The sequence below is a fragment of the Enterococcus sp. ZQ21 genome (assembly GCF_030053755.1).
Lineage (GTDB): Bacteria > Bacillota > Bacilli > Lactobacillales > Enterococcaceae > Enterococcus_B > Enterococcus_B lactis.
In genome coordinates, this window is record NZ_CP125658.1 from 645,514 (window position 1) to 703,184 (window position 57,671).

Here is a 57,671-nt window from a genome sequence, read left to right on the forward strand (position 1 = left end):
CGATTCCACTATTTATGAGCAATACGAATATGACCTCTCCTCTGTTGAAAATAAATAAAAAACCTACATTTTGAAGAGATTATGTACCGAAACAAACAAGCACAATTCTTATGGCATCATGAGAGTTGTGTTTTCTTTTTGATCTTTCATTGGGCTTAAAAAAAGAGAACCAGCTGCTGATTCAGCTGATTCTCATCAGAGAGCCTTTTACTCTGCGCCAAGGATTCCTTCTTTTGCATGGACTAATTGGGTCAAAAAGGCACAATATGGTGTAGCAATATCATATTTTTGTCCTTTTCGCCAAACGGCACCATTGATGTAGTCGATTTCAGTCAAACGATGGTTTTTGATCAGGTCTTGGTACATAGATGGGTAATGCAACCCGATGTTGTCAGGATCATAAGTAGAAGCAATATGTTGGTACACTTCTTCTTGATCTAGTATGATTCCTTCTTTTGCTGCGATAGAAGCAAATTCAGATACGATTGTTCGAACCATGCTCTCTGTCGCTTTTTGCGCGCCTAGTTCAGCAATATTACAATCCAAAATCGTGCATAAACCATTCAATGTTCCATTTACACAAGCTTTTCGCCAAATGGAATAACGAACATTATGGCTATAGATCGGATTTAATTTTGCTTCTTGAAAGACTTCTACAACTTTTTTTGTAAATGCTTCGCCTTCTGGTTCCAAGTTCTCTAGTTCGATTTCTCCATCACCTAACAATGTGACTTTTCCGGGACCAGCTAGACCAGCTGTCCACATCGTGATCCCAAATATGATATTTTTCTTTGGCACATATTTTTCCAGTACATCTTCATGACCTAATCCATTTAGTAAACACAAAACATAAGTATTGTCAGTAATAATGGATTGGATCGAACGAAACATATCATCTAATTGATTCGCCTTTGTTAATGCTACGATCAAGTCCACGTGTTCGTTGCTTTCGATGATTTCTTCTGGTGAATAGATTGGCAGTTTTGCGACCACTTCTTTACCGTTAAAGTCAGCAATCAACCCATTTGTACGAATGGCTTCAATGTGAGCAGGCCAACGATCGATCAAGAGGACCTCATTTCCGCTTTGATGTAGCATCAATCCGATTCGGCTGCCCATTGCTCCGGCTCCAGCTATTGCGATTTTCATGTTTTTTCTCTCCTTTATCAATGAGTTCCCTTTTAGTATATAGAAAAATGGAAGAAAATAGCATTGTTTTGTTTGAAAAAAATGAAAAAAAGTGTCTTACTTAAGAAGAAAGTGAGGGATACAGATGGATATTTTGGCGGCAATTGATTCATTTAAAGGAAGTGCTTCTTCATTTGAACTAAATCAGGCAGTTCTAAATGGCTGGGAAGATCGTAAAGGAAGAAAAATCAATGTGCCGATTGCAGATGGCGGAGAAAATACTGCAGAAGCAATCTATTACGCGCTCGGGGGAACATGGCGTACCATTGATGGGATGGATCTCTTATTCCGTCAGCGAAAAATCAGCTATTTATTGACAACTTGGCAAGGAAAAAATACCGCAGTCATCGAATCTGCACAAGCATTGGGGTTAGATCTACTTGATAAACCAACGGATCAAACTATCCGACTTGCTTCCAGTTATGCCTTAGGAGAACTTATCAAAGATGCACTGCTTCAAGAAGTAGAACAAATTATTGTCACTTTAGGAGGAAGCGGGTGTAGCGATGGTGGTCTAGGATTACTCCAATCCTTGGGTGCTTCTTTAGAAGGGTACACAGAAGGAAATCCTTTATTATCTACTAAAAAACTTCATTTTGATCGAAGAAACGTTCTTGTTTCTAAAGTAAAATTGATTATCGCTGCAGATGTTACCAATCCATATACAGGTCAACAAGGAGCTGCTTGGCAATTTGGAAGACAAAAAGGAGGAATAGATACGACGCTAGCTTTCTTAGATAAACAAGCAGGAAAGATTGCTCAGCAAATAAAAGATTTCTGGGAGGTGGATTTAGATGATATTCCAGGAAGTGGAGCAGCAGGCGGTATTGGTGGAGCCCTTTTTTTGTTGGGAGCGAAGATGGTTTCTGGTTTCGATTTAGTCAGCCAAATCACTGGATTGGAAAAAAAGATCGAACAAGCAGATGTCATCATTACAGGAGAAGGGCGGATCGATCAGCAAACGATCCACGGAAAAGTTCCATACGGTGTAGCAGTGCTTGCAAAAAAATATCGAAAACCAATCATCGCTATTTGCGGAAGTAGAGACCAAGAGCTAGAAGGACTCTCTGATTTTCTCCCAATTGTCTTAAGTATTCATTTGGGTCCAATAGGTTTAGAAGAAGCAATGGAACACAGGCAAACATTGGAAAAAACAAAAATCTTAGGACAGACACTTAGCAGATTTTTCACCATCCTCCCGAAGTAGTTGACAAAATCATTTTCTTTATGCTATCGTAATTTCAAATATAGGACAAAGTGAGGGATCCGTGCATTGAAAAATTAAGTCGATTGATGAAAGCTGCATTCAGACTGTACCTTGTGGAGACAAGGGAGCAGTGTGCAGATTTTCGGGATTGGCTTGGTTTTTTCGATGTATGGGTCTTTTTGTGTGTACCCAACCCTTGCATCCTCTTTAGCCAGTTCTGAAAATAGGACTGGTCTTTTTTTACGAGGTGATGGAAAATGTCTAAAATCGAAATAAAAAATCTGACATTCGGCTACGACAGCCAAGGCACATTATTATTTGAACAAGCAAATCTAAATTTTGACACACAATGGAAACTAGGACTTATCGGACGAAACGGTCGAGGAAAGACAACTTTACTGAATATTCTACAAAACAAACTACCTTATCAAGGGCAAGTAATCCATCAGCAAGAATTTGTCTATTTCCCGCAACAGACAAAAGATAAAGAACGTTTAACCTATTACGTGTTAAATGATATTACGGATTTTGAGATATGGGAAATCGAAAGAGAGCTCCAATTGATGCAAACAGATCCTGAAATCTTATGGAGAGAATTCAGCACACTATCGGGGGGAGAGAAGACAAAAGTCCTACTGGCACTTTTATTTGTGGATGACACTCATTTCCCGTTAATCGATGAACCAACGAATCATTTGGATATCTCTGGTAGAAAACAAGTAGCGGCTTATTTGAAAAAGAAAAAACAAGGCTTCATCGTGGTCAGCCATGACCGGGGATTTATCGATGAAGTAGTGGACCATGTTTTAGCAATCGAAAAAAGTCAACTGGAACTTTATCAAGGGAATTTCTCTATCTATGAAGAACAGAAAAAACTTCGTGATGAATTTGAAATGGCTCAAAATGAAAAATTGAAAAAAGAAGTCAGTAGGCTAAAGAAAACAGCAGCTGAAAAAGCCGAATGGTCTCGTTCCCGAGAAGGAGATAAAACAAAGAAACAAGTCGGATTCATCGATACTGAATCTAGACGAGTGAATAAAGGAGCAGTGGGTGCTGATGCTGCACGGACGATGAAACGATCCAAAGCAATCGTGAATCGGATGGAGACCCAGATCAGCGAGAAAGAAAAACTATTAAAAGATATCGAATATATCGATTCTTTGACGATGAATAGCCAAGCGTCTCACCATAAGCGACTTTTAAGCGTAGAAGATCTTCAATTAGGGTATGAAAATCTGTTATTCGAGCCAATTCATTTTACAATCGAGCCTCATCAGCGGGTGGCGATTTCAGGTCCTAACGGTGCAGGAAAGTCATCCATTATCCATTATCTTCTGGGGGCATTCAACGGCAAGGTTATAGGAGAAAAATCCCAGCCAAAACATCTGAGCATTAGTTATGTACGCCAAAATTATGAAGACAATCGAGGAACGTTGGCGGAATTTGCAGAGAAAAACCAAGTAGACTACCAAGCATTTTTGAACAACCTCCGAAAGCTTGGGATGGAAAGAGATGTTTTTCATAACAAGATTGAGCAGATGAGTATGGGCCAACGGAAAAAAGTGGAATTGGCTAAATCTTTATCACAGCCAGCTGAACTATATATATGGGATGAACCATTGAATTATTTGGATGTCTTCAATCAAGAACAATTAGAACAACTGATCTTGAACGTGAAACCTGCCATGTTACTGGTGGAACATGATCAAACCTTCCTGGATAAAGTATCTACTGAGATTATTTCTCTTGAGAAAATCTAACCCTTGTAATCTCAAGAACAACAAGGTATGGTTAAGGGGAACTTTGCCAACGAAGGAGAGAATCACATGCTTTATGTAACGAGACACGGAGAAACAACTTGGAACGCACAAGGATTAGTTTGCGGACGGGCAGATGTGCCGCTGACTGAAAAAGGACAGATGCAGGCACAGAAACTAGCAGAAAAGGTAGTAGATTTGCCTGTTCCAATCACGAAAATCATCCATTCCCCTCTTCAACGAGCAAGAGATACAGCACAAGCAGTTGCTGATCGTCTCAGCTTGCCGCTGACCGTTGATGAACGATTGGTAGAAATGGATTTTGGGGATTATGATGGACTGCCAAGCAAAGATGAGAACTTTCAAAAAGCACGTTTAGCATTCGCTGTACGATTCCCAAATGGGGAGTCAGTCTTAGATGTGTATGCACGGATCGTTCCTTTATTGAAAGAATGCATTGAAGACGAAGAAAATGTCTATCTGTTAGTTTGCCATAATGCCTTGATAAGAGTGATCAATGCTTATTTTCATCCGATGCCTAATGAGGGGTTCTTTAGATTCATGGTAGATAATACAGAATTGGTTTCTTATGAGTAATTATGTGTTTGTGTTATTTAAATAAAATATTTCAAGGCACTGCTTTTGCTTAGCAGTGCCTTTTTTTAGGTTATGACAATTCTTTTGGTAATATAAACTCAACCTTTAGAAATGAAATTTAATTATTTTAATAAAAGTGTTGAAATTTTATTTCTTTAGATATATACTCTAGTCATAGAAATGAAGACGGATACAGAAAAAGAGGGATAATATGTTTGGCTTTTCAATATTTATGAACGATTCTTTGTCAGAAGAGAAGAAACAGTATATCCGCCAAATGGCATCCAATGGCTTTGTCGGTATTTTCACTTCCATGCATATACCAGAAGATGATGTTTCGGCATATCAAAAGCGATTGATCGAACTAGGAAGCGAAGCGAAAAAGAATAAACTAGAATTGATGGTCGATATTTCAGGAGAGGCATTGGAACGAGCTGGTTTTTCATTAGAAGATCTCACGCCTTTGAAAGCAATTGGTGTAACAGGTTTAAGAATGGATTATCATATTTCCAATCAGCAGATTGCCGACTGGTCACATCAATTGAAAATCAGTTTGAATGCTAGCACGATCACGCCTAAAGATATCGATGAATTGAAAGAAGCAGAAGCTGATTTCTCACAGATTGAAGCTTGGCATAATTATTATCCACGTCCCGAAACAGGGCTGGACAAAGAATGGTATCAGAAAAAAAATCAATGGCTCAAAATTCAAGGTCTCCTTGTCCAAGGTTTTGTACCAGGAGATACAGAGTTGAGAGGCCCACTATATCAAGGATTGCCGACTTTGGAAGAACATCGCGGGGTCCATCCTCTTGCAGGCGCTCTAGATCTATTAGCAAGTAACACGGATATTGTTTACATCGGAGATGCAGGTCTGTCAGAAAACGTTCAGGAGCAATTTGCTTCTTTCCAAAAAGAACAGACAGTCTTGCTCCATACGGAACCTGTAGATGAAGAATTTTACGAATATATATTAGGGAAGCATACGAATCGGCAAGACGATGCAAGAGATGTCATACGAAGCGCAGATGCACGTTTTCGAGAGATTCCGCCTATCCCAGCAAGAAATACAGCTACGCGTATGAAAGGGTCTATTACTTTAGATAACGAAAAGTATTTGCGCTATATGGGTGAGATCCAATTAACTAAATATGATTTGCCAGCGGATGAAAAAGTGAATGTAGTAGCCAAAGTTATCAAAGAAGAGCTACCATTGATCAACCAAATCAAAGCTGGTATGAACTATCAATTTATAAGAAAAGAAGGAAGATAAAAATGAGCAAAATCAATTTAGAGAACCTAACAACGGAACTCAGAAACCAAGAAACTTTTGGATTAGATGAGATGAGTATTTCTCAAGCCGTTCAACTAATGAACAAAGAAGATCAGAAAGTGGCCGCTGCGGTTGAAAAAGAACTGACAAGTATCGAACCAGTGATTGCTAACACGATTGAATCCTTTAAAAAAGGTGGACGTCTGATTTATATGGGAGCCGGAACAAGTGGAAGACTAGGTGTGTTAGATGCTGCTGAATGCGTACCGACATTCGGTGTAGAACCGGAAATGGTCATAGGTCTAATTGCTGGTGGAGAAGAAGCAATGACTGTAGCTGTCGAAGGGGCCGAGGATTCTTATGAGCTAGGGCAAGAAGATCTAATCAAGCTGAATTTGACAAAAAATGATATAGTTATTGGTATCGCAGCTAGCGGTCGTACACCATATGTGATCGGTGGATTAGATTACGCAAAATCGATCGGTGCTGTCACAGGAACGATTTCTTGCAATAAACAAGCCGAAATCAGTAAACACGCGGATTTCCCAATCGAAGTCGATGCAGGTCCAGAATTTTTGACAGGCTCTACTCGATTGAAGTCAGGAACAGCACAAAAACTGATCTTGAATATGATTTCTACTATCAGTATGATTGGTATAGGTAAAGTATTCAATAACTTGATGGTCGATGTCAAACCAACAAATGAAAAACTAATCGAACGCTCAAAACGAATCATCATGCAAGCGACAGAAGCTGATTACGAAACAGCTGAAAAGTACTTTGAAGAAGCAGATCAAAATGTTAAGCTGGCTATCGTCATGATTTTGACAAATAGTGATAAAGAGGAAGCTCAAGCAAAATTAGCTGAAGCAAACGGATTTGTAAAAGGGACCTTATGAGGGGGAAAAGACCATGGCAAAAAACGAACTGACTTTGGAAGAACTGGCAAAACAAATTTATAAAGGGGCAGGCGGCATGGGCAATGTAGAAAGCATTGTCCACTGCATGACTCGTGTGCGTATGAAGATCATCAATGATGATCTTGTAAATGTCTCTGAATTAAAAGCGATTCCAGGAGTGCTTGGTGTAGTAGAAGATGAACAGCTTCAAGTCATCATCGGACCTGGGAAAGTGAACAAAGTAGCACAGCAAATGGTTGATTTGGCAGGCGTGAAATTAGGAGAAAAACTTCCTTCTGTAAGTGCAGCTACAGCAAATTCATCAGCATCTGGAAAAGACCGTGTAAACGAACGGGCACAAGAAATGAAAGCGGCACAAAAATCGAAACAAAAACCATCTAAAATCAAATCGGTATTAAAAGACATTTCTAATATCTTTGTGCCAATGATTCCTGCATTTGTCGGTACTGGGATCGTGGCAGGGATTGCCGCAGTTTTAGCAAACTTAGTCACAGCCGGAACACTTGATGCAGCAACATGGCAACAATATATCGATGTGATGAACATCTTGAAAAACGGGATGTTTAGCTACCTAGTTATCTATACAGGTATCAATGCTGCACAAGTTTTTGGTGCAACACCAACTCTTGGTGGAGTTATCGGGGCCGTTGTGATGCTGACAGGGATGAATCCGGAAGCACCACTGAAAAACTTATTTACTGGTGAAGCTCTTGCAGCTGGACAAGGTGGGATCTTAGGTGTCATCTTCGCTGTTTGGCTATTGTCAATCGTTGAGAAAAAACTGCATAAAGTAGTACCTGATGCGGTAGATATCATCGTTACACCAACTCTTTCATTGATTGCCATCGGTCTGATTGAAATTTTCTTCATCATGCCTTTAGCAGGTTTCATTTCTGATGGCATGGTCGGTGGGATCAACTGGGTACTTGGCGTTGGTGGAGCATTTGCCGGCTTCGTTCTAGGCACATTATTCTTGCCGATGGTTATGTTCGGACTGCATCAAATTTTGACTCCAATCCATGTGCAAATGATTGATGAAACTGGTCGTACGCTATTGCTTCCAATTCTTGCGATGGCTGGTGCAGGACAAGTGGGTGCAGCATTGGCATTATGGATTCGCTGCAAAAAAGATAAAGAATTAACAGAAATGATCAAAGGAGCTTTACCAGTCGGGATCCTAGGAATCGGCGAACCATTGATTTACGGAGTAACATTACCTCTAGGACGCCCATTTATTACTGCTTGTATCGGTGGAGGTATCGGCGGGGCAGTGATCGGAATGATCGGAAATGTCGGGGCTATCGCTATTGGACCTTCAGGAGCCGCTTTGATCCCATTGATCTCTGACGGTAAATGGTTAGGCTACATCCTTGGATTATTGGCAGCTTATGCTGGTGGCTTCGTTGCTACATTCTTCTTCGGTATTCCTAAAGACCGTTTAGAAAAAGAAGAATTAGCGACTGAAACAGCCACAGTAAATGAAGTGCCTGAAAAAGCAGTACCTCAAACTTCAGCTGAAAGTGTGACTATCCTCTCATCAGTTGCTGACGGAACAGTTGTTTCTTTAGATAAAGCAAGTGATCCAGTTTTTGCACAAAAGATGATGGGTGAAGGCTACTTTGTAGAACCAGAAAACGGACATATTCATTCTCCAGTTACTGGGGTAGTCAGTTCTGTCTTCCCAACGAAACACGCTATTGGGATCACAACGCCAAATGGTTTAGAAATCTTGCTTCATATGGGAATCAACACAGTTGACTTAGGCGGTACGCCATTTGATGTGAAAGTAACAGAAGGGCAGCAAGTGACACCTGATACGCTTGTAGCAGAAGCTGACTTAGAAGCGATCAAAGCAGCAGGCAAAGAAACATCCATGATCGTCTTGGTAACCAATATGGATCGTGTAAAAAACTTTGTCTTGGAAAAAACAGGTAAAGCAAAAGCAAAAGCACCTGTGATGGATGTCAAAGCTTAATATGATAGAAACAATAGAAACGAAAGAAGAAGCTGAAATCTATTTTTCAGCTTCTTCTTTTTTATTATTTATTGTTTTCTGCTAAAATCTGATAAATTCGTGTCACATCAGATGGTGTTCCCCGTAATTCATAATCTGCCAAGAAAGGAAAGCCAAATGTTTGTGCATATTGTTTGGCTGTTAGACAATACTGATTATTGAAGTTTTTATTCCCGCTACCGACTACACCAAGACAAAGTTTATGATTGTCTTCATGTTCCAGATATTCACGCATCGTTTCGGTCAAGATTTCTGTATCACCGTTATCTAAACCATTTCCGCCGTCTAAATAAGTAGGAACGAAAGTAAAAAATGGTTCTGTTTCTTTCGTAAAATCACTATTTTCATGGATTTCTTTTAAAGTAACTTCAGGATTGACAGGATCTTCTGCATGCATTTTTTCAGCATATTCTGCTAGATGTTTGGCAAAGGCACGCGTATTTCCTGAAATCGATATATATAAAATGTTCATGGATCATCCCCCAATTCTTTCCTTTTAGTATAGCATCTTTTTTAAGTTTTTTGGTGGTGTAATTTGGAAAGGGACTAGGCGCTTTGCTTGTATAATGAGAAAAAAGCCGGTAGAATTATATTTCTATTAAAGTTTTTATTAATTAAGTAAAAATAAAAAAGGTTTGTTATACTTTTTGATAAAAGCGGTTTTATTTTGGAGGATGCTTACATGGATACAGAGCAACAGAAAAAAGGAATTGGTTTAATTCCACTTGCTGCCTTAGTAATTGGTTCAGCGATTGGAGGTGGCGTATTTGGTATTATGACGGACATCTCCGGATCGGCTGGCGGCCCAGCTATTTTCAGTTGGGTACTCGTAGGAACAGCAATGTTGATGCTCTCCTTGTCGATCAATAATATCAATAAAAAACGTCCAGATTTAAAAGGCGGGATCTTTAGTTACGCAGAAGAAGGTTTTGGCCGTTTCGCTGGTTTTATCAGCGGTTGGGGTTACTGGCTCACATGCTGGTTAGGCAACGTAGCTTTTGCAACATTGTTGATGAGCGCATTAGGATATTTCTTCCCAGTATTTGAAGGTGGGCAAAATCTGGCATCGATCGTGATGAGTACAGTCTTTTTATGGGGATATGCATGGCTAGTGAATCGGGGAGTCGAAAATGCTAGTTTCGTCAATGCTATCGTCACATTCTGTAAATTAGTGCCATTATTTTTATTTATTGTAGTAGCTATCAGCACGTTTTCGATCCAACAATTCATTGATAACTTTTCTAGCGACATTATATTGAATGCGAATGGACAGCCGATCCCGTTTTCCAGTCAAGTATTGAGTTGCATCATGGTGATGCTTTGGGTATTTGTTGGTATTGAAGGAGCCTCTGTCGTAGGTTCACGAGCAAAAAAACAATCAGATGTTGGGAAAGCAACGATTCTAGGGATATTCGGCTTGATTATTATTTACGTCTTGGTTTCCATGCTTCCATATGGGACAATGACGATGAATCAGCTGCAAACGATCAAGGCGCAGCCTGCTATGGGCTATGTGTTTGAAATGATGGTTGGTAAATGGGGAGCAGTCGTGATCAACGGCGGTTTGATCATTTCTTTAGTTGGTGTTTGGCTCTCATGGACGATCTTACCGATTGAAACAATGGGAAACATGGCTGAAGATGGACTTTTGCCTAAAGCATGGGGAAAACTCAACAAAAATGAGGCACCAACTTATGCTATCGTATTGACGACGTTATGTACGAATGTCTTTTTACTTTCATTATTATTCACTGACAGTGCTTATAACTTTGCTTACACACTTGGTACAGCAGCTATTTTCTTTACGTGGCTTTTCTTAGGATTGTACCAAATGAAACTTTCTTATCAGCGGAAAGAATGGGTCCAATTTTTAGTAGGGCTTTTAGCAAGTGCCTTTCAAGTATGGGCTATGCTAGTCGTAGCCTTTAATGAAGTAATGCTTGTTCTTGTTCTTTTCTTGCCAGGCATTTATTTTTATCTCAAAGCACGTAAGGAGCAAAACGAGCCTGTACAACATATCCACTTAGATAAGATTTTACTTATAGGTGTGACGATGGTCGGAGTGATTGCAATGGTTTTATTTGCCACTGGGATGCTTCACGTATAGAAGTATAAAAGAAGTATAAAGAGAGGTTGTGAGCCTGTCGTTTATTCAAAAACATACTAGGAAAGGAGCTGTGACACAAATGTTGTCACAGCTCCTTTTTCAGAATAAACGGTGTTTAAGAGACAGCCAATCGGCAATAAGGCTGAACGTCTCTTTCACAACCTCTTTTTTGATGAGTCATCATACATTTTTTCGCTTAAATACGAGATATCCTAATGCTAAGAACAAAACGATGTAAGCTAAATTACCGAACAGCATTTGATTAGTAGAAAGATGAGTCAATTGCTTCATGATCTCTTCGTTTCCAATTTGGTTTTGCAGATTCAACATACTGATCGGATTCCATTTGATCCACTCCCATTTTTGGATGAGTGCGATAAGGATACCAGATATGATTGACGAAGCAAAATAAAAGACGATTCCTGCTGAGATGGATGCACCGGAACTATTGATAAAGCAAGCAATCATCAACACTAAACTTAAAATCAGCCATAAACCGATATAACTACCCAAAGTATAAGTGAACAAGCTTTGGATCAGTGTTTGACCAGTAGAAACCTTCTCCGTGAAGGAAATCGAAGGGAAAAGAATCAGTTTCATCAACACAGTGACAATAATAGCTAAAAGGTATAAATAAACAGAATAAATAACTAATGTGATCCATTTGCTTACTAATATTTCTCCTCGAGAATACTTTCGATAAAGGAGATTTTTCAATGTACCATATTGTGCTTCCATCGAAATGATCGTGCTTGCAGCTGCAATCATGATAAAGACAATCCAAGATGTGGCACTAAAAAGCTGAGCAGTCATTTCAATTGGATCAATGATCGTCGTGTATTTTTTGGCTAGAAGTGCTGTTCCTATGAGCAAAACAACTAATAGAACAGATAAAACAGCAGTTGACTTTTTCTTGATCAATTTAAATAATTCTTGTTTTACAAGCAATGTCATTTTTCTTCTTCCCCCTTTACTGAATCCAGAATTTCCAATAGAGAAGATTCCAAATCATTCGTCAGATGCTGGACGTCTGTCACATGGATATTTTGTGCAGACAATAACTGGATCACGGTTCCTAATAATTCTTCGTTTTCTTTTAAAAGCTTGATTTTATCAGAATCTTCCAAAGTATATCCAGCTTCTGTCAAGATCGTTCGAGCAGCTAGATCATTCGTTGTAGAGATAATGATGAAATCTTGCGCTGCTTGGCTCAATTCAGCCATTGTACATTGCTTGATGATCTTTCCTTGATTGATCAGGATCAGCTCATCCACCATTTTTTCAAGCTCACTGAGTAAGTGACTGGAGATCAAGAAAGAGGTGCCTTGAGTAGCTAAGTCGGTAATGATTTTTCGCACATCTCTTGTTGCTTGTGGATCCAACCCGTTCATCGGTTCATCTAAAATAACGATAGAAGGATGGTTCAGTAAGGCAAGAGCAATCCCTAGCTTTTGTTTCATTCCCAACGAGTAAGATTTCGCTTTTTTGTGAATGTACTTTTCCATCTTGAGCTGATTCACGATAGTATCGATAGCAGATACATCGTTTGTTTCAGAGAATAACTTCAGATGATCATAGCCTGTTAAGAATGGGTAGATACCCGGATATTCGATCAATGCTCCTACTTGTTCCAACCCTTTATGACTAGAGGGAGAAATCTCATTTTCACCAATACGGATTGTTCCATCTGAGTAATGGATCAGTCCTAAAATAGCTTTCATGATCGTTGTTTTTCCAGCGCCATTAGGACCTACTAATCCAACGATTTTGCCAGGAGATAAGTTAAAACTGACATCGCTGAGGGCTTGTTTGTGACCAAAGTTCTTGGATAATTCTTGGACCGAAAGACTTTTCAAAAATATTCACTCCTTTTCTATAGATAGTACAAGCATACACCTGATGAGTGGAGAAGTCGCTAGGTCATTGGACTTATTTCTTATTTTTTCATAAAAAAATTGAATATTAAATAAAAAGGCTTATTTTTTCTGATCAGTACTTATTCCAAGTGTCTAGTGGCCGCTAGTAATCTTGATGCCAATGATACTGATGAGTAGCATCCCCACAAAGAACCAAGTGGAAAGATTCAGCTTATCATGAAACAAGACCACACCAATTATGACCGAACCAACTGCGCCAATCCCTGTCCGGATAGGATAAGAGAGACTCATCGGCAAACTTTTGATTGCCTTTGATAAAAAGTAAAAACTAGCAATCATTCCAATCACTGTGTAAAAAGAATAATTTATTTTAGAAAAACCATCACTCCATTTCATCATCGTTGACCAGAATACTTCCAAAATTCCTGCTATGATTAATTCCATCCATGCCATACATACGTTCCTCCTTCAATATAAAAAATACACAAAAAGAGGAGAATCATCCCTTCAAAGACCTAATGGAATGATCATCCTCTTTTTTACTACCCGGTGGCAGATCGTATATCTTTTTCTGTAGTATAGCACACCTATCCAGATATCGGCAATCTCATACTTTTTAGTAAAGTGTACCAAGCATTGACGGATATATCGTTAGCAGAAAAGAAGATGAATGCTTTGCAATTTCATAGAAAGGAGTTGTTATTTATTAATCATTTAAAAAAAACAGTAACTAGACCTTATTTCTATATATTAGCGGGCAATAAATTAAAAAAAGCTTTACCTTACAATAAGTAAGATAATTTTTGTGATAAAAAAATAACGAAAAATATTTAAAAATAGTGTCTATTTCGTGAGAAAACAACTATATTTTTTATGTGTTTTGCTTTATAATTAAAAAAATATTGTCATTTTATGGAGGAAAATATATGGAAAATTATCTTAGCCTTTTAGGCGTCTTGATTGTTATTCTCGGGTTTGCATTTAAATTAGACTCGATATTGATCGTAATGGTTGCTTTAGTTGTGACAGCTTTGACTGGCGGTCTTGGCATTCAAGGAATGTTAGAACTTTTAGGCACAAGTTTTGTGAACAATCGTGGGATGGCGATTTTCATCATCATTATGTTGGCGACAGGAACACTTGAAAGAAATGGTCTGAAAGAATCAGCGGCTTCCTTGATCAAGCGGTTCAAGAAAGTATCTGCTGGCATGATCGTAGATATTTATGGAATATTTCGAATGATCTTTGCAGCTTTTAACGTGAGTTTTGGTGGAGTTGCTGGATTTGTTCGTCCGATCATTCTACCTATGGCATTGGGAACCATCGAATCAAAAGGATTAAAAGTCCATCCTAAGCATGAAGAAGAACTAAAAGGTATGGCTTCGGCTATGGAAAATGTCTGCTGGTTCTTTGGCCAAGTACTATTCATCGGAGGCGCAGGGGCGTTGCTAGTCCAATCAACACTGAAAGATCTAGGATATGACGTAACATTGGGACAGCTTGCTTTAGTGGAAGTTCCAGTGGCTATCACGGCTTTAGTTGTGGCAAGTGTCTACTTCTATCTTAAAGAAAAGAAATTAGCGAAGAAATATTATCCAGGAAAGGGGCAATAAGATGGACTTTTTTACAAATCCTGATATTTTATTAGGCGATAAATTACTGGAGATTCTTTATATCGTGATGGGACTCGTATTGATTTACACTGGAGTAAGAAATTTAACAGATAAAACCAATCCTCATCGTTATGGGTCAGCCTTTTTCTGGACGGTCTTAGGGGTAGTTATTGCAGGAGGAAGATGGCTTCCGGCAATCGTGAACGGTGGCTTGATCTTTGCGATGACCATACCAGCAATTGCTAAGAAAGTCAGCAAAGGAGAAAGCCGGCTTCCATCAAAAGAATATATGGAAAAAATGTCAGACAAACTAGGAATGAAAATCTTTATTCCAGCTTTGAGTATCGGTGTCTTTGCGATCTTGTTTGCTCTATTTACCAATTTAGGTGCTTTAGTCGGCGTGGGCGTCGGTGTTTTTGCAGCCATGCTAATCTTGATGTTCTTTTCTCGAGATAATCGACCAAGTACATTTTTAGATGATGCAGCAGATATGCTGGGCACAGTAGGGCCGTTAAGCATGTTGCCAATGCTTTTAGCTTCTCTAGGTGCGGTATTTACAAGCGCTGGAGTTGGGACAGTGATTTCCAATGCAGTAGGTACGATCGTTCCAGAAGGAAATGTGAACATCGGCATCATCATTTACGCTCTTGGCATGGTGATATTTACGGTAATCATGGGGAATGCATTTGCGGCCATCACCGTGATGACGGTTGGGATCGGTGCACCATTCGTATTTAGTCATGGAGCGAATCCAGCGTTAATAGGAATGGTTGCATTGACTTGCGGTTTTTGTGGGACCCTGCTGACACCGATGGCTGCTAACTTCAATATCGTGCCTGTAGCGATGCTGGAGATGAAAGACAAATACGGAGTGATCAAAAACCAGTTGTTTATTGCGTTATTTATGCTAGTTTTCCAAATTGCTTATATGATTCTATTTAAATAATAGAAGAGAAGGGTTGTGACAGAATAATTGTCGCAACCTCTTCTAACATTGTAGTGGAACACTATTTTTTATAAGAATATATTAAGTTTGATCTGTTATGTTATTTAAACTATTGTTTCCTTTATTTACGCTGTTCAAGGAAAATGGTATGATAAAAGATAACCATATGTTAAATCAATCGGACGGAGGAACAACAGATGAAAGTACTAGTAACAGGTTTTGATCCATTTGGTGGGGACAAAGTGAATCCAGCCTATGAAGCAGTAAAAAAAATGCCAGATGAAATCAGCGGTGCTGAAATCATCAAAGTAGAAGTACCGACCGTATTCGAAAAAAGCAGTCAAGTAGTCAAAGAAGCCATCCAACAGCACCAACCAGATGTCGTGATCTGTGTCGGACAAGCAGGTGGGCGGTCAGCAGTCTCGTTCGAACGTGTCGCAATCAATCTAGCAGAAGCAAGAATCCCTGATAATGAAGGAAATCAGCCATTCGATACGGCTTTAGAAGAAAACGGTCCAGCCGCTTACTTTACCTCATTGCCAATCAAAGCAATGACAAAAAATGTACAAGATCATGGTCTACCAGCGTACATCTCTTATACAGCAGGAACATTTGTCTGCAATGATATCATGTATCGTTTGCTTCATTTGATCGAAACACAATTCCCGGCAATTCGAGGTGGGTTCATCCACGTGCCATTCTCACCCGATCAAGTGATCGATCGTCCAGTGGGTACGCCTTCTATGTCTTTAGAAGACATTGCTTCTTCTTTGACTTATGCAGTTGAAGCAGCAGTAGAAAATAAAGAAGATATTTCCGGAAATGCCGGAACAACTCACTAATTTAGCAAGAAACACTGGCTGGTTGCTAACGTTATGTTAGTAGCCAGCTTTTTGTAATTAGAAAGGAAAGAAACAGCCGTGGAAGAATGGCAATCCGTCTTTGAAGAATGGTTTCCAAAAGAAATCAGCAAAAGCTATCCCATCAAAATTTCTAAACAATACACAAGCAGTCAACGTTGGGAGATCTATGCAAAATTAACGAAAAAACAGCGGGAACTAGTCGATAAGCACCGCCGATATCTAATCAGCTCTCGTTTTATGGAAGAACATTATTTAGCTGCAACAGATTGGGTGTTTTCTGACTTCAAGATCAATCCGTTTTTTCGAACAAAACGAAGCCAGCAAAAATTGTATTGTGAGTGTGGTAGAGAATTAAAAGTGCAATACATCGTTAAATCGCCAAAAACCGGAAAGATCCTAAAACTAGGCATCAACCACTTTGCCGATCACCTGCATGTCTCTCCGACAGTGGCAGCTTCGATCCATCAGGGAATGACAAAAGTTGATCTGGCCTTAGACGAATTATTATGGCTTAAGCAGAAGAATATCGATTTTCCTGAAGGACTATGGCAAAAATACTGTTTTGTCTTGTACCAAAATCGTCGGATGAAACAGCCATATTTACCGGATATAAAATTAGCTCAGCGGCTCGCAGAATTTCGCCAAGTAGAAATGCCGATTTACATAGCGGATTATCAAGCATTGGAAAATGAAATCAAGAAAATAAGTGAACACATCAATGGGCAGCCAAAAAAGCGACAGATAAAAAAAGAACTATTTGACGACTTTGCAGAAGAATTAGTAAAGGATGTAGAAGAATTCTTGACCAACTATCGCGCATTTTTACGTAAAGATTGGCAATCCATCGTATATGAAGAAGTGCCAGTACATCCTAATGCTTATTTTGAAACATTTATTTCTGTGTTGAGAAAGACAAAACGTCAACGAACACCAGAAGTCACTGCTCAGATGGAATATTTTGCGAAAAACCAACGATTCATCCAACCAAAAATCTATCTATTTATTTGGAAGCAATATTGTCGCTATGGTTTTACAGAAGGGTTCTTCGACAGCATTCCTCGGATAGTCAGAAATGGTTTTTTAAAAGTATTGCGTAAAGAACGAGAAGCTATACAATCTGCTGATAAGAAAGACCGTACAGTCTCAAAAGAAAAATGGCAACTAGTAGTGAAAGATATCCAATCTGGAAATGTGCAAGAGACAATCGACAAATGGAAAGGAAAACATTATCGTTTTACTGAAGCTCAGAAACAAGCGTTGGAATATTATCAGAAGTTAGAAGAATCACTGCGTTTCAATGATGAGGCAAGAAAGTATCTAAAGGAATTACTATAAAAAATAGAGGCTGGGACAGAAGCGTTTAACTCCAAGAAATAAGAAGGAATTCACGAAAATTGCTTTTCGAATTTTTGTGAATTTCAGCTTATTTCCGAAGGAGTTGCTTCTGCTTCAGCCGTTTATACGTGTTTAGAGCGTGAGACAAAAGTGTTCTTTACTTTTGTCCCACGCTCAGTTTTTTTATGCGTGTTGTTGTGCGTTGTAGTATTCTTCTTCCATTTTTTGCATACGTTCACGTTCTTTTTGGTTATACCAAGGTGAAACGGTAAATGCAAGGACATCATTCAGCAAGTAAACAGAGCTGTTCACGAACATCGCCAAACTTGCAGATCCATGCGTAAATGAAATATACCAAAGGACCATTTGAGCAAGCCCTGAAGCTAACCACCAGTAATATTGGTTGTTGTAACGCAAGAAACTGATGATACCAGCAGTCAAGCTAATAGAAAAAGCAATGGCATCTACCCACGGCCGAGGATCATCTGTATAACGACCAATCAGGAATCCTGAAACAAGATAGACAAGGAAAGTACTGATGATTGCGATAAACCAGCTTTTTCCAGTGAATTTTCGGATTTTTGAAGCCATATTATGATTCCATTCTTTACTTAACAATACGGGGATATCCAATGTGATCATATAAGCAATCTGTTCACCGATACTTAAATAGTTCTTTGCTGAGAATCCAACGATAATAAAACAAATCGCAGACAAAATACCTAAAATACCGTTGACTGATTTTGCCGCATTGATGGATAAAATACACAATACACCAAGGGTGGTACCGATAAATGTAATAACGGACAGCCAAGTGATGGGACTATTGACAAGAGTCATGACCTGGCAGCCAAGACTGAAAAAGAAAAGATAATAATTTTGTTGCGGCCAGCCTTTTAGCTGATGAGCTAAAAACTGAAAATATGACTTCATGTATGAGGACTCCTTAAGACACTAAATGTAGTGTGTTCTGTATTTACTAACACAATCTATTGTATGCTTTTCTTGAAAAAAAACTAGTCTTTCAATTATAAATAATTTGTGTTATGATAATTTTCTGTTTGTTTTCTTGAAAATATAATTTCTTACTTTCATTTATTATATTGGGAACAGGAAGAGTGTCTTGGAGGACCTACTTTCTGTTTTTTTTTTTGCCTTTTTTCTTATAAAAAGGAAAAACAGCTATTTTTTTCAATCTGACACATTTACAATGGAACTGGAGATTAATATAGATCCGAGCTTAAACGAAGAATAGGAGTGCTCATATGAACCTTACAACGATCCATCATATAGCCATCATTGTTTCAGATTATCAGAAATCACGTGATTTTTATGTTAATAAATTAGGATTTGAAGTAATCAGAGAAAATTACCGCAAAGAACGAGATGACTATAAATTAGATCTGAAACTAGGAAGTGCTGAATTGGAGATTTTTGGAATTGCTAATGCGCCACAACGACCAAACTATCCAGAAGCTTGTGGCTTGCGTCATCTTGCTTTCAAAGTAGACGATATTGAAGAAACAATTGCAGAATTGCAGTCCTTAGGGATCGAATCAGAACCGATTAGAGAAGATACCTTTACAGGAAAAAAAATGACGTTTTTCTTTGATCCAGACGGATTGCCATTAGAACTGCACGAATAAAGATAACAAAATTGTCACTTTTTTTTCGTTTCATTCGATTTTTCATTCGTTCATTTCTTGATATTCTTTAAAAAAAAGAAACAGGAGAATGAAGAATGAAAAAAATGATGTTTGGTGTTGCTGCCCTCATCGTAATAGGGATTACCGGTATGACGGGACTGCTCAATGCCGCTTTTCACATGGATGATATTAGTGACCAGGAATATCGGATCTCATTGAAAAAAGCAGCAGCAATTGTAAAAAACGAAACAAAAGAACATAACATATCTGCTATTCATTTTGCAGTTGAAAAAGACTTGGATAATCCTACGAATGCAACATATGAATACCAGTTTTTTTGTGAAGGACAAGTCATAGCAGTCAATCCATCCACTGGGAAAACAACCGTACGAAATGACACGAAAAAGGCCGCAGAACATCTTTTTGATATAGAAAAAGCGGAAGAGTTCAAACAACCGCAAGCAGCGATGAAGGAAGCAGTCAGCTACTACGGGAAAAAAGCAAAAGTGAAAGAGTGGACACTTCTAGTCAAAGATGAACGTCCTTATTATAAAGTCCGATTAATAGATGGAGAACAGGACCGTCAGGTATGGATATCTGCATAGAAGAAGGATATTGCTTCTCTTTTTTACAATATAAGAGTAAGCTAAGAGAGTAAAGATGAAAGGAAGTTGAGATAACATGGAAAAAATGAAATGCCCTAATTGCGGAAAAAAATTTGCATACGAAGAAGTCAATAATGTAGTCGAACATAATGATAAAGAAATGCCAGTCGTCTGCCCTTATTGCCGAACTGAAGCGGCAAGAATCGTTACTCATGGTTATTTCATTACTGAAAAGATTGAAGATTTTTTAAAATAACGATTTTGCGATTTCTTTTTTTGCATGTTAGAATGGAGAAAAGGAGAGGAAACTATGATTCGTTTTGCGAGAAAAGAAGATGCTCCAGAAATCGCCCCATTGATCTTAGTGATTCTAAAAGACATGGAATTGCCATTTTTGAAGCAGACAGGGGAACAAAAGGCTTTAGAGATTTTAGAAGAAGCAATCACTGATCCAAATTATCGTTACAGTTATTCACGAGGTATCGTAGAAGAAATAGACGGTAAAGTTGCAGGAGTTGCTTACGGTTATACAGATGAAGAAGAATCAATCATCGATCAGCCACTGGTACCTATCTTAGAGAAATATCAGCTAGATGCGTCTACACGTTTGTTTATTGATAAAGAAACGTTTCCCGATGAATGGTATTTGGACTCTATCAGCGTATCAGAAGATTTTAGAGGACAAGGCATCGGTTCACGGTTATTAGAAGCATTACCTAAATTGGCGAAGAAAGCTAATCGCTCCGTCATCGGTCTAAGTGTGGATGAAAAAAATCCAAAGGCTAAAAAATTATACGAACGCCATGACTTCAAAGTTGTCGGTCAGCGGATGATCAGTGGTCATCTTTATGATCATATGCAAAAGAAATTAAATTGATTTAAATTGTCAAATAGTGAAAAATAATAATGGTGTAAAGAAGAATGAACGTTACTAAAAATTGAATAGGTTTTAATAAGGTTGTGACAGAAGTGGTCAGCTTCAAGAAATAAGAAGGAATTTACGAAAATTGCTTCTCAAATTTTTGTAAAATTTCGGCTTATTTTTCGAAGAAGCTACTTCTGGAACACCGTGTATCAGAGGTTGTGAAAAAGCTGCCCTGCATCAAGTAATAAGAACAGCCAAATAAAAATAGCTGCTCATATTTTTCGTTTGGTTGGGCTTATTACCGCAGATGCAAGCTTTTGAACACCGTTTATTCGAAATAAAGGACTGTGACACGATTTTTGTCACAGTCCTATTTGCTATCCGTTGTAAAACTGTATTCGACTCCGAATGAATCTTTCAATCTTGTTTGGTTATCAGCTACCCATGTAAATTCCTTTTTGTAATCTTTTCCGATTAGATAAGTTTTTTTATTATCAGAATCGATTTCCACTCTTCCATTTTTGACTTTCCTGTTGAAACTTTGCAGTAACTCTGGATTTTCAGTAGAAATAGTTTCGGAAGGAAAGTCTTCTTTAATCATTTCAGCCAGTAACAGTCGATCGGTTTCGCTTAACAATTTTGTTGGAGAGGTATTTAAATTTATATTTTGTTTAAATTCTTTACTGATTTCTAAATACCCATTATCTAAAATATAAGTTCCTCTAGTTTGTAAGGTTCCATTAGCTGTAATTTGTTCTATTGTGACGTGAGTTATTTTATTGTAATTCGAATTGCAACCGCTGATTATGAATAATAATAACAAATGCGATGTATAAATAGTTCTTTTTAATAACTTTTTTTTCATATGTCCCTCTCCTTTACCTTCTTTTTTCTGATATTTTACCATATTTGCGAAAAAATAGTAATATAATTAAAGTTTTGTTTGGTGTGCATAAAAATTCAATATATAATCAGGATATAAAAATATAAATGGAGGTTTTTTATGATTAAAAATGTTTTTTATCTAGCTGTTTTTTGCTGTCCGTTGCTGTTTTATTAAGTAATAACTGTGTCCATGCTGAAGCAAAAGATTTTAGCTATGGTGAGGATGCTCCTTCTCACATTGTAGAAACTACTATTTTTGATTTTGATCAAATGAAGTTTATCACTATTTCCCCACAAGCTATATTGACTCGTTATTGGACAAGCGGATGGACAACGACTGGAAATCCTGCCCCAGCTGTTGCATTCTTCCAATCTGGAGCCTATCGAGGTTGGCTTGGAAAATATAGGGAAATGCCCCTTTCAAATGGAACTCGAGGTTATTATGAGGGATATTTTTATCACCATTCCTTACCTTTACCGATTCCTTCAAAAATAAATATCAGGAAGGAGATAATATAAGTGAAAAAATTTAAGAACTTATTTATTTTAATAATGGCTATATGGGGATTAACCGCTTTTTCACAAAAAATCCATGCTGATACAAATGATTTAAGTGCTTAGCAAGTAATGAGTACTATCAATAGCAGAGGTAGTAAAGTTATCTACCACACAAGACGATCGGCTACTTTAAGCGGTCTAACAAATACAATTATATATAATGATGGTATTTATTGTGGGCAATTATATTTACAAACTTGGTCTTACGACAAAGATTTTACTACAGGAAGATTTTGGTATGTAGGGATATATAGAGGAACAGTCAGATCGAATGGAGGATGTCCTATCGGACGATTAAAGTCTTAATATGTGTTATGAGAATATAGAAGGATAAAACAGCACTTTTTTAGTTCATCATCAAGAGTGTTTGAATACCTCCGTCTCGAAGGGGATTTTGGTATTTCCTATTTTTGATAAGAAATATTGGGAGTCGTTACTCGATCAAGTAACGACTCCCAATATCGTAGATTCTTAATTTTGACTTAGAGTTTGAGATTGTTTATTGTTAGCTTGCTTTCATTTTTTCTAGTTCACATCAAATCGATAGGATAAAGGCTTTTCTTTGCTTTTGTCTTTACGGTAGAGCCAGTAATCTAAAACCGCAGCAATACAAATACAAACTGGAGCATCTTCATCATTTGAGACATCCAATACATAGTAATCTCCTGAAAAAAGTGTTGCTTTATCCATTTTCATGATTTGCTGATTGAAATGATGGATTTGATATTGATGATTATAGATATCACCTTGGACTGTCCAGTGAAGTCTACGAATATAATAAAAATCACCGGGCCAATTGAATATTTTCTGCATGGTTCCCACCTTTTCGAACTCTTTATACAGCTCAAAACGCGTACCGAATGTCAGGCTTATCTGCTTGATGTGAGCAACGAGATCGCCATTCATGGCATAAAGAGACAATGCATCGCCCTTTGTTCCCCAGCGACCAACCATCAAAAACAGGGAATGTCCTTTTTCGTTTTTGACAATTGTCCGAGTTGCACGTCCAAGCTGTTTTTCCTGAATGAAAAATTCTGACATCTATATCCCTCTTTTCTAGATAAAACTACAAGTCTTCTGCAATCGCGCGCAATATGGCTTTTCCTACGCCAGATTCAAGGTTTGTGTCCGTTGTATATTTGGCATAATCTTTTACTTCGATTTCTGCATTTCCCATTGAGAAACTGACTCCTGCTACTTGCAGCATGCTGACATCATTGAAGTTATCGCCAATCGTCATGACTTCTTCTAAAGAAATCCCACGCTCGTGAGCGACATGGGCAACAGCAATTCCTTTTTGAGCGTTTTTATGGTTCACTTCGATATTGTTTTGACCAGAGGAAGTAACGGCCAGATCGCCTAAAAGAGAAATCTGCTTTCCAACTGGACCTAATACAGCTGGCCCTTCTGTATGAAAACAAATAATTTTTAAAACTTCCAGATTCTTTTCTTCCAAGATAGCACGAATACTGTCCACGTATGTGATGTGCAATAATTCCAGCTTAGCTGAGGCCATGGCAATCGCCATTTTATACGTAAGGTGAGGTAAATGGGTAGCCACCATGGAAGCAAAACTTTCGATTCGTTTCGCTTGATTTTCAGAATAAAGACCATCGTTGGTTGCTACTTCATAGTAAATACCGTTAGCATCTAGAATATCTAAAACAGAGATTGCTTGATTATTTGGAATCGATACGGTAAACAGTGAATTTCCTTCTTTATCAAATACCTGTGCCCCGTTCAAAGTGATCATCGCACAATCGATTCCTACCTCATCTAAAGCTGCGCGAGCTTCTTGATAGTTTCGACCAGTAGCGACCATGAACTCAACACCGGCATCATTTGCAAAACGTATCGCCTCGGCATTTTCAGGAGAAACACTCATATGGGCATCTAATAATGTGCCGTCCATATCTGATGCAATTAATTTGATCATAATGATTATCGTTCCTTTCTGCTTCTTGTTCCTAGTTTACCATATTAATCAAGTGCTGAGGGTGAAGATTGTCCCTTGTGATTGAAGAAAATGTGAGTTATTCTTTTTATTAGGAGGTGGAGGTTTTGAAAGAAATCATTCATAACAGTTGGCAAGAAGTTTTGTCCCCAGAATTTTCAAAAGATTATTATCTGCATCTAAGAGAATTTTTAAAAAAAGAATATGCGTCCCAAAAGATCCATCCAGATATGTATCATATCTATGAAGCATTGGAATTGACTCCTTATGAAGAAGTTAAAGTGGTGATTTTAGGACAAGATCCTTATCATGGAGAAAATCAAGCTCATGGCTTATCTTTTTCTGTGCAACCCGGCGTAAAGATCCCGCCATCGTTAAGAAATATCTATAAAGAGCTTAATGATGATCTTGGAATCGCACCTGTTCAACATGGAAATCTAGTGTCATGGGCTAAACAGGGAGTCCTTTTACTCAACACCGTTCTTACCGTTCGGGAAGGGCAAGCGTATTCTCATCGCGGGAAAGGTTGGGAAAGATTAACAGACACGATCATTGAAAAATTAAATGAACGGGAAAAACCAATCGTGTTTATCTTGTGGGGAAAACCGGCACAAGAAAAAATCAAAATGATCGATAAGAGTCGCCATATCATCATAACATCTCCACATCCCAGTCCGTTATCTGCAAGTCGTGGCTTTTTTGGTTCCAAACCCTTCTCGAAAACGAATGATGCGCTCCTTGCGTTAGGAGAAGAACCGATTGATTGGCAACTGCCTGAAACAGTGTAATAAAACAGCGCTTTCCTGTTATAGCGCAGTTCGCTATGTATGTGAAAAACTTAATTTTTCCAGCATTTTTGACTGATACAGATAAAATAAACTGTTCTTTTTTTCTGGAATAGTGTATGATAATACATATAAAAACGTCTGGAGGTCATCTTGTGGAATTGTTTGATAGTTTAAGATTTAAGATTGTTCGCCGTGGGATCAAAATCGTTTTCCCGGAAGCTACTGATGCTCGTATTTTAGGCGCAGCTGCCCGGTTGAAAGCAGAAGAACTTGTGGAACCCATTTTAGTAGGGAACGAAGAAGAAATAAGAAATGCAGCGCATGCCAGAGGAATCAAAACATCTAGCTTTACGATCATCAGCCCTGATAATTACGATAAGTGGGATGAAATGGTGGATGCTTTTGTTGAGCGCAGAAATGGAAAGGCATCCAAAGAACAAGCAGAAAAGATTTTAAAAGATGTGAATTACTTTGGTACGATGCTTACGTATATGGGGATTGCAGACGGAATGGTCTCTGGAGCGATCCATTCGACTGGCGACACTGTTCGCCCAGCACTTCAGATCATCAAAACAAAGCCTGGCATCAGTCGGACAAGCGGAGCGATGATCATGGTACGTGGAAGAGATCAAGAAAAATATGTCTTTTCGGATTGTGCGATCAACGTGAATCCAACTGCGCAAGAATTGGCTGAAATCGCCGTAGATTCTGCAAAAACAGCAGAATTGTTCGATATCGAACCAAAAGTAGCAATGATGAGCTTCTCGACAAAAGGCTCAGCGAAATCGCCAGAAGTAGACAAAGTAGTTGAAGCAACTAAAATCGCTAAAAAACTAGCGCCACAATACATGATCGACGGCGAATTGCAATTTGATGCTTCTTATGTTCCTTCAGTTGCACAACTGAAAGCGCCAGATTCAGAAGTAGCTGGTCAAGCAACAGTCTTTGTATTTCCAGAATTGCAGTCAGGAAATATCGGCTATAAAATTGCTCAGCGTTTCGGTAACTTTGAAGCAATCGGACCAATTCTACAAGGCTTGAACAAACCGGTTTCTGATTTGTCTCGTGGAGCAAATGAAGAAGATGTATATAAATTATCGATTATCACAGCAGCACAAACATTGATTGATTAACAAATACACGCGAACTAGCCAAAAACAGCAGCTGCTGTTCTTGACTAGTTCATTTTTTCTTTAAAAAAACTTCATTACGCGATATACTGGCAAAAAGAAAGAAGAGCGGGAGAAGATGAAAAATGATCGAACTATCAGGATTAACAATGACAGAACAATTCGCAGAGGCAATTGGTCATTCCGCAATGCCAGGTGACAATCTGATATTGACTGGTGATCTAGGTGCGGGTAAAACAACGTTGACGAAAGGAATTGCCCAAGGATTAGGGATAACGCAAATGATCAAAAGTCCGACATACACGATTATTAGAGAATATAGTCAAGGTCGGATTCCGTTGTATCATATGGATATTTATCGGGTAGCAGCTAGCGGAGCAGATTTAGGGTTAGATGAATATTTTGAAGGTGATGGGCTTTCCGTTGTAGAATGGGGAAATCTATTAGAAGAAGCACTGCCGGAGGATTATTTGGAACTGATTTTAGAAAAAAGTGATACAGATTTAGAAAAGCGGTATGTGAAACTAATCTCATACGGGGAGCAAAGTGAAACCTTCAAACAGCGAATTCTAGAAAAATGGGCTGAAAATCATGAGTGAAGAAGTTGGGATCATCTTGCGGGAAGCAGTGCCAGGAGATGCAAAAGACATTCTTTTGATGATGGGACAAGTCAATAAGGAGACAGAATTTTTAGTTTTGGATGAAGCAGAACTCCTGTTACCACCAGAAACCTTAGAAGAAGAGTTGGATTATATATACGAAAGCAATAATAATTTATTGCTGCTTGCAATCTATGAAGGGACGATTATTGGAACAGCATCTGTCAAGGCAGACAGTCAATTTCGTTTGTCTCACGTGGGAGAAGTCGGTATCAGTATTCTGCAGGAATATTGGGGAATGGGACTAGGCACTCTTATGCTAGAAGAAATCATCAGTTGGGCGAAGGAAATGGGTGTACTTTTTCGATTGGAGCTTGACGTTCAAGTTCGTAATGAAAGAGCCGTACACCTTTACCGAAAAATGGGCTTCCAAATCGAAGCGGTCATGCCTAGAGGGGCAAGAACAGATCTAGGCGAATTTTTAGATGTATATAAAATGAGTTATTTGATTGAATAGAAGAAATAGGAAAAGAGTGAGAAACTGTCATCCTTTTGAGAAGGCAGAAAAACACACGAAGGGACTATGACAAAATACGTGTCACAGTCCCTTTTTCTGAATAAACGGTGTTCAATCAGCTAACCTTCGGTATTAGCTCAAAAAACAGCAAAATATGAGGAACTATTTTGCCGTTTGTTTCTCTAATACTCAGATCAAAACGCTGATTTCACAACCTCGTGGTAAACGGTGTTCAAAAGCTTGCATCTGCGGTAATAAGTCCAACCAAATGAAAAATATCAGAAGCTATTTTTGTTTGGCTGTTCTTATTACTTGATGCAGAACAGCTTTTTCACAACCTCTTCCTTATACGGTGTTCTCCTGCCAGCTCCTCGGTCACCAGTCACAATATTTAATAAACATGAGGAGCTATTTTTTGAAATTGCTCCTTGTGACTCGGAGTGAAACGGCAGGCTCACGACCTCTTTGTGTGTTTCATAAGTATTCTTTTACTTTATAGTCACAAGTTTTTTCAATGGATCTGTCCCGAATTTTTTTTCTTGATAAAGCAGGATTTCCGCACATGCACGACTATCTTCCAATGCATCATGGTGATGATCTAATTGGATGTTCAAATTTTCGCACACAGTGTTCAATCGATGATTTGGAAATTCAGGAAACAAGCGACGGCTACTTTTCACTGTACATAAAGAAAGATAATTAGGCTGTTCAAGATGATAATAATCTAAGCATCCCGCTAAGACCTTTGTATCAAAAGCAGCATTATGTGCAACGACTAAACGATTTTTTTGAAAATATGGTTGGATAGTTTGCCAGACTTCTGGGAATTTCGGCGCATTGCGTACGTCTTCTTGATGGATTCCGTGAATTTGGACATTTCGCCAGAAAAAAGGAGTCTCAGGCTGTATCAATGTATAGAATTCATCAACGATCTGGCTGTTTTTTACCATGACTAGCGCAAGAGAACAAGCACTATAAGGCTGATGATTGGCAGTTTCAAAATCCATGGCAACAAAATTCATTTCTGTAAAACCTCCTTGGGAAATTACTGTAACATACTTTTGAAAAAAGCAAATAAATTTAACAAAAAACATAGAATTTTTTATGTAATATTTGTTGAAAAAAGCTAGTTTTTGAACTTATTCCTTGTGATTTGGAGTTAGATAGGGATCATGACTTCTCGGTATTAAGTCAAATTTATGCAAAAATGTGGAAAGCCATTTTCACAAAGTTTTTTTAATACTCGAGACTAAACGACTTTTTCACAACCTCTCCACTAAACGGTGTTCAATCAGCTGACTCTCGGTATTAGCTCAAAAATGGCAAAATATGAGGAACTATTTTTCCATTTGTTTCTCTAATACTCAGGTCAGAACGCTGATTTTACAACCTCTTAATAAATGGTGTTCAAAAGCTTGCATCTGCGGTAATAAGCCTAACCAAACGAAAAATATGAAGAGCTATTTTTGTTTGGCTGTTCTTATTACTTGATGCAGGACAGCTTTTTCACAACCTCTCGATAAACGGTGTTCAAAAGCCAGTTTCTCGGTATTAAGCCAAATTTATGCAAAATGTGGAAAGCCATTTTCACAAAATTTTTCTTAATACTCGAAACTAAACGACTTTTTCACAACCTCTTTATTTCAAATCTAATTCTACTGGACAATGATCACTGCCCATAATGTCCGTATGGATCTTTGCATCAGCTAGTCTTGGCTCTAAATCTTTGCTCGTCAAAAAGTAATCGATCCGCCAACCAGCATTGTTTTTTCTTGAATTGAATCGGTAGTTCCACCAAGAGTAGACACCTTCCTGGGTTGGATAAAAATAACGGAATGTATCGATAAACCCGTTATCCAACAGTCGAGAAAGAGCCGCTCTTTCTTCTGGAGTAAATCCAGCATTTTTTTGATTCGTTTTCCAGTTTTTCAAATCGATCGTTTGGTGCGCGACATTTAGATCCCCACACACGATGACTGGTTTTTGTTTTTTTAGATTTTCCAAATAATTATAAAAGGCTTCTTCCCATTCTAATCGGTAATCTAAACGTTTTAATTCGCTTTGAGAATTTGGCGTGTAACAGGTTACAAGAAAGAAATCGGAATATTCCAAAGTAATCAGACGGCCTTCTGTATCATGGATATCGATACCCATTCCGTAAGTGGCATTCAATGCTGGTTTTTTAGCAAAAATCGCTGTGCCGGAATAGCCTTTTCGTTCTGCGTAATTCCAATATTGATAATAACCTGGAAGATCTAAATCAATTTGTCCTGCTTGGAGTTTTGTTTCCTGCAGACAGAAAAAATCGGCGTCTAACTCATGAAAAACTTCTAAAAAATTTTTATTTACGATGGCACGAAGCCCGTTTACGTTCCAAGAGATAAATTTCAATAAAAGCACACTCCTTCGAATTAATTTCCTTACCTTTGCGATACTATTGTACCTCATTTTAGTAAAAAATGGTGTAAGATGAAAGTAACTAAATGATCCAGGAGGAAAGTAGATGAAGATTGGTGTAATCGGTGTAGGGAATATCGCAGAAAAAGCATATTTACCAACTTATGCGAAAAAACAAGGAACACTTGATTTTTATTTTGCAACAAGAAATAAAGAAACAAAAGAAAGAATTCAAAAAGAGTACGGGTTCCAACATCTATATGAAACGATCGATGAGCTTTTAGAAGAAAAAATCGAAGCATGTATGATCCACGCAGCAACAAAAGTACATTATGAATTAGCCAAAAAATGTCTAGAAAATGGTATCCATGTTTATATTGACAAACCACTGAGTGTCCATCTAAATGAAGTTCGTGAATTGCAAGAATTAGCTGATAAGAACCAAATAATTTTGATGATCGGTTTCAACCGACGCTTTGCTCCTATGGTAGAAGAATTGAAATGTATCCCAGATAAGCGGTTGATCCACCTGCAAAAAAATCGAATAGCGGCAAAAGAAACGACAGAATTCGTCCTTTATGATTTGTTTTTACATCTTATTGATACAGCTGTGTATTTATTAGATGAACCCATTTTGAGAACAAAATACCAGATAAGAGAAACAAAGGAATTTTTGGAATATGCCATTTTACAATTAGAAACACAAAATCAAACGGCTATTTTAACGATGGATTTAGCAAGTGGCGCTAATATAGAAAAATATCAAGTAACAAGTAAAAATGGTACTTATGAAGTAAACGATCTGACCCAGCTTGTCATTCAAGATGCTGATGGAAAAAAAGTGAAAGAATTTGGCGACTGGACAAACACGCTAGTCAAACGCGGGTTTGAGCCAATGGTAGAGGCCTTCTTTTCTCAGATCCGTTTAGGTAAATCGGAAACAGAAATGCTTAAACAAAAAGAAGTTGTAAGAAGTCATGAATTATGTGAGAAAGTGCTTAAAGATCACTACCGTCATCAACTTTGAACAAGACTGGCAAGATTGTATTAAGCGTGATAGAATAATGAGGACGTTTGAGAAAAGAAAGGAAAATCCTCAGTGAATAAAGAAGAAATAGTTGAAAGCTTAGCCACGATTACTTTATTGTTTGATGAACCATTGATGAACTATACGTTTACGAAAACAGGCGGACCAGCTGATGTCCTTGCATTCCCGAAAAAGCAAGACGAAGTAAAGCAAATCATCGATTATTGCCGAATCCATGATATACCTTGGATGGTATTAGGAAATGCAAGCAATCTGATCGTTCAAGATGGCGGGATTCGCGGTGTAGTCATCATGCTGACTGAAATGAAACAGATTCATGTCAAAGGAACGATGGTCATTGCGGAAGCAGGTGCCTCACTGATTGATACGACTTATGCAGCTTTGGCAGAATCATTGACTGGATTTGAATTTGCTTGCGGCATCCCGGGAAGTGTCGGTGGAGCGGTTTATATGAATGCAGGTGCGTATGGCGGAGAGATCAAAGATGTTTTTGCTGAAGTGGATCTTTTGCTTGAAGATGGAACATTGAAAACTTTGACAAAAGACGAAATGGTATTTTCTTATCGTCACAGTAAAGTCCAAGAATTACGTGCTATCGTATTGGAAGCTCGATTCAGTTTGCAAACAGGGGATTATGAAGCAATCAAAGCAAGAATGGATGAGTTGACCGAATTGCGTCAATCAAAACAGCCATTAGAATACCCTTCATGCGGAAGTGTCTTTAAGCGCCCAGTAGGACACTATACAGGTCAGCTGATCCAACAAGCAGGATTGCAAGGCCTGAAATGGGGCGGTGCACAAGTCTCTGAAAAACATGCTGGATTCATCGTCAATATCGATCATGCGACAGCGACAGATTATATTGAATTGATTGCGCACATCCAAGAAGTAATCAAAGAAAAATTTGATGTGTCTTTAGAAACAGAAGTGCGGATCATTGGAGAAAAACAAGCAATATCAGAAACAAGCAGAAGTTTAGCCAATTAATAAGTAATGGAACTTAAAATAAGTAAAAGAGCAGGACGGTGGCCGTCCTGCTCTTTTTTGTGGTTGTTTACGCAAATGGCGCAAATCTTGTACAGTTTAACACAATAAAACAAAAAATATAGAATATTTCCTCATAAATTTTTCCATTTTTTGCAATATTCTCAAAAAAAAGATAAAAAATGAGAATAACTGATGAAAAAACAAGCGTAATCCATCATAAAATCAGTATAGGTGAAAAGATGAACTTTCATCTGCATATCAAGTGATTGGTATGAGGCATTTTTTGAGGTGTAGGATATGAAGTTGGATTACCTTATAGAAGAGGAAGATAGAGAAAAACTGCTGCTAGCTAGATATTTAGAATTTGAGAAAAAGAATTATGTAGTGCTGCCTAAGTTATATGAAACATTAGGTTTGTCTAAATTTAAAACAAGAAATTATATCATAGAATTAAATAAAGAATTTACTGAATTCAAAACAAAGCCAGAGATCCAAATTTCAGAAGAAGCAGAGATCCATGTCGAACGTCTGAATTTGACGGATATCAAAAATTTAAGAAGAATCTACTTTCAACGATCAAAAATTGCTCGACTGTTAACGGAGATCGTGGATTCAAAAGTAACGATCGAAAAATTTGCAGAGAATCATTTTTTAAGCATATCAAGAGCCTATGTAAAAAGAAGAGAATTAGTCTCTTTTCTTGAACAGCATCAAATAAAGTTAAAGAAAAACATATTAGTTGGGGAAGAAATAAACATACGGAACGTATTATTTGGGGTATATTTCGGGGTCTTTAATGGTTTTTCTATGCCATTTAGAGAAAGCGTCATGAATGAAGCAAAGAGTATCGTGCAATATTTTGAATATCTGTTCAATTTAAAACTGTCTGCAACAAAACGAATCAAATTCAATTTGCTAACCACTGTTAGTTTGTTGAGGGCCTATGGGAATCAACCAATCGGAAAACGTTTCTTTTCAGATGAATACTTTAAGAGCTCAGAAGGAATGAAGATCATCAAGGATTTATCACATATTTCTTTTCTTCATATCCCTAAAGAGCAGATCATTGATGAGATTTCTTATATCATGTTGTTTTTGATCACGGAAGAAGAATTTGAATTAGATGGCGCATTTGGACTTGCGGAAGCTCATTTTCATGATATCCACATGATTAGTCAAAAAATGTCAGTGGAATTGATTGATCAATTACCATTTTCGATTGAAATCTCTGAAGAAGAAAGACTATATATACGAAAAGAACTTCGTATGGGTATGATGCATGTCAATCGAAAAAATTGGATATTCGACTTTGAGATGACTAGCTTTACGTCTAACAAGCAGCTACAGTTTTTCTTCGAGACGTATCCAATATTCAGTACAGCAATCCAAAAGGTCATACAAGAGAATAAACGCTATTTCTTGGGAAAAGATGAACGTTTCATGATTCGCTTATTTTATGATTATCTCTTTTTATTGGTCGGTATTTGTCCGGTATCATATTTTGAAGCACCGATTCATGTCTGTATTGATTTTTCGCAAGGATCTGCTTATACCGATTACATTATTTCTCAAGTGAAAGGATTTAAAAATTACAATATTGTGATTGAGAGTCGAATCACTTCTCGTACGAATATTTATTTATCTGATTGTTTACTTGAAAAATTTAATAAAGAACAGATAATTTGGAAAAATCCACCGACTCCAGATGACTGGGAATATTTTGGAAATACCATCATCAGAGAAAAAAATAGACATTTAACTGAAAAAATCAGCTAGTATTTATGGATGGCAGCTTTGTCTCACATATTTATTAGCTGATTTATGTTTTTTTCAAAGAAAAGGTAACTAGATATAACTAGATATATTACTTAACAAAATTAAAAAGTACATAAGTTATTATTCCGATTTTCTTGAAACAATAAAAAATCAAAAAAAATACTCTCCTAATAGTCCATCTTCTTTTGATTTTATTTATATAATGAAATCATCTTATGAAAATTACTACTTCATGTTTAGACAAGAGTAGGGAGGACTAAGAATAAATGTGTTCAAAAAGACGTTCAAAACAACTAAATAAACACGCTTGTCGTTTAGATAAGGAACGGTCGTGTTCTGAAAAACACTACGTTAAGTTTATGATGCGCACGATGCTGATCAGTTTATCTGTAGGTGTCTATATGCATGTACCCGTTCAGGCAACGGCACAAACCATCAAGGTCGTACGTACCTCTGTTTCTGAGACCACTGATTCCCCTATCACTATTACTCATACTTTCACTGATGCAAATGGAAAACAGCTACTTCCTGCATTGACTTCCTATAATAAAGTCAGTTATCCTCCAACGATAAACCACTACTGGTTAATTCCTAACAAAACATTATGGACATCGGAAACCGGAAGCAGTGTGCCGCTTTCTATCTTTTCCGATATGACTGATCCTACAAAAGGTGATCAGTTAAAACAGATCACTGATATTTTGAATCATGCTTTGACAGATATAAAGAACGGTGGAAGCGCACAAGTTTCTTATGTATATGAAAAAGATTATTCACAGTTTGAAGGAAAGAAAATCGATGTTCTGGCAGGGACAAAAGTTTCGATATCTGATCTGGTAGAAAGGCTGAAGAACGCAGATGGAACACAAGGAGATATGTCCAAAGTAATTTCAAACAATGGGAATATCGTGGATACGACTAATACAGGAACATCTACTATTTCCTTGTCCTATTTTGATCCAATTGCTTTAAAAACAATGACTGCATCTGCTGTGATCCATGTTCGTGCTGATCAAACAGCTATCAAAGGAAAAGATCTTCACTTAAGAACAGGAGAGAGTTACGCCCCTAAAGATCTTGTTGAATATGTAACAAAAAGCGATGGAACTTCAGGAAATAAAGAAGAAATCAAAATGAACGGGACAGTAGATACTACAACTCCGGGAGAATATCCCGTTGTATTAACTTATATAGACTCGAAAACATCAAATGTGGCAGAAACAACAGCTGTAGTTTATGTAGAAGCATCTGCTGCTTCATCGACTGTCATCACTCATTTTATAGATAGTCAAACAAATAAAGAACTTCAAGCAGAAACACATATGAGTAGTGTAAATCGTATTCCTGATTTGCGCCTACCTGCTGAATTTTCTGATCGAGTGCCAAATATAGATTTATCGACTTATGAACAAGACGGAAAAGTCACTTCTATTTCTGATTGGATGCAAGCAAACGGATTAGACAGAAAAAGTCACTGGTCGGAGATCCTTGAAGTACTTCACTCAGAACTGATGAATAACAGGAAGCAATCAGGAGGGGAAATTACCTTTACTTATGTTTATATACCAGACAATCGTTCATTAGAAGGCCATGATCTTATTGTTCATCCAAACGAAAAAATAAACAAAGAAGAGTTGATCCAATCAGCAACAAATTCCTTAGATAAACCCGTACCGTTAAAGGATGTATCGGTTACAATCAATGAAGTACCATTGGAGGATGGTTATTTGACCAAACAAACAGGTGATTTTACGATTATGTATAGTTATCATGACCCGTATTCACTCCAAGAACTCCATGCTCAGTCGCTTTTACACGTTTTACCATTAAAAAAACAGATAAGACAAAAAGAACAAAAAAAACAAGAAGAAAACTTGTCAGAAAAAAAACAACAAATGGCTCATGCAGTTTCTCCAACAGGGGAAGCAAAGCAAACAAGAAATTTACAGCCAGCAAGAATATCTAGAAAAATCTCAGAATCTAATAAAACGATAAGGCAAGAAGCTCATTTGGCCCCACAAGTTTCTGGATTGGAAAATGAAATTTTAGAGCCTAAAATAAAACAACAATCAGAAAAAGAATTTGTTGCTAAACAGTCGGAAGATCAGAATGAATCAGATGACCACAAGGAAACGAAGAAAAAACGCTTGTCAACTATTGATTCCACCGATGAGCATCTGCAGCCGCAAGTACCACTTCCTAGTCCGGGAACACCCGCACCTGGTGGAGGTATTCCTTCTTCTTCTGCTTTAGGAGATTTCATGCGAGGTATCGCAGGAACATGGGTATACGCTAATCGAAATGAATTTGACGCAGATGACTGGTTCTGATTTATATCTCTATCTGTTATAGTCAAATAAGTAGCTGAGTCATATGTTATTTGGCATAATGGAGACGAGGAGGGATAGAAAAATGTTAGATAAAACGTTACCTTACGCAGAAATCTGGATGACAAGACCACTTCAACAAAATGTTCCAATCACGCCTTTAGCGGAAGGTTTTGAATTTCGATTTTATCAAAAAGAAGATGAATCTGCTTGGGCGGAGATTGAGACTTCCGTTGGGGAATTTCAAACGACAGATGAAGCACTTGAGTATTTTCAACAAAACTTTGCTCCTTATCCTGAAGAACTTGAAAGAAGGATGTTTTTTGTAGAGACAAAAAAAGGAGAAAAAGTAGCAACCTGTACCGCTTGGCGAAAAAAATCAAGAGAGCAAGTGTATCCGGTTTTTCATTGGTTAGCAGTGAAACCAGATTACCAAGGAAAAGGGCTCGCAAAAGCATTGACTGCCAGAGTCTTGCAAGAATTTCCTACCCTCCATACGGACGGACCAATCTATCTTCACACACAGACATGGAGCCATCAGGCGATTGCTCTTTATAAAAAAATGGGTTTTACTTTTATTGCTGAAAATCTAGACGGCACACCTAATCCAGATTATGAAAAAGTTATGCAGGTTTTAAGTAAATTAGATAAATAACGAAATGGTGAAATAAGTCCTCAGTATTGGGATAAAAAACGAAATAGTCATTCCTCATATCTTACTTTTTTGAGTTAATACTATCGGATAACTAATGGCATGCCATACATTCAAAAAAGAAGGGGCAGTGACAAAAGTATTGTCACTGCCCCTTCTCTTGTTTTTTAGCATGTTTTATCGTTTGATTTTTTTAGGAATAAAATTCTTGATGAACGTAAATTTTTGGTAATCGTTTCGACTATAGAGGTAACCAAATACACTGAAAACAACTGCTCCAATAAAATTAACAAATAAATCCTTCATAGTATCCATGATTCCCACGTCTAAGTAACCATTTTGGATGATTGTTTTATCTGTTTTACCATCTGCATTTTGACTTTCAATGATTGTCCGAGTGATATCTGGAACATGATAGACAGTGTTTCCGTCTTTACTTAACTCCACACTATTGATTTGCTGGATGATCGTATCTTTTTGCATATCGAATTGCAGTAATTTATCTGCTGAAAATTCCACAAACTCCCACATAACACCAACTGTCATCGAAAAACAGAAGGAAACAACTGCTAGTAATAAAGGAGTCAAGTTCATGGTTTTTGTATTTTTATTGAGCAAATAAACAAGGGAAAAGCCGACACCCCCAGCTAAAAATCCGCTGAATGCATGTAGAAAAGTATCCCACATTGAAAAATAGCCATAAAAATCACTTAACTCTCCTAAAACTGTTGAACTAAAAATAAAAGATAACAAAATGATTTCTAGCATATTTGGAATCTGTATCTTTAATATCTTTTCCAGAAAATAAGGGATTTCAAATAAAATTAGTGTCAGTAATAAAAGCATTGTATTTCCCCAGTGTTGGTTCCAGACCTGATCCACTAGCATAATAACGACGATGATACGTAATAAAATATAGATTCCGTTTGTGATTCTACCTGCAGTTTTTGTACTGTTCGTAAAAAAGGTTTTCAAATGATTCATAAAATAACTCCTTCATGTATATCCTTAATTATACTAAGAAGCGTGTGTTTACCAAAGCTATATGACTTAAAGAAAAACAGAGTTGATATTGTGAAAAAAATCACTTAATATAGTATAAGGAGAAAAGGGGGATACAAATGAAAAAATTAGTTGCTGGTTTATTAACAGCCGTTGCACTTCTTGCTATGAGCGCATGCGGCGCAGATCAGAAAAATACAGCGCAGACAAGTTCTAGTACGAAGGAATCTGCCGAAGTATCATCAGGCGCTTCTGAACAAGTATATACAGATCCAAAAGAAATGAAAGAATCTTATGATGTCGTGATTATTGGAGCTGGTGGTGCAGGGATGGCAGCAGCTATCGAAGCAAAAGATGCTGGGTTGAATCCAGTAATTTTGGAAAAGATGCCTGTTGCCGGAGGAAACACATCTAAATCATCAAGCGGTATGAATGCTTCAGAAACAAAATTTCAAAAAGAAGAAGGAATCAAAGACTCGAATGATGCCTTCTATGAAGAAACGCTAAAAGGTGGTGGAGGAACGAATGATAAAGAAATGCTTCGATACTTTGTCGATCACTCTGCTGATGCGGTCGATTGGCTAGATCAAAACGGTATCAAACTGGACAACTTAACGATCACTGGAGGGATGAGTGAAAAGAGGACACATCGTCCGTCTGATGGCTCGGCTATTGGTGGATACTTAGTGGAGGGGTTATTGAATAACGTCCATGAGCGGGAAATCCCTATTTTTGTCAACGCAGATGTGACAGACATTAAGAAAAATGGGGAAACGGTCAATGAAGTGACTGTACATGTTCAAGGAGAAGAACCAAAAGAGGTCACCGGAAAAGCAATCGTAGTTACCACAGGCGGTTTTGGTGCCAGCAAAGAATTTATTGAAAAATATCGTCCCGATTTAGCTGATTATATTACGACAAATCAAGAAGGATCAACTGGAGATGGTATCACCATGATTGAAAAATTAGGTGGACAAACCGTTGATATGGATAAAATACAAATTCATCCAACTGTGCAGCAGGATGAGGGGGTCTTGATTGGTGAGGTTGTTCGCGGAGAAGGAGCAATCTTGGTCGATCAAGAGGGGAAAAGATTTGTCAATGAAATGGATACAAGGGATAAAGTATCTGCAGCAATTACAGCATTGCCTGAAAAATCAGCTTATTTGATTTTTGACCAAGGCGTGCGTGATCGTGCCACAGCTATTGAATTTTATGACCAAAAAGGATATGTCACAACTGGGAAGACAATGGAAGAATTAGCAGAAAAAATCGATTTACCAAAAGAAACACTAGCAAAAACAGTTGATGGATGGAATACGGATGTTGCGGAGAAAAAAGATGCTCAATTCAACCGTGCCACAGCCATGGAACATGACTTATCGTCTCCGAATTATTATGCGATCAAAATCGCACCAGGAATCCATTACACGATGGGCGGTGTGAAAATCAATACGAACACTGAAGTATTAGATAAAGAAAACCAGCCAATTAGGGGGTTATATGCTGCTGGTGAAGTCACAGGTGGCTTACATGGAAACAACCGGATCGGTGGAAATTCAGTTGCGGAGATCATTATTTTTGGGCGACAAGCGGGCATACAAGCAGCTCGATTTGCTTCGGAAAATGAATGAAATAGAACGTAAATAAAAAGAGGTTGTGAAATCAGCGTTTTGACCTGAGTATTAGAGAAACAAACGGCAAAATAGTTCCTCATATTTTGCCGTTTTTTGAGCTAATACCGAGGGTCAGCTGATTGAATACCGTTTAGTGAAGAGGTTGTGAAAAAGCTGCCCTGCATCAAGTAATAAGAACAGCCAAGTAAAAACAGCTTCTTATGTTTTTAACTTGGTTGGACTTATTACCGCAGATGCAAGCTTTTGAACACCGTTTATTCGGAAAAAGAGCGTGGGACAAAAGTAAAGAACACTTTTGTCTCACGCTCTAAACACGTATAAACGGCGGAAGCAGAAGAAACTCCTTCGGAAATAAGCTGAAATTCACAAAAATTTGAAAAGCAATTTTCGTGAATTTCTTCTTATTTCTTGGAGTTAAACGCTTCTGTCCCAGCCTCTTTTTTGATCAGCATGATTTTATTCAGTTATCTTCAAAATGATTTTTCCGATGTTTTTGTTTGCTTCCATATATTCATGCGCTTGTTTGACTGCGCTGAATTGGAATGTACGGTCAATGATTGGCCGAATCTTGCCATTTTCTAGAAAAGGCCCAGCTTTTTGCATAAAAGTTTGTGCGAGCTCTGCTTTATACTGATCACTTCTAGGTGTCAATAATGTACCAAGCAGTTGGACACGTTTCCCAATCAATACACCAAGGTCTATCTCAGGCACGATGGTCCCACCTAGCATACCAATCAAGACCCAACGTCCATCAACGGCTATAGAAGCTAAATTCTTTTCCCAGTAAGAAGCGCCGATGAAATCCAAAATAACATCGACTCCCCGACCTTCAGTGATTTTTCGTACCTCTTCTTGAAAGTCTTGTTTTTTATAGTTGATCAATTCATCTGCACCAAGTTCTTTACAAAAGGCGAGTTTTTCTTCTGATCCTGCAGTAACGATGATTTTCGCGTGAGAAAGCTGTCTAGCTAATTGGATCGCTGCTGTTCCCACACCACTTGCTCCTGCATGGATCAGGACAGTTTCGCCTTCTTGTAATTTTCCAAGCCAGTAAAGTGTTTGATAAGCAGTCAAAAAAACTTCTGAGATTCCAGCAGCAGAAACATAGTCTAGCGTATCAGGGAGAAGGATTGCACGATCGGCAGGCATCACAGCATATTCGGCATAACCACCTAGATTGACTAATCCGTATACTTTTGTCCCAGGAGTAAAAGTGGAGATATCACTTTTATTCTCAACTACCTCTCCAGCTACTTCGACTCCCAAAATAGGGTAGGGAGGTTTCAAAGAGACTGATTCTCTTTTCATAATATCTGTTCGATTGACAGCTGCTGTATGGACTTTGATCAGTAATTCGCCTTGTTTTGGTTTAGGAACAGGCACTTCAATTTGTTCTAATACATCTACAGAACCAGGATGCTTGATTGAAATGGCACGCATGGATCTATTCCTCCTTTGCCCATTCTTGGAATGCTGTATTCAACTCTTTGCTGCCTTCGGAAAGTACAAGAGTCATACGAGAAATATCCGTTTCTTCCACTAGAGCGGCAAGTACAGCAGCAACTGTAGAGCGAGTGATCGTTTTTGATGCCTTCTCATTAGGCTTAGTTAATTGAATGGAAGTAACTTCTTCATCGTTAGTCAATGTGACTGGTTGAAGAATGACAAAATCTAAGTTAGTTCGTTTCAGCCATTCATCTGCATAATGTTTAGTAATATAATAATCTGTCATGGACTCAGGCCATTTTGCTGGTTCATCTGCATAAACAGCACTGACCATCAGATAGCGAGAGACATGCGCATTTTCAGCTGCGATCACTGTTTTGATTGCGCCATCCAAGTCTACTTGCAGAAGATTCTTTCCTTGAGAGCCGGCAGCAAAAATCAATACATCGATGCCTTTGAATGCTTCGGTCATTTTTTCCACGGACCAAGTTAAATCAAAAGAGACATACGAAACATTCTCTTTTTTTACTAATGTTTGGGAAGCAACATCTCTCACCCCTGCAAAAATTTCATGGGAACTTGGAGCTAAATCTTTTATCAGGTGTCGGCCAATTTGTCCGTTTGCACCTACAACAAAAATTTTCATTTGGATCATCCTTTCGACGTCAAATCTTTCCATTCAATAGTAACACCAAAAGAGAAAAAAATCAGAGATCGGCTACGATGACTATCAGTTAGTAAGAGAAGGGTGCTTGAAGTATCTTAACAAGACATTGCATACTGCTGCAGTCGCAAGACCTGCGACGATTCCTTCAGGTATACCACTTGTAAAAATAACCGCTAGAATAGCTGAATAAACAGCATTTAAATTTGTTCCGATGACTTTGGCATAATCTTGCTGGAATAAAAAGTAGATCATATTCATCACTAAAATCGTATTGGTCAATGAACCGGAAAGTCCAGCTAAGAATAAAGAAACGGAATCTGCTTTTTGTTTCATTAGTTTGCGCAGACCTTTATAAACGAAATAAGGAACCACCCCAATCAAGATACGAGGAATAAACGCGATCAGCAAGGCTTTCCAGCTTCCATGTTCTGTTCCGATGACTGGGATAAACGGAGAAAAGACAAAAGACAAAGGTGTTTGGATAACTGTGCTACGGATCATGCTGATCAGTCCAAATGTACCGCCAAGAAAAGCACCTAGTCTTGGTCCTAAAACGATCGAAGCAATGATTACAGGAATATGCATGGTTGTTGCATTGATTGGACCGATAGGGATAAAACCTAAAGGCGTAACAGCTAATAAAATCAAAATAGCTAAAAACATCGCAGTTAATGTAAAGTTTTTTGTATTTTTCATAAGTACTCCTTTTTTCTAAGCATTTCTTTCATTAAGAGTCAGCATGACCTGTTCGATGATCGTCTGAATATCAGCTAAGGCACCTTTTCCAAAATCTCCACAAGCTAAAAGAGATTCTCTTGGTTCAATTTCCTGATAGCCGACAGATCTCAATGTTTCCAGATTACGCTGAGTGATCGGGTTTTGATACATATTCGTGTTCATGGCAGGGGCAATCAATTTTGGTGTTCCCACTGGAAGCGCCATTGCGACTGTTGAAAGAAGATCGTCTGCAATGCCATTTGCTAGCTTGCCGATAATGTTTGCTGTAGCAGGCGCGATGAGAAACAAGTCAGCTTGTTTTGCTAGTTCGATATGATTGATTACCTGCGGATTTGATTCTTGCATGACGTCTGTATGGACTGCGCGCTTCGACAGAGATTGCAAGGTTAATGGCGTGATAAAATGTGTGCTGCTTTTAGACATAATCACATCTACCTGGGCACCTAATTTGACGAATTGACTTGTAAGATCAGCGCTTTTGTAAGCAGAAATACTTCCAGTAACGCCTAGTAAGATCTTTTTCATTTTGATTCCTCCAATCTAATTTTCTCAGTAATCAATGCAGCAATCTCAGATTTACTTTGAGCTTCTTCCACTGTTCCATCTTTAGATAAGAGATAGCCGTGGTGTGTCTCGCCATGGATTTCCGTCAAATCATTTGCGAAAATAAAATCAGTTTTGTTATTTATCAGACTATTTTTTGCGACTGCCAGAAGAGATTCCTTTGGTACATCTACTAATAGTTTGAAACCAATGATTTTTGCTTTTGGCTGCCATTCACGTAGATAAGAAATGATTTTTGGTGTTTTCTTCAAAACGAGCACAAGATGCTCGGTGTCAGAAGAGATCTTTGAAACAGTGGTATCTGTCTGTTCATTTTCCGCAAACCAATTGTCCAGTTCTTCTTGCGTTGAAGAAGTGGGTAGGTTTTTTGCCAGCTGTTCTTCTGAAAAACTAAAAGCAGGAGTAAAATCACTGACTGCCATACTGTGGATAATCGCATCGTAGTGTTCTTTTTTCGTTAGTGCTTCTAATTGTAAAAATAAGTCCAGTGCAGATTCGATCGTATAAATCGTTATATTGGAGTGTCTTTTCGGTTTCAGTGCTTGTTTCGTAGTCACGTAATCGATTGTGGTATCCGGATTGGCAGCTAAATAATCAGCTAATGCTTGCCCTAATCGTCCTGTCGAATGATTTGTAATAGCACGTACTTGATCGATTTTTTCAGTCGTTCCTCCAGCTGTGATTAGAATCTTCATTTATGGTCACCTACATTTACTAGTGTTCTTCCTTGGTGTGTTCCAGCAAGTAGTTTAGATGCTGTTTCAGGCAATTGATCCAGAGTAATCTCTTGTACGACCAGTTCATCTGCAATCTGCAAATCCGCCATCTGTTGCCATAAAGAAAGACGTTGATCTATTGGTACATTGACAGAATCAATTCCAATCAACTGGATGTTTCGCAGAATAAAAGGCAAGACAGTCGCGTTTAGTTTGATTCCCCCAGCATTGCCACATAAAGCTACTGCACCGTTATAAGAGATCAATGGAAGAAGACTACTTAGCTGCTCGCCACCTACTGTGTCGATGACATAGTCGATTTGCTGTTTTCCTAAAGCTTTTGTTGTCTCTGGCAGAAATTCATCAGGTCGTACGACTTGAGAAGCACCTAGACTTTTTAGCCATGTGACAGACTCTTCTTTTCTGGAAAAGGCAATGATTGACTGGAATCCTAGTGTATGTAACAGAGCTATCGCTGTACTGCCTACACCGCCAGAAGCACCAGTAACGACAACTTTTTTATCGGAGGTCATACCTTGACGGATTAAAGCGTTCACACATAACATAGCAGTAAAGCCTGCTGTACCAAGGATCATCGCTTGACGCAGCGTCATATTTTTTGGTAGAGGAACTAACCAGTCTCCTGGTACTTTTTGATATTGGCTATAACCGCCTGGATGGGTGACGCCAAGCCCAAAACCAGTAGCAAGTACAAGATCTTCTTTTGAAAAACGTGGATTGTTACTTTGGACGACAATTCCGGATAAATCAATCCCTGGAGTCATCGGATAGGTTCGTATCACCTGACCAGACTCGCTCATTGCCAATGCATCTTTGTAATTGACATCAGAATAGGCAATTTTTACCAAGACTTCATTTTCAGCCAACTCAGTAAATGTCAGATCACTGATTGCTGTATGGAAAACAGGTTCCTTTATTACCTGAAAAGATCGAAAAGCGTTCATTCGTGAGACACTCCTTTTAAAATTTTCTTTTATCATACCATAAAGCCTACTCTTTTATTCTTGTTCTTCCGTAAATTTAGACAAAAATTAGGTGAAAAATAAAGAATCAAACAACTAGAATTTATTCCAAAAGATAAAGAAATATTCAGCAAAAAAAATTTTACAAAGGGTTGCCTTTTTCAATAAATTTCGTATACTAATACGAGTGGTAGTAAACAGTAAGTTTACTATTAGAAAACTTCGATTCGGAGGAAATTATGGAAATTGGTGAGAAGTTAAGAAATTTGCGCATCCAAAAGAATTTGACACAAGAAGAACTAGGCGAACGCACAGATTTGTCAAAAGGGTATATTTCCCAGTTGGAACGAGATTTAAGTTCACCATCAATGGAAACATTCTTTTCTATTCTTGAAGTCTTAGGTGTGACTCCAGAAGAATTTTTTCATCAAGAAGCAGCGAATCTGCAAGTGGTTTATTCAAAAGAAGATCATACGGTTTATTTCGATGAAGAAAACGGGTATGAATTGGAATGGCTCGTGGCTGATTCGAATGAAAAAGAAATGGAGCCTGTCTTGCTGACTTTTGAAGGTGCAGGAGAATATAAGACGTTTGAACCTTCATTATCTGAAACGTTTATTTTTGTATTAGAAGGGGAATTAGAGTTAAGCTTAGGAGAGACGGTCTATGTGGCAAAAGCAGGACAGTCGATCTATTATCAAGCGACAAAACAACATCAATTAAGGAATCATCTCAAAAAACGAACAAAAGTATTGATTGTTGCAACGCAATCATATTTGTAATATAGGGGGTAAAAACGTGGGGAAACCAATCATTTCATTTGATCAAGTAGTGAAACGCTATGATGATGAAACAGTATTAAAAAAAGTAAGTTTTGAGATCGAACAAGGAAAATTTTATACACTGCTTGGTCCTTCCGGCTGTGGCAAAACAACGATCCTACGTATTATAGCTGGATTCACCGAAGCTACAGAAGGGGACATCTATTTTGAAGGGAAACGGTTGAATGATTTGCCAGCTAATAAGCGACAAGTAAATACAGTCTTCCAAGATTATGCACTTTTTCCTCATATGAATGTTTTTGATAACGTTGCTTTTGGATTGAAGATCAAGAAAATGTCCAAATCAGATATCGAAAAGAAGGTAAAAGATGCTTTGCGTATGGTCCAGCTTCCTGGATACGAAAAACGGGAGATCAGTGAAATGTCTGGTGGTCAAAGACAGCGTGTAGCGATTGCACGAGCAATTGTAAATGAACCGAAAGTATTGCTACTAGATGAACCGTTATCGGCGCTTGATTTGAAACTACGTACAGATATGCAGTATGAACTGCGGGATCTGCAACAACGATTAGGAATCACGTTTATTTTTGTTACTCATGACCAAGAAGAAGCGTTGGCAATGAGTGATGAGATTTTTGTCATGAATAAAGGGAAAATCGTCCAAAGTGGTACACCCGTAGATATTTATGATGAGCCAATCAATCATTTCGTTGCTGATTTTGTTGGGGAGAGCAATATCGTGGACGGTGTAATGATCGAAGATAATCTAGTTGAGTTTGTTGGTAAGCAATTTGAATGTGTCGATGGCGGGATGCGTCTAAATGAACCAGTTGAAGTTGTTTTACGCCCAGAGGATTTGACGATCACGACACCAGATAAAGGAAAACTAGTCGTAACGGTCGATACTCAGCTGTTTCGTGGTGTCCATTATGAAATCATCTGTTATGATGAACAGCAAAATGAATGGATGGTCCATTCAACGAAAAAAGCTAAAGAAGGAAGCAAAGTAGGATTGGCCTTTGAGCCAGAAGATATCCATGTCATGCGTTTCAACGAGTCTGAAGAAGAATTCGATGCACGTCTTGACAGCTACGAAGAATAGGGGGGACAAGAATGAAAACAATGCGCAGGATCTATTCCGTCCCTTATATTTTGTGGCTCGGTTTATTCGTGATCGCGCCTGTATTAATGATCATTTATCAATCTTTTTTTGATATGAATGGGCAATTCACGCTGAATAATTATCTATCTTATTTTACGTCGGGGACATCGCTTTCTATGACGATCAATTCTGTATGGTATGCATTTTTGATCACGTTTTTCACGCTGATCATCAGTTACCCGACTGCTTATTTTTTAACAAAACTGAAGCACAAGCAATTATGGCTGATGCTGATTATTTTGCCTACATGGGTGAATCTGCTGCTTAAAGCTTACGCATTTATTGGGATTTTCAGTGTGCACGGCAGCGTGAATCATTTCTTTGATTTTATCGGGATCGGGCCGAAACAGATATTATTCACAGACTTCAGTTTTCTGTTCGTGGCAACGTATATCGAGATTCCATTCATGATTATGCCAATTTTCAATGCATTGGAAGAGATGAATCCTTCTTTGATCAGTGCTAGCAGAGATTTAGGCGCGAATAGCTTTGAGACCTTCCGACGAGTGATTTTTCCGTTATCATTAAATGGTGTGAAAAGTGGTGTTCAAGCAGTATTTATTCCTTCTCTTTCTTTATTCATGCTGACTCGTCTGATTGGCGGAAATCGGGTGATCACTTTAGGAACGGCTATCGAACAGCATTTCTTGGTTACACAAAACTGGGGGATGGGTTCTACAATCGGTGTGATTTTAATCATTGCTATGTTTATCGTGATGCTCCTGACAGGCGAGAAGAAAAAAGGAGGTCGCTCATAAATGAAAAAATTTAAATGGTCGTATCTTTATTTAGGGATCGTTTTTTTATTCTTATATGCACCGATCTTCTATCTGATTTTTTATTCCTTCAATGAAGGAGGAACGATGAACAGCTTTACAGGATTTACTTGGGAAAATTATGAAGCTGTTTTTGAAGATACACGTTTGATCATTATCGTATTGAATACGTTCATGCTGGCTTTCTTATCTGCATTGATCGCCACGATCATCGGGACATTTGGGGCTATGGGGATCTATTATACGAAAAAACGACGTGCACGGACAGCGTTGTTGAGCATGAATAACATCTTATTAGTCTCTCCTGATGTTATTATCGGTGCTAGTTTCTTGATTTTCTTTACACTACTAGGATTCGGATTAGGTTTTCAGAGTGTATTGCTTTCCCATATTGCTTTCAGCATTCCAATCGTCGTCTTGATGGTCTTGCCAAAATTGCAGGAAATGAACGATTCAATGGTCGATGCGGCTAGAGACCTTGGTGCTAATAATTTCCAAGTAGTCAAAAATATCATTTTGCCTTATCTTTCTCCAGGAATCATAGCTGGATATTTTATGGCATTTACCTATTCTCTTGATGATTTTGCGGTTACGTTTTTCGTCACAGGAAATGGCTTTACGACGCTCTCAGTAGAGATTTATTCTCGTGCAAGACAAGGAATCAGTTTAGAAATCAATGCGCTAAGTGCGTTAGTTTTCTTGTTCTCCATGATATTGGTCATTGGATACTACTTCATTAGTAAAGAAAACCGTCCAAAACGGCTGAAGAAAAACAGAAGAGTACGCGAGGGGGTGGCACGGCTGCGATGAAAAAATTACAATCTCTGTTTTTAGGTATTCTCATCATTATTGCGGTGCTGCTGCTTGGTGTTCGTCAACTTGAAAAAACAAGTGGCATGAGTGGAGCAAAGGTACTTACCATCTATAACTGGGGAGATTATATCGATCCTAGTTTGATCACGAAATTTGAAAAAGAATATGGATACAAAGTGAATTATGAAACATTTGATTCTAATGAAGCGATGTTCACAAAAATCCAGCAAGGTGGGACAAACTACGACATCGCTATACCAAGTGAATATATGATCCAAAAAATGATCAAAGAAAAACTAGTACTTCCATTAGATCATTCGAAGATCAAAGGATTAAATAATATTGATCCACGATTTTTAGACTTGGATTTTGATCCAGATAATCAGTATTCGATTCCATATTTTTGGGGAACTTTAGGGATCGTATATAACGATAAATTCTTTGATGCAGATCAAATTAAGCATTGGGATGATTTGTGGAAGCCGGAATTAAAAGACAGTTTGATGCTGATTGACGGTGCACGAGAAGTTATGGGGCTTTCTTTGAATAGTTTAGGCTATTCTTTGAATAGTAAGAATATGGCACAGCTGACAGAAGCAGCAAATAAATTGAATCATTTAACGCCAAATGTCAAAGCAATCGTGGCAGATGAGATCAAAATGTATATGATCAATGAAGAAGCCTCCGTGGCAGTGACATTTTCTGGCGAAGCTGCCGATATGATGTGGGAAAATGAACATTTACATTATGTGATCCCACCAGAAGGTTCCAATCTTTGGTTTGATAATATCGTTATGCCAAAAACCGTGAAAAATAAAGAAGGTGCCTATGATTTCATCAACTTTATGCTAGAACCGGAAAATGCGGCACAAAATGCAGAGTATATTGGTTATTCTACACCAAATGAAAAAGCAAAAGCGTTATTGCCAAAAGACATTTCGTCGGACGAACAATTCTATCCATCTGATGACACGATCTCCCATCTTGAAGTCTACGAAGATCTAGGATCGAAATACCTAGGCATCTATAATGACCTATTCTTAGAATTCAAGATGTATCGGAAATAGCGAGAAAATAAGCAAATTTGCATAACTATAATAAAAAGGACTTAGTTTTGATGGGGAATTTTTCAAAATTAAGTCCTTTTTTATGTGGTTGAAACGGGTATGATCATTTTAAGGAAGTGATCTAAGATGAAAGGACGACTGAATAATTATCATATTAGAAAAGCTTTATTGTATTCCACAAACAAATTACTAAGAATAACAAATTAGTTTTTGTTTGTTCTTATTCCCTATTGACTTTTCTTTCAAACATGCTATTCTAATTTTATTCTAATAGTATCCGATGAGAAGGAAAGTAGACAGAAAATGGTTCAAGAGAGGCTTTGGTTGGTGTAAAAAGCTAGAAGTTGACTGTCGAAAATGGCCTTAGAGGATTTTTTGTCGAAAGGTAGGCAAAAACGAACAGTCTTTCGTTACCAAGACCACTGATTTTATTGTCAGGCTGAGAGAAAGAATGTTTTTTCTGAAAAAAGGTGGTACCACGAGTATAATCGTCCTTTTACTAGTATTTGCTAGTAAAAGGATTTTTTTTTACAAAAAACAAAGAAAAGAGTGAGTGAAATGAGCAAAAATAGACCATTTACAGTAGATCATGTCGGAAGTTTCTTACGCCCGCAATCGATCAAAGAAGCAAGAAAAAAAGTTCAAGAAGGCTTACTTTCAAAAGAAGAACTTCGTGCAATCGAAGACCAGGAAATAAAAAAATTAGTGGAAGACCAAAAAGCAGTCGGCATCAAAGGAATTACAGATGGTGAATTTCGGCGTGGATTTTGGCATCTTGATTTTTTAGAAGAACTAAATGGTATCGAAGGCTATGTTCCAGAAACTGGATATAATCAAACATTCCACGGAAAAGCAGCACCAGCTTATAATATTCGGGTAGTAGATAAATTATCTTTCAATCCAAATCACCCATTTTTAAAAGATTTTGCTTTTCTGAAAGAAGTAGTGGAAACAGATGATACTTTTGTTGCAAAAGCAACGATCCCTAGTCCCACGATGATTTTACGACAAGAGATCCTATCTAATGATGGTTCTTCAAAAATCAAGGAGATTTATCCTGATCTATCTGATTTTTATGAGGACTTGTCCTCTACTTACAAAGCAGCGATTCATGCTTTTTATGAAAAAGGTTGCCGTTACCTGCAATTCGATGATACAAATTGGGCGTTTCTAGCTGATCAAACTAAAAGAGAAGCACTTCTTCAAAAAGGAATTGATCCGAAAGAAATGGCCCATATTTGTAGAGAGATTATCAATAACGCACTGGAAGACAAACCAGAAGATTTGACGATCACAACACATATCTGCCGCGGGAATCACGCTTCTTCTTGGCTGTTTTCCGGTGGATATGAACCCATTGCAGAAGAGTTGTTTTCAACAAATTATGATGGTTTCTTTTTGGAATACGATTCTGACCGAGCAGGAGATTTTACTCCTTTAAGACATTGGAGTAACAAAGAAAGTAAAGTTGTTTTAGGATTAGTTACTTCTAAGTTTCCAGATTTGGAAGATACGGAGAAAATAAAAGAACGAATAAAAGAAGTACAACAATTTGTACCATTGGAAAATCTAAGTATCAGTCCTCAATGTGGGTTTGCTTCAACAGAAGAAGGAAACCATTTAACAGAAGAAGAACAATGGAAGAAAATCCAATTATTGCAGCAAGTCGCAAAAGAAGTTTGGCTATAAAAATGTGAGGCTTGGCAAAAAAAGCGTCCCAAAAAGTCGGCTTTTCATGGAGTGGAGAAATCCACTCTTTTTTATTTACCTTTTATATTACGCGAATTGTAAAATTAAGTTAGAAAAATAAAAAGGCATTTATGGTACACTCAAATTGTATTTCCGACGAAAGAAAACACAGGAGTGTAACCATAAATGACCTACAAACATCTTACCATAGACGAACTGACAATGATAGAATCATATTATCTTCAACATAATAAGCCGGTTGAAATCGCTAACCGAATGGGACGTGCTATACAAACTATTTATAATGTAGTCAATAAGTTCAAGCAAGGCAAGACTGCTCTTGATTATTGGCACCAGTATAAAGAAAATAAGAAAAAATGTGGTAGAAAAGTCATTCAATTACCTGCTCATGAAGTAGATTACATTAAAGAGAAAGTCACTCTTGGTTGGACGCCTGACGTCATTATCGGGCGAAAAGAAAGGCCTGTTTCATGCGGTATGAGAACACTTTATCGTTTATTTTCTAAAGGAATATTTGATATTGACACACTACCGATGAAAGGTAAAAGAAAACCCAATGGCCATCAGGAAAAACGGGGAAAACAACAGTATCAGCGCTCAATCCATGATCGACCTGATAATTATCCTGATTTCAATTCTGAGTTTGGTCACCTTGAAGGTGATACGATCGTTGGCATTCATCATAAAAGTGCCGTCATTACTTTAGTTGAAAGATTATCTAAAGTCATTATCACGATTAAACCCAACGGCCGTAAGGCATTAGATATTGAAACTGCCCTTAATCAATGGTTTTCTCGCTTCCCTAAAAACTTCTTTAAATCTATTACGTTTGACTGTGGAAAAGAATTTTCTAACTGGAAAGCCATTAGTAACCAACATGATATTGATATATATTTTGCGGACCCTGGAACACCTTCTCAACGCCCATTAAACGAGAATTCTAACGGGATTCTGCGTCGTAATGGACTGCCGAAATCAATGGATTTTAGAGAAGTGAATCAGACATTTATTTCCAGTGTCAGCAATCAACGTAATCATATTCCAAGAAAATCATTGAATTACAGAACACCAATCGAAATATTTTTGAGCTATGTACAAGAAGCATTTTATTCTAGCTTAATTTGACAAATCATATTATTTATTTGTTAAATAAATAGGAACAAAAAAATTAAATTACTTAATACACACATTAGGGATCATTCATTGAAGGATCAGAAGACAACGAGGATGGCGAAAAATATGATTACAATAGAAAAGTCGTTCTAAACAAATCAGTTCCTAGTATCACACAACGCAAGCCAGTCGATTTGGTGAGATTAGAGGAGTGAAAGCAAACTTTATTATATAAGAAAAAATATTCGAAAGGGATGCTAGTTTAGGTACTAGTGCTGATGAATTAATATGATGCCTCGTAATATTAGGCGTAGTTACTCTAGAGACATCACTATGGACTATGATTTGTCTCAGAGTCACAACATGTTTTTTTATGAAAAGAAACAGCTAAAATAATTAAATTGCGCAATGTTTAAACTTTCTTAAACTATAACCTAATAAATGTGAAGAAATAATGCACAATTTCTTCACATTTATCTTCTATTCTATGTACATACCAACCAACAACCCTATATACTTTTTCATTTTTACTCCTCAAGTAAAAATAACTCCTAGACCGCGGATACCCACCGCGGTCGTTTTTTTATTCTTCAATCAAAATCGCTTTGATACCCAAACCTGCCAAGATTCGGGCAGAAGTATAAGTATTCAATCCTCTTCTGAAAGTAATGTAAACTTTTTTATCTTTTGGGATTTCATTGATTCGATCTCGTAACTCATTCATTGGAATATTTTTTGTTGCCGAGATACTGCCAGAAGGTGCTTTATTAGGTTCACGTATATCTAAAAAGAACGCTTCTTTCAAATCGTTTTCGGGTATATCACTTGCTTTGATCGTTTCTACGATATTCGTCATTTGATTGATTGCGACATAACCAGCTATATTCAACGGGTCACGGGTAGTAGAATACGGTGGAGAGTAAGGCAACTCCAAATCAGGCAAATCAAAGACTGTCAAGTTTCCGGTGATCGCTATAGAAAGTTCTCCCATCCGTTTATCGACACCTTTTTCTCCAAATGCTTGTCCACCTAAAATACGACCGCTATCTGCATCAAAAATCAGCTTTAGATTTAATCTTGTAGCTTCTGGATAGAAATAGGCATGGTCAAAAGGAGTGATAAAAACAGTTTTATAATTTGTTATGCCTGATGCTTTTAATGCATGTTCTGTCATTCCCGTATAACTTGCTGTATGATCAAAGATTTTTGCGACACCTGCACCAATATATCCGCGATAGCGCATAGGCGTACCATTTAAAATATCTGCCAACATATGTCCTTGACGATTGGCCGCACTGGAAAGCATACTTTGGATCGGCTGACCAGTCACTACACTAGTCGTTTCGATAATATCGCCAATCGCATAGATGTCCGGCAGATTAGTTTGTAACTGGTCATCAACAATGATCTGGCCTGTATCTGATAATTGTATGCCGGCTGCTTTCACCACTTCATTATTCGGAGAAACACCAACAGCAAAGATTAGCATATCAGCAGAAAGGACGGAGCCATCTGATAATACTATTTCTCGACCTTTATCACGGATCTCAGTAACTCTTGTTTCTAAATGAACGGCTAATCCTTCTTTCAGCAATTTGTCATAAACTAAATCAGCAATTTCTGGATCATAAGGGAAAGCGACTTGTGGCAATTGATCGATTAAAGTCACGTCTAAGCCGCGATGCTTGAAATTCTCAGCTAATTCCAGACCCATAACACCTGCACCAAGAATGACGACATGTTGTGGATTTTTTTCTTCAAGGAACGATTTGATTCGATCCGCATCCGTCACACTACGGAGGACAAAGCCGTTTTCTGCTTCAAAAACTCCGGGAATATCCGGATAATCTGGTCTAGCACCAGAAGAGATGATCAACTTATCGTAATCTGTTTTTGTTTCTTCATTTGTGGATAGGTCTTTAACTGTTAATTGCTTAGTAGAAGGATCGATTGCTGTTACTTCGTGTTTAGTAAAGACATCGATGTTGTTTTTTGTTTTCAATATTTCTGGTGTACGTTCGATCAGCGAGTCACGGTCCGTGATCACACCACCTAAATAATAAGGCAAAGCACAACTTGCGTAAGAAATATTCTCTCCGCGTTCATAGATAATGATTTCATGTGCTTCATTCAATCGACGGAAACGAGTGGCAAATGAAGGACCGCCAGCTACACCGCCAATGACAACAACTTTCATAAAAACATCTCCTTTTCTATGTTGATCGTACTATGTTATGGCAAAAAACAGCAAATAATTGTGCCGGAAAATTATTGTTTATTTTGTCAGTAGAGAAAAATAGTAAGAAAAAAGAGAACGGTTTCGCTATGTTTCTGCATAAAAAAGAAAGAGGCTATGACAACAGGGCTGTCACAACCTCTTTCCATTGGCTTTTAATTCTCGTATTCTTCTAATTCCAAGCTTAGTTCTTCCCATTCCGACAATTTTGTTTCTTGATCTTGTCTAGCTGATTCTAAAGCTTGGTTCAGCTCATTGAGTTTTACGTGATCTTCCAGATTTTCTGGTGCGACCATTTCTTGTTCCAACCGATCGATCCATTCATCGATCCGCGTCATTTCTTCTTCAACCTGAGTGATTTTTCGTTGAAGGCTACGGATAAGCTTTTGCTGTTCTTTGCTCTGGTAATAATCGGATTTATTCGTAGGAGCAGGAGCGGATTCTGGCTCATCTTGTGCCAATAATTCGGCGATTTCTTCTTCTTCTTGTTTTTTCTCTAAATAATAATCATAGTCTCCAAGATAGACTTTACTGCCATTTTCAGAGAGTTCGACGACTTTTGTCGCGATCCGATTGATGAAATATCGGTCATGGGAAACAAAAAGCAGTGTGCCATCGTAATCGATCAATGCATTTTCTAATACTTCTTTGTTGTCAATATCTAAATGGTTTGTTGGTTCGTCCAAGATCAAAAAATTTTCTTTGTTCATCGCTAGCTTGGCTAAAGCAACCCGTGCTTTTTCACCGCCGCTTAACAGAGGGATTGGTTTTTCTACATCTTCGCCAGAAAATAAGAAAGCACCTAAAGCACTTCGAATGTCTTTTTCAGGAGTGGTAGGATGCTCATCCCACAATTCTGCTAGAATCGTCTTGTTTGTATGCAGATCAGCTTGCCCTTGATCATAATAGCCGATGGTGACATTTGTCCCTAGCGTTTCTTTGCCACGGATAAAAGGGATCTGGTGGATGATCGATTTCAGCAACGTCGATTTTCCGATACCATTCGGACCTACTAGAGCAATCGCTTCTTGTCGGCGGATATCCAAATTGATTGGTTCAGATAAGGTGACATCATCATATCCGATAGCGGCATCTTCGATTTGCAAGACAACATTTCCAGAAGGTTTTTCTATACTGAAAAGAAAGTTTGCTTGTTTCTCATCCCCTTGAGGACGATCCAGACGTTCCATTTTTTCTAATGTCTTTCTGCGACTTTGCGCCCGTTTAGTGGTAGAGGCACGAACAAGATTCCGAGCAACGAAGTCTTCTAATTTGTGGATCTCTGTCTGCTGCTTTTCATAAGCCTTCCATTCACTTGTCAGCTGTTCTGCTTTCAAGTCTAGATACTTCGAGTAGTTGCCTTTGTAATGGCGCATTTTTCTTCTGCTTAGTTCATAAACTTCATTGACTACTTCGTCTAAGAAATAACGGTCATGTGAAACAATCAGTAATGCACCGGTATAGCTTTGCAGATAATTTTCAAGCCAGGAAAGCGTCTCGATATCTAAATGGTTCGTGGGTTCGTCTAGAATCAAAATGTCAGGGTGTTGCAAAAGCATGCGAGCTAAAGCTAAACGTGTACGCTGTCCACCTGATAAAGTATCGATTTTCTGGTCATAAAAGGAAGAATCGAATTTAAAACCATGCAATACGGAACGAATTTCATTTTCATAACCATAGCCGTTTCGATCCGAAAAATCGTGTTGCAGCCGATCATATTCTTTTAAATAAGAAGTATAAGCGGGTGTATCTGGCGTACCTTCGCTAATGAAAATCTCTAGTTCACGCATCCGCTGTTCCATTTGTCTAACTTGTTCAAAAGCTTTCAGCATCTCGTTCCACACTGTTTCATTGGAATCAAGTCCTGTGTCCTGAGCGAGGTATCCGAGAGTCGCTGTTTTATTTTTAGCAATCTTTCCATCATCTGGTGCTTCAATTCCAGCAATGATCTTCAATAAAGTCGATTTTCCAGCGCCATTTCTGCCAACTAAAGCGACACGAGCGCCTGTACTGATTTCTAAATGTATGTTTTCAAATAAGACTTCTGCACCAAAATGGCGAGCAATCTGATTGGCTTGTAATAATATCATGGAATCCTCTTTTCTACTTTGTGAATTCTCCTCAAATAAAAAACTATTTTTCAATTAGTAGTCTACCATAAATTCCATCATACTGCGAGATTTGCAGAAATGATAAATAAATGAATAAAGAATAAAATTTCACAATATCTGAGCAATGGAATTGATTTTTTCCTATAAATACTGCTATGATGGAGAAATCAAAGATGTAATTAGACAATACGTGGAGGTCATTTCGTGAAAGATCATATTATTCCAAAGGCGACAGCTAAAAGACTGCCTTTGTATTATCGTTATTTAAGGATTTTAAATAATGCTGGAAAGAAAAAAGTGTCTTCAACTGAATTAAGTGAAGCCGTTCAAGTAGATAGTGCAACGATCCGTCGAGATTTTTCTTATTTTGGCGAATTAGGAAAACGTGGGTATGGGTATGATGTAGAAGATCTTATGCACTTTTTTGCGAAGACATTAAATGAAGATCAATTGACAAATGTTGCGCTGATTGGTGTAGGGAACTTGGGAAGTGCTTTACTAAAATATAAATTCCATCAAAGTAATAGCATACGTATCAGTTGTGCTTTTGATGTGAATGAAGAAATCGTTGGACGCATCGTAGACGGTATCCCCGTTTATCCAATGGAAGATATGTCGGAACAAATCAAGATCCAGCAAATCGAAGTAGCGATTTTAACGATTCCCGCTGAAAGAGCACAAGAAGTAGTCAATCAGTTAACGGAAGCAGGAATCAAAGGAATCTTGAACTTTACCGCTGCTCGATTGAATGCTCCGTCAGATGTATTGATCCAAAATGTTGATTTGACGAATGAATTGCAAACCTTGATCTATTTCTTGCATTCTGACGCAAATGCGCATTCCGAAAATACAGCAGAATAAAAATAAAAAGCGATTGAACAAATGAAGGCAAAACTTTCACTTGTTCAATCGCTTTTTTCTGTTTGGATAATGTTTATTCTGTTCGAAAGAGTTCTTCATAAGAAAGAGAATCATCTTCTGCTGTCAGTTCATCTAGTAAATGCCGGATTTTTTTAAAGTCGATGAACCGCGCTTGCCGAGAGATCTCTTTTCCATGATGAAAAACCAGAACAACTGGCGCAGTCAATACTTCAAATCTGCTGGCTACTTCTGGCGTTTCGAATGCATCCAAATGAAGTGCCGGAATATCATAATGGGTGAGCAGCTCCTCCAATCGTGGACGAACAGCGTGACAAACACTGCAATTAGGCATCGAAAGATAAACGATGGCAACGGATGATTGTTGCAGTATGTCTTGAACTTCAGACAAATTAGTGGTTTGTTTCATTTTCATTCTCCCTTTTGTGATAGAAGTGATATGTACGAGACCTTAATTTAATGGGAATAATAGAAAAAGTCAATTGAAGTGCTTCGATAAAAAATAAGAGTTGTGTAAAAATTGACAGAGCAACTTGTTTTTTTTTGAATAAAAGCGTATATTTGCAAAGCGAATGAACTAGAAATGAAAAGGAGGAAACTCATGTTTTCTTTTATTCCCAATTCGGTTTTGCAGATGAGTACGATTTTCTTATCGATCGTTATCGAAGCATTGCCCTTTGTACTATTAGGTTGTCTTATCTCAGGCGCCTTACAAGTATTTTTGACCCCAGAACGTGTGAAGCGATGGCTTCCTGAAAATCGTATATTCTCTATTTTTACTGGTTCGATCTTAGGATTTTTCTTTCCTTCATGTGAATGCGGCATCGTACCTATCGTT

At 38.0% G+C, this 57,671-nt stretch carries 57 protein-coding genes and 1 other annotated feature (2 of these 58 only partly in view); of the genes, 36 read left to right on the forward strand and 21 right to left on the reverse strand.

What is annotated here, in order from left to right:
• On the forward strand, nucleotides 1-58 hold the end of the coding sequence (locus QK255_RS03005; protein WP_002329524.1) for a WaaS/CpsH family glycosyltransferase. It extends 839 nt beyond the left edge of the window; the window shows 58 of its 897 coding nt (coding positions 840-897); the start codon falls outside the window, past its left edge; its stop codon occupies nucleotides 56-58.
• 149 nt (nucleotides 59-207) lie between these two features.
• Here QK255_RS03005 and QK255_RS03010 read toward each other — a convergent pair whose 3' ends face one another.
• A complete protein-coding gene (locus QK255_RS03010) occupies nucleotides 208-1,149 on the reverse strand; it encodes a 2-dehydropantoate 2-reductase (RefSeq protein WP_002329523.1) in 942 nt (313 codons plus the stop codon).
• Nucleotides 1,150-1,273: 124 nt separating this feature from the next.
• Here QK255_RS03010 and QK255_RS03015 point away from each other — a divergent pair, with 124 nt between their 5' ends.
• From QK255_RS03015 to QK255_RS03040, 6 genes are all read left to right on the forward strand, one after another.
• Complete coding sequence (locus QK255_RS03015; protein ID WP_002291594.1) at nucleotides 1,274-2,395, forward strand: glycerate kinase family protein; 1,122 nt, start codon at nucleotides 1,274-1,276, stop codon at nucleotides 2,393-2,395.
• Nucleotides 2,396-2,652: 257 nt separating this feature from the next.
• On the forward strand, nucleotides 2,653-4,155 hold the full coding sequence (gene eat(A), locus QK255_RS03020; RefSeq protein WP_002291593.1) for an ABC-F type ribosomal protection-like protein Eat(A): 1,503 nt from the start codon (nucleotides 2,653-2,655) through the stop codon (nucleotides 4,153-4,155).
• Nucleotides 4,156-4,221: 66 nt separating this feature from the next.
• Nucleotides 4,222-4,749: a histidine phosphatase family protein gene (locus tag QK255_RS03025; RefSeq protein WP_002291591.1), complete on the forward strand. Its 528-nt coding sequence runs from the start codon at nucleotides 4,222-4,224 to the stop codon at nucleotides 4,747-4,749.
• A gap of 211 nt (nucleotides 4,750-4,960) precedes the next feature.
• Nucleotides 4,961-6,022 (forward strand): DUF871 domain-containing protein, encoded by a 1,062-nt coding sequence (locus QK255_RS03030; RefSeq protein WP_002291589.1) that lies wholly within the window; start codon nucleotides 4,961-4,963, stop codon nucleotides 6,020-6,022.
• 2 nt (nucleotides 6,023-6,024) lie between these two features.
• On the forward strand, nucleotides 6,025-6,921 hold the full coding sequence (gene murQ / locus QK255_RS03035) for an N-acetylmuramic acid 6-phosphate etherase (RefSeq protein ID WP_002291588.1): 897 nt from the start codon (nucleotides 6,025-6,027) through the stop codon (nucleotides 6,919-6,921).
• Nucleotides 6,922-6,934: 13 nt separating this feature from the next.
• The gene (locus QK255_RS03040) at nucleotides 6,935-8,917 is read left to right on the forward strand and encodes a glucose PTS transporter subunit IIA (protein ID WP_002323720.1); all 1,983 of its coding nucleotides are present in this window, start codon (nucleotides 6,935-6,937) and stop codon (nucleotides 8,915-8,917) included.
• Nucleotides 8,918-8,981: 64 nt separating this feature from the next.
• Here the strand turns inward: QK255_RS03040 and nrdI are convergent, their stop codons facing one another.
• Complete coding sequence (nrdI, locus tag QK255_RS03045) at nucleotides 8,982-9,428, reverse strand: class Ib ribonucleoside-diphosphate reductase assembly flavoprotein NrdI (RefSeq protein ID WP_002287091.1); 447 nt, start codon at nucleotides 9,426-9,428, stop codon at nucleotides 8,982-8,984.
• A gap of 210 nt (nucleotides 9,429-9,638) precedes the next feature.
• On the opposite strand from nrdI, the gene QK255_RS03050 reads away from it, so the two are divergent.
• Nucleotides 9,639-11,063: a basic amino acid/polyamine antiporter gene (locus tag QK255_RS03050; RefSeq protein ID WP_002291584.1), complete on the forward strand. Its 1,425-nt coding sequence runs from the start codon at nucleotides 9,639-9,641 to the stop codon at nucleotides 11,061-11,063.
• Between the two features lie 180 nt (nucleotides 11,064-11,243).
• Here QK255_RS03050 and QK255_RS03055 read toward each other — a convergent pair whose 3' ends face one another.
• The 3 genes from QK255_RS03055 to QK255_RS03065 form a co-directional block, all read right to left on the reverse strand.
• Complete coding sequence (locus QK255_RS03055) at nucleotides 11,244-12,017, reverse strand: DUF2705 family protein (RefSeq protein WP_002291582.1); 774 nt, start codon at nucleotides 12,015-12,017, stop codon at nucleotides 11,244-11,246.
• Complete coding sequence (locus QK255_RS03060; protein WP_010727467.1) at nucleotides 12,014-12,919, reverse strand: ABC transporter ATP-binding protein; 906 nt, start codon at nucleotides 12,917-12,919, stop codon at nucleotides 12,014-12,016. Before QK255_RS03060 ends, QK255_RS03055 begins: the two co-directional genes overlap by 4 nt.
• A 153-nt stretch (nucleotides 12,920-13,072) precedes the next feature.
• Complete coding sequence (locus tag QK255_RS03065) at nucleotides 13,073-13,393, reverse strand: DMT family transporter (protein WP_002291579.1); 321 nt, start codon at nucleotides 13,391-13,393, stop codon at nucleotides 13,073-13,075.
• Between the two features lie 473 nt (nucleotides 13,394-13,866).
• Here QK255_RS03065 and QK255_RS03070 point away from each other — a divergent pair, with 473 nt between their 5' ends.
• The 4 genes from QK255_RS03070 to QK255_RS03085 all read left to right on the forward strand — a co-directional run bounded on the left by QK255_RS03070 (nucleotide 13,867) and on the right by QK255_RS03085 (nucleotide 17,697).
• A complete protein-coding gene (locus QK255_RS03070) occupies nucleotides 13,867-14,553 on the forward strand; it encodes a DUF969 domain-containing protein (RefSeq protein ID WP_002291575.1) in 687 nt (228 codons plus the stop codon).
• Between the two features lies 1 nt (nucleotide 14,554).
• Nucleotides 14,555-15,499 (forward strand): DUF979 domain-containing protein, encoded by a 945-nt coding sequence (locus QK255_RS03075; protein ID WP_002287082.1) that lies wholly within the window; start codon nucleotides 14,555-14,557, stop codon nucleotides 15,497-15,499.
• Between the two features lie 197 nt (nucleotides 15,500-15,696).
• Entirely contained in the window at nucleotides 15,697-16,341 is a 645-nt protein-coding gene (gene pcp / locus QK255_RS03080; RefSeq protein WP_002287081.1) for a pyroglutamyl-peptidase I, read from the forward strand.
• Nucleotides 16,342-16,419: 78 nt separating this feature from the next.
• Complete coding sequence (locus QK255_RS03085; RefSeq protein ID WP_002291573.1) at nucleotides 16,420-17,697, forward strand: hypothetical protein; 1,278 nt, start codon at nucleotides 16,420-16,422, stop codon at nucleotides 17,695-17,697.
• A 183-nt stretch (nucleotides 17,698-17,880) separates the two neighbouring features.
• Here the strand turns inward: QK255_RS03085 and pnuC are convergent, their stop codons facing one another.
• Nucleotides 17,881-18,630, reverse strand: a complete 750-nt coding sequence (gene pnuC, locus QK255_RS03090) for a nicotinamide riboside transporter PnuC (protein ID WP_002287078.1) — start codon at nucleotides 18,628-18,630, stop codon at nucleotides 17,881-17,883.
• Between the two features lie 332 nt (nucleotides 18,631-18,962).
• Here pnuC and gloA2 point away from each other — a divergent pair, with 332 nt between their 5' ends.
• The 4 genes from gloA2 to QK255_RS03110 all read left to right on the forward strand — a co-directional run bounded on the left by gloA2 (nucleotide 18,963) and on the right by QK255_RS03110 (nucleotide 20,825).
• Nucleotides 18,963-19,343 (forward strand): SMU1112c/YaeR family gloxylase I-like metalloprotein, encoded by a 381-nt coding sequence (gene gloA2, locus QK255_RS03095; protein ID WP_002287076.1) that lies wholly within the window; start codon nucleotides 18,963-18,965, stop codon nucleotides 19,341-19,343.
• A gap of 95 nt (nucleotides 19,344-19,438) precedes the next feature.
• Complete coding sequence (locus QK255_RS03100; protein WP_002291572.1) at nucleotides 19,439-19,948, forward strand: hypothetical protein; 510 nt, start codon at nucleotides 19,439-19,441, stop codon at nucleotides 19,946-19,948.
• Between the two features lie 76 nt (nucleotides 19,949-20,024).
• Entirely contained in the window at nucleotides 20,025-20,204 is a 180-nt protein-coding gene (locus QK255_RS03105; protein WP_002291570.1) for a P-loop NTPase family protein, read from the forward strand.
• A gap of 54 nt (nucleotides 20,205-20,258) precedes the next feature.
• Nucleotides 20,259-20,825 carry a GNAT family N-acetyltransferase gene (locus QK255_RS03110; RefSeq protein ID WP_002291569.1) on the forward strand — a complete coding sequence of 189 codons (567 nt, stop codon included), beginning with the start codon at nucleotides 20,259-20,261 and terminating at the stop codon, nucleotides 20,823-20,825.
• Between the two features lie 358 nt (nucleotides 20,826-21,183).
• On the opposite strand, the gene QK255_RS03115 is transcribed toward QK255_RS03110, so the two are convergent.
• A complete protein-coding gene (locus tag QK255_RS03115) occupies nucleotides 21,184-21,678 on the reverse strand; it encodes a hypothetical protein (RefSeq protein WP_002291452.1) in 495 nt (164 codons plus the stop codon).
• A gap of 170 nt (nucleotides 21,679-21,848) precedes the next feature.
• Between QK255_RS03115 and QK255_RS03120 the strand changes: the two genes are divergently transcribed.
• Nucleotides 21,849-22,217, forward strand: coding sequence for a hypothetical protein (locus tag QK255_RS03120; protein WP_002291451.1), 369 nt, complete (start codon nucleotides 21,849-21,851; stop codon nucleotides 22,215-22,217).
• A gap of 564 nt (nucleotides 22,218-22,781) precedes the next feature.
• Here the strand turns inward: QK255_RS03120 and QK255_RS03125 are convergent.
• Nucleotides 22,782-23,297 (reverse strand): LURP-one-related/scramblase family protein, encoded by a 516-nt coding sequence (locus tag QK255_RS03125; protein WP_002291449.1) that lies wholly within the window; start codon nucleotides 23,295-23,297, stop codon nucleotides 22,782-22,784.
• A 25-nt stretch (nucleotides 23,298-23,322) separates the two neighbouring features.
• Nucleotides 23,323-24,192: a Cof-type HAD-IIB family hydrolase gene (locus QK255_RS03130; RefSeq protein WP_235043149.1), complete on the reverse strand. Its 870-nt coding sequence runs from the start codon at nucleotides 24,190-24,192 to the stop codon at nucleotides 23,323-23,325.
• Nucleotides 24,193-24,317: 125 nt separating this feature from the next.
• On the opposite strand from QK255_RS03130, the gene QK255_RS03135 reads away from it, so the two are divergent.
• From QK255_RS03135 to QK255_RS03150, 4 genes are all read left to right on the forward strand, one after another.
• Entirely contained in the window at nucleotides 24,318-24,998 is a 681-nt protein-coding gene (locus QK255_RS03135; RefSeq protein WP_002291446.1) for a uracil-DNA glycosylase, read from the forward strand.
• Between the two features lie 152 nt (nucleotides 24,999-25,150).
• Nucleotides 25,151-26,131: a phosphate acetyltransferase gene (gene pta / locus QK255_RS03140; protein WP_002291445.1), complete on the forward strand. Its 981-nt coding sequence runs from the start codon at nucleotides 25,151-25,153 to the stop codon at nucleotides 26,129-26,131.
• A 122-nt stretch (nucleotides 26,132-26,253) separates the two neighbouring features.
• A complete protein-coding gene (gene tsaE, locus QK255_RS03145) occupies nucleotides 26,254-26,727 on the forward strand; it encodes a tRNA (adenosine(37)-N6)-threonylcarbamoyltransferase complex ATPase subunit type 1 TsaE (RefSeq protein WP_002287066.1) in 474 nt (157 codons plus the stop codon).
• Nucleotides 26,720-27,244, forward strand: coding sequence for a GNAT family N-acetyltransferase (locus QK255_RS03150; protein ID WP_002287063.1), 525 nt, complete (start codon nucleotides 26,720-26,722; stop codon nucleotides 27,242-27,244). The genes tsaE and QK255_RS03150 overlap by 8 nt, the downstream gene beginning before the upstream one ends.
• A gap of 488 nt (nucleotides 27,245-27,732) precedes the next feature.
• On the opposite strand, the gene QK255_RS03155 is transcribed toward QK255_RS03150, so the two are convergent.
• Nucleotides 27,733-28,266, reverse strand: a complete 534-nt coding sequence (locus QK255_RS03155; RefSeq protein ID WP_002291442.1) for a 3'-5' exonuclease — start codon at nucleotides 28,264-28,266, stop codon at nucleotides 27,733-27,735.
• Between the two features lie 616 nt (nucleotides 28,267-28,882).
• On the reverse strand, nucleotides 28,883-29,635 hold the full coding sequence (locus QK255_RS03160) for an exodeoxyribonuclease III (RefSeq protein ID WP_002291429.1): 753 nt from the start codon (nucleotides 29,633-29,635) through the stop codon (nucleotides 28,883-28,885).
• Nucleotides 29,636-29,747: 112 nt separating this feature from the next.
• Between QK255_RS03160 and QK255_RS03165 the strand changes: the two genes are divergently transcribed.
• The 5 genes from QK255_RS03165 to QK255_RS03185 all read left to right on the forward strand — a co-directional run bounded on the left by QK255_RS03165 (nucleotide 29,748) and on the right by QK255_RS03185 (nucleotide 36,434).
• Nucleotides 29,748-30,668, forward strand: coding sequence for a Gfo/Idh/MocA family protein (locus tag QK255_RS03165; protein ID WP_002291435.1), 921 nt, complete (start codon nucleotides 29,748-29,750; stop codon nucleotides 30,666-30,668).
• A 72-nt stretch (nucleotides 30,669-30,740) separates the two neighbouring features.
• Nucleotides 30,741-31,676: a UDP-N-acetylmuramate dehydrogenase gene (gene murB / locus QK255_RS03170; protein ID WP_002291437.1), complete on the forward strand. Its 936-nt coding sequence runs from the start codon at nucleotides 30,741-30,743 to the stop codon at nucleotides 31,674-31,676.
• Nucleotides 31,677-31,973: 297 nt separating this feature from the next.
• A complete protein-coding gene (locus QK255_RS03175; RefSeq protein ID WP_002291438.1) occupies nucleotides 31,974-33,452 on the forward strand; it encodes a helix-turn-helix domain-containing protein in 1,479 nt (492 codons plus the stop codon).
• Between the two features lie 266 nt (nucleotides 33,453-33,718).
• A complete protein-coding gene (locus tag QK255_RS03180; protein ID WP_002291440.1) occupies nucleotides 33,719-35,782 on the forward strand; it encodes a bacterial Ig-like domain-containing protein in 2,064 nt (687 codons plus the stop codon).
• Between the two features lie 82 nt (nucleotides 35,783-35,864).
• Nucleotides 35,865-36,434 (forward strand): GNAT family N-acetyltransferase, encoded by a 570-nt coding sequence (locus QK255_RS03185; protein WP_002287055.1) that lies wholly within the window; start codon nucleotides 35,865-35,867, stop codon nucleotides 36,432-36,434.
• A 174-nt stretch (nucleotides 36,435-36,608) separates the two neighbouring features.
• On the opposite strand, the gene QK255_RS03190 is transcribed toward QK255_RS03185, so the two are convergent.
• Nucleotides 36,609-37,415 carry a DUF2238 domain-containing protein gene (locus QK255_RS03190; protein WP_002287053.1) on the reverse strand — a complete coding sequence of 269 codons (807 nt, stop codon included), beginning with the start codon at nucleotides 37,413-37,415 and terminating at the stop codon, nucleotides 36,609-36,611.
• A 137-nt stretch (nucleotides 37,416-37,552) separates the two neighbouring features.
• Here QK255_RS03190 and QK255_RS03195 point away from each other — a divergent pair, with 137 nt between their 5' ends.
• Nucleotides 37,553-39,067, forward strand: a complete 1,515-nt coding sequence (locus tag QK255_RS03195) for a flavocytochrome c (RefSeq protein WP_002287050.1) — start codon at nucleotides 37,553-37,555, stop codon at nucleotides 39,065-39,067.
• A gap of 459 nt (nucleotides 39,068-39,526) precedes the next feature.
• On the opposite strand, the gene QK255_RS03200 is transcribed toward QK255_RS03195, so the two are convergent.
• The 6 genes from QK255_RS03200 to QK255_RS03225 form a co-directional block, all read right to left on the reverse strand.
• Nucleotides 39,527-40,510 (reverse strand): NAD(P)H-quinone oxidoreductase, encoded by a 984-nt coding sequence (locus QK255_RS03200; protein ID WP_002287048.1) that lies wholly within the window; start codon nucleotides 40,508-40,510, stop codon nucleotides 39,527-39,529.
• A gap of 4 nt (nucleotides 40,511-40,514) precedes the next feature.
• Nucleotides 40,515-41,162 carry an SDR family oxidoreductase gene (locus tag QK255_RS03205; protein WP_002342008.1) on the reverse strand — a complete coding sequence of 216 codons (648 nt, stop codon included), beginning with the start codon at nucleotides 41,160-41,162 and terminating at the stop codon, nucleotides 40,515-40,517.
• A gap of 84 nt (nucleotides 41,163-41,246) precedes the next feature.
• A complete protein-coding gene (locus tag QK255_RS03210) occupies nucleotides 41,247-41,879 on the reverse strand; it encodes an ECF transporter S component (RefSeq protein WP_002287046.1) in 633 nt (210 codons plus the stop codon).
• Nucleotides 41,880-41,894: 15 nt separating this feature from the next.
• Nucleotides 41,895-42,446 (reverse strand): phosphopantothenoylcysteine decarboxylase, encoded by a 552-nt coding sequence (gene coaC, locus QK255_RS03215; RefSeq protein WP_002287045.1) that lies wholly within the window; start codon nucleotides 42,444-42,446, stop codon nucleotides 41,895-41,897.
• Nucleotides 42,443-43,180: a phosphopantothenate--cysteine ligase gene (locus QK255_RS03220; protein WP_002293460.1), complete on the reverse strand. Its 738-nt coding sequence runs from the start codon at nucleotides 43,178-43,180 to the stop codon at nucleotides 42,443-42,445. Before QK255_RS03220 ends, coaC begins: the two co-directional genes overlap by 4 nt.
• A complete protein-coding gene (locus QK255_RS03225) occupies nucleotides 43,177-44,166 on the reverse strand; it encodes an oxidoreductase (protein ID WP_002293462.1) in 990 nt (329 codons plus the stop codon). The genes QK255_RS03220 and QK255_RS03225 overlap by 4 nt, the downstream gene beginning before the upstream one ends.
• A gap of 257 nt (nucleotides 44,167-44,423) precedes the next feature.
• On the opposite strand from QK255_RS03225, the gene QK255_RS03230 reads away from it, so the two are divergent.
• The 7 genes from QK255_RS03230 (at nucleotide 44,424) to QK255_RS03260 (ending at nucleotide 51,619) form a co-directional block, all read left to right on the forward strand.
• On the forward strand, nucleotides 44,424-44,966 hold the full coding sequence (locus QK255_RS03230) for a helix-turn-helix domain-containing protein (protein ID WP_002287040.1): 543 nt from the start codon (nucleotides 44,424-44,426) through the stop codon (nucleotides 44,964-44,966).
• Between the two features lie 16 nt (nucleotides 44,967-44,982).
• Nucleotides 44,983-46,068 (forward strand): ABC transporter ATP-binding protein, encoded by a 1,086-nt coding sequence (locus QK255_RS03235; protein ID WP_002287039.1) that lies wholly within the window; start codon nucleotides 44,983-44,985, stop codon nucleotides 46,066-46,068.
• Between the two features lie 11 nt (nucleotides 46,069-46,079).
• Nucleotides 46,080-46,886, forward strand: coding sequence for an ABC transporter permease (locus QK255_RS03240; protein WP_002287038.1), 807 nt, complete (start codon nucleotides 46,080-46,082; stop codon nucleotides 46,884-46,886).
• A complete protein-coding gene (locus QK255_RS03245) occupies nucleotides 46,887-47,714 on the forward strand; it encodes an ABC transporter permease (protein WP_002287036.1) in 828 nt (275 codons plus the stop codon).
• Nucleotides 47,711-48,784, forward strand: coding sequence for an ABC transporter substrate-binding protein (locus tag QK255_RS03250; RefSeq protein WP_002293464.1), 1,074 nt, complete (start codon nucleotides 47,711-47,713; stop codon nucleotides 48,782-48,784). The genes QK255_RS03245 and QK255_RS03250 overlap by 4 nt, the downstream gene beginning before the upstream one ends.
• 271 nt (nucleotides 48,785-49,055) lie before the next feature.
• Nucleotides 49,056-49,283: a binding site (T-box leader), on the forward strand.
• 59 nt (nucleotides 49,284-49,342) lie between these two features.
• Nucleotides 49,343-50,473, forward strand: coding sequence for a 5-methyltetrahydropteroyltriglutamate--homocysteine S-methyltransferase (locus QK255_RS03255; protein ID WP_002293466.1), 1,131 nt, complete (start codon nucleotides 49,343-49,345; stop codon nucleotides 50,471-50,473).
• Nucleotides 50,474-50,659: 186 nt separating this feature from the next.
• Complete coding sequence (locus QK255_RS03260; protein ID WP_002293280.1) at nucleotides 50,660-51,619, forward strand: IS30-like element IS6770 family transposase; 960 nt, start codon at nucleotides 50,660-50,662, stop codon at nucleotides 51,617-51,619.
• A gap of 571 nt (nucleotides 51,620-52,190) precedes the next feature.
• Here QK255_RS03260 and QK255_RS03265 read toward each other — a convergent pair.
• Both QK255_RS03265 and QK255_RS03270 read right to left on the reverse strand, forming a co-directional pair.
• On the reverse strand, nucleotides 52,191-53,804 hold the full coding sequence (locus QK255_RS03265) for an FAD-dependent oxidoreductase (protein ID WP_002290873.1): 1,614 nt from the start codon (nucleotides 53,802-53,804) through the stop codon (nucleotides 52,191-52,193).
• A gap of 194 nt (nucleotides 53,805-53,998) precedes the next feature.
• On the reverse strand, nucleotides 53,999-55,933 hold the full coding sequence (locus tag QK255_RS03270) for an ABC-F family ATP-binding cassette domain-containing protein (protein ID WP_002290874.1): 1,935 nt from the start codon (nucleotides 55,931-55,933) through the stop codon (nucleotides 53,999-54,001).
• Nucleotides 55,934-56,158: 225 nt separating this feature from the next.
• On the opposite strand from QK255_RS03270, the gene QK255_RS03275 reads away from it, so the two are divergent.
• Nucleotides 56,159-56,815, forward strand: coding sequence for a redox-sensing transcriptional repressor Rex (locus QK255_RS03275; protein WP_002290875.1), 657 nt, complete (start codon nucleotides 56,159-56,161; stop codon nucleotides 56,813-56,815).
• Between the two features lie 73 nt (nucleotides 56,816-56,888).
• On the opposite strand, the gene QK255_RS03280 is transcribed toward QK255_RS03275, so the two are convergent.
• On the reverse strand, nucleotides 56,889-57,242 hold the full coding sequence (locus QK255_RS03280; protein WP_002290876.1) for a thioredoxin family protein: 354 nt from the start codon (nucleotides 57,240-57,242) through the stop codon (nucleotides 56,889-56,891).
• 192 nt (nucleotides 57,243-57,434) lie between these two features.
• On the opposite strand from QK255_RS03280, the gene QK255_RS03285 reads away from it, so the two are divergent.
• Nucleotides 57,435-57,671, forward strand: partial view of a permease gene (locus tag QK255_RS03285; RefSeq protein ID WP_002290877.1) — the 5' end (the start) only. It continues 693 nt past the right edge of the window; the window shows 237 of its 930 coding nt (coding positions 1-237); its start codon is at nucleotides 57,435-57,437; its stop codon lies off the right edge, out of view.

Coding starts and splice junctions, on each gene's coding strand:
- QK255_RS03010 (WP_002329523.1), bottom strand. CDS start 1,149: ATGAAAATCGCAATAGCTGGAGCCGGAGCAATGGGCAGCCGAATCGGA.
- QK255_RS03015 (WP_002291594.1), top strand. CDS start 1,274: ATGGATATTTTGGCGGCAATTGATTCATTTAAAGGAAGTGCTTCTTCA.
- QK255_RS03025 (WP_002291591.1), top strand. CDS start 4,222: ATGCTTTATGTAACGAGACACGGAGAAACAACTTGGAACGCACAAGGA.
- QK255_RS03030 (WP_002291589.1), top strand. CDS start 4,961: ATGTTTGGCTTTTCAATATTTATGAACGATTCTTTGTCAGAAGAGAAG.
- murQ (WP_002291588.1), top strand. CDS start 6,025: ATGAGCAAAATCAATTTAGAGAACCTAACAACGGAACTCAGAAACCAA.
- QK255_RS03040 (WP_002323720.1), top strand. CDS start 6,935: ATGGCAAAAAACGAACTGACTTTGGAAGAACTGGCAAAACAAATTTAT.
- nrdI (WP_002287091.1), bottom strand. CDS start 9,428: ATGAACATTTTATATATATCGATTTCAGGAAATACGCGTGCCTTTGCC.
- QK255_RS03050 (WP_002291584.1), top strand. CDS start 9,639: ATGGATACAGAGCAACAGAAAAAAGGAATTGGTTTAATTCCACTTGCT.
- QK255_RS03055 (WP_002291582.1), bottom strand. CDS start 12,017: ATGACATTGCTTGTAAAACAAGAATTATTTAAATTGATCAAGAAAAAG.
- QK255_RS03065 (WP_002291579.1), bottom strand. CDS start 13,393: ATGGCATGGATGGAATTAATCATAGCAGGAATTTTGGAAGTATTCTGG.
- QK255_RS03070 (WP_002291575.1), top strand. CDS start 13,867: ATGGAAAATTATCTTAGCCTTTTAGGCGTCTTGATTGTTATTCTCGGG.
- QK255_RS03075 (WP_002287082.1), top strand. CDS start 14,555: ATGGACTTTTTTACAAATCCTGATATTTTATTAGGCGATAAATTACTG.
- pcp (WP_002287081.1), top strand. CDS start 15,697: ATGAAAGTACTAGTAACAGGTTTTGATCCATTTGGTGGGGACAAAGTG.
- pnuC (WP_002287078.1), bottom strand. CDS start 18,630: ATGAAGTCATATTTTCAGTTTTTAGCTCATCAGCTAAAAGGCTGGCCG.
- gloA2 (WP_002287076.1), top strand. CDS start 18,963: ATGAACCTTACAACGATCCATCATATAGCCATCATTGTTTCAGATTAT.
- QK255_RS03100 (WP_002291572.1), top strand. CDS start 19,439: ATGAAAAAAATGATGTTTGGTGTTGCTGCCCTCATCGTAATAGGGATT.
- QK255_RS03105 (WP_002291570.1), top strand. CDS start 20,025: ATGGAAAAAATGAAATGCCCTAATTGCGGAAAAAAATTTGCATACGAA.
- QK255_RS03110 (WP_002291569.1), top strand. CDS start 20,259: ATGATTCGTTTTGCGAGAAAAGAAGATGCTCCAGAAATCGCCCCATTG.
- QK255_RS03115 (WP_002291452.1), bottom strand. CDS start 21,678: ATGAAAAAAAAGTTATTAAAAAGAACTATTTATACATCGCATTTGTTA.
- QK255_RS03125 (WP_002291449.1), bottom strand. CDS start 23,297: ATGTCAGAATTTTTCATTCAGGAAAAACAGCTTGGACGTGCAACTCGG.
- QK255_RS03130 (WP_235043149.1), bottom strand. CDS start 24,192: ATGATCAAATTAATTGCATCAGATATGGACGGCACATTATTAGATGCC.
- tsaE (WP_002287066.1), top strand. CDS start 26,254: ATGATCGAACTATCAGGATTAACAATGACAGAACAATTCGCAGAGGCA.
- QK255_RS03150 (WP_002287063.1), top strand. CDS start 26,720: ATGAGTGAAGAAGTTGGGATCATCTTGCGGGAAGCAGTGCCAGGAGAT.
- QK255_RS03155 (WP_002291442.1), bottom strand. CDS start 28,266: ATGAATTTTGTTGCCATGGATTTTGAAACTGCCAATCATCAGCCTTAT.
- QK255_RS03165 (WP_002291435.1), top strand. CDS start 29,748: ATGAAGATTGGTGTAATCGGTGTAGGGAATATCGCAGAAAAAGCATAT.
- QK255_RS03175 (WP_002291438.1), top strand. CDS start 31,974: ATGAAGTTGGATTACCTTATAGAAGAGGAAGATAGAGAAAAACTGCTG.
- QK255_RS03180 (WP_002291440.1), top strand. CDS start 33,719: ATGTGTTCAAAAAGACGTTCAAAACAACTAAATAAACACGCTTGTCGT.
- QK255_RS03185 (WP_002287055.1), top strand. CDS start 35,865: ATGTTAGATAAAACGTTACCTTACGCAGAAATCTGGATGACAAGACCA.
- QK255_RS03190 (WP_002287053.1), bottom strand. CDS start 37,415: ATGAATCATTTGAAAACCTTTTTTACGAACAGTACAAAAACTGCAGGT.
- QK255_RS03195 (WP_002287050.1), top strand. CDS start 37,553: ATGAAAAAATTAGTTGCTGGTTTATTAACAGCCGTTGCACTTCTTGCT.
- QK255_RS03200 (WP_002287048.1), bottom strand. CDS start 40,510: ATGCGTGCCATTTCAATCAAGCATCCTGGTTCTGTAGATGTATTAGAA.
- QK255_RS03205 (WP_002342008.1), bottom strand. CDS start 41,162: ATGAAAATTTTTGTTGTAGGTGCAAACGGACAAATTGGCCGACACCTG.
- QK255_RS03210 (WP_002287046.1), bottom strand. CDS start 41,879: ATGAAAAATACAAAAAACTTTACATTAACTGCGATGTTTTTAGCTATT.
- coaC (WP_002287045.1), bottom strand. CDS start 42,446: ATGAAAAAGATCTTACTAGGCGTTACTGGAAGTATTTCTGCTTACAAA.
- QK255_RS03220 (WP_002293460.1), bottom strand. CDS start 43,180: ATGAAGATTCTAATCACAGCTGGAGGAACGACTGAAAAAATCGATCAA.
- QK255_RS03225 (WP_002293462.1), bottom strand. CDS start 44,166: ATGAACGCTTTTCGATCTTTTCAGGTAATAAAGGAACCTGTTTTCCAT.
- QK255_RS03230 (WP_002287040.1), top strand. CDS start 44,424: ATGGAAATTGGTGAGAAGTTAAGAAATTTGCGCATCCAAAAGAATTTG.
- QK255_RS03240 (WP_002287038.1), top strand. CDS start 46,080: ATGAAAACAATGCGCAGGATCTATTCCGTCCCTTATATTTTGTGGCTC.
- QK255_RS03245 (WP_002287036.1), top strand. CDS start 46,887: ATGAAAAAATTTAAATGGTCGTATCTTTATTTAGGGATCGTTTTTTTA.
- QK255_RS03250 (WP_002293464.1), top strand. CDS start 47,711: ATGAAAAAATTACAATCTCTGTTTTTAGGTATTCTCATCATTATTGCG.
- QK255_RS03255 (WP_002293466.1), top strand. CDS start 49,343: ATGAGCAAAAATAGACCATTTACAGTAGATCATGTCGGAAGTTTCTTA.
- QK255_RS03260 (WP_002293280.1), top strand. CDS start 50,660: ATGACCTACAAACATCTTACCATAGACGAACTGACAATGATAGAATCA.
- QK255_RS03265 (WP_002290873.1), bottom strand. CDS start 53,804: ATGAAAGTTGTTGTCATTGGCGGTGTAGCTGGCGGTCCTTCATTTGCC.
- QK255_RS03270 (WP_002290874.1), bottom strand. CDS start 55,933: ATGATATTATTACAAGCCAATCAGATTGCTCGCCATTTTGGTGCAGAA.
- QK255_RS03280 (WP_002290876.1), bottom strand. CDS start 57,242: ATGAAACAAACCACTAATTTGTCTGAAGTTCAAGACATACTGCAACAA.